This is a genomic window from Amphritea pacifica, assembly GCF_016924145.1.
In the GTDB taxonomy this organism is placed as follows: Bacteria; Pseudomonadota; Gammaproteobacteria; order Pseudomonadales; family Balneatricaceae; genus Amphritea; species Amphritea pacifica.
Genome location: NZ_JAFFZO010000018.1, coordinates 1 through 57,671, shown reverse-complemented (window position 1 = coordinate 57,671; position 57,671 = coordinate 1). Strand labels below are relative to the sequence as shown.

55 protein-coding genes and 1 pseudogene (1 of these 56 running past the window's edge) are annotated in these 57,671 nt (G+C 51.1%); 31 read left to right on the top strand and 25 right to left on the bottom strand.

Annotated features, from left to right (window positions below; genetic code table 11):
- From JW499_RS11850 to cysD, 8 genes are all read right to left on the bottom strand, one after another.
- Nucleotides 1-196: the 5' portion of an electron transport complex subunit E gene (locus JW499_RS11850; protein ID WP_091360774.1), read on the bottom strand. 521 nt of this gene lie to the left of the window's left edge; 196 of the gene's 717 nt are visible here — the first part of the coding sequence; it begins with the start codon at nt 194-196; its stop codon lies off the left edge, out of view.
- 1 nt (nt 197) lies between these two features.
- Nucleotides 198-851, bottom strand: a complete 654-nt coding sequence (gene rsxG, locus JW499_RS11845; protein ID WP_205210803.1) for an electron transport complex subunit RsxG — start codon at nt 849-851, stop codon at nt 198-200.
- Nucleotides 851-1,894 carry an electron transport complex subunit RsxD gene (rsxD, locus tag JW499_RS11840; protein WP_205210802.1) on the bottom strand — a complete coding sequence of 348 codons (1,044 nt, stop codon included), beginning with the start codon at nt 1,892-1,894 and terminating at the stop codon, nt 851-853. The genes rsxG and rsxD overlap by 1 nt, the downstream gene beginning before the upstream one ends.
- Before the next feature lie 87 nt (nt 1,895-1,981).
- Nucleotides 1,982-4,762: an electron transport complex subunit RsxC gene (gene rsxC, locus JW499_RS11835; protein ID WP_205210801.1), complete on the bottom strand. Its 2,781-nt coding sequence runs from the start codon at nt 4,760-4,762 to the stop codon at nt 1,982-1,984.
- Nucleotides 4,759-5,358 carry an electron transport complex subunit RsxB gene (gene rsxB / locus JW499_RS11830; protein WP_205210800.1) on the bottom strand — a complete coding sequence of 200 codons (600 nt, stop codon included), beginning with the start codon at nt 5,356-5,358 and terminating at the stop codon, nt 4,759-4,761. The genes rsxC and rsxB overlap by 4 nt, the downstream gene beginning before the upstream one ends.
- 9 nt (nt 5,359-5,367) lie before the next feature.
- Nucleotides 5,368-5,949, bottom strand: coding sequence for an electron transport complex subunit RsxA (rsxA, locus tag JW499_RS11825; RefSeq protein WP_091360765.1), 582 nt, complete (start codon nt 5,947-5,949; stop codon nt 5,368-5,370).
- Between the two features lie 243 nt (nt 5,950-6,192).
- Nucleotides 6,193-7,905, bottom strand: coding sequence for a sulfate adenylyltransferase subunit CysN (gene cysN, locus JW499_RS11820; protein ID WP_205210799.1), 1,713 nt, complete (start codon nt 7,903-7,905; stop codon nt 6,193-6,195).
- Nucleotides 7,906-8,011: 106 nt separating this feature from the next.
- On the bottom strand, nt 8,012-8,929 hold the full coding sequence (gene cysD / locus JW499_RS11815; protein ID WP_408627322.1) for a sulfate adenylyltransferase subunit CysD: 918 nt from the start codon (nt 8,927-8,929) through the stop codon (nt 8,012-8,014).
- 367 nt (nt 8,930-9,296) lie between these two features.
- Between cysD and JW499_RS11810 the strand changes: the two genes are divergently transcribed.
- From JW499_RS11810 to JW499_RS11780, 7 genes are all read left to right on the top strand, one after another.
- Nucleotides 9,297-10,082: a sulfite exporter TauE/SafE family protein gene (locus tag JW499_RS11810; protein ID WP_205210798.1), complete on the top strand. Its 786-nt coding sequence runs from the start codon at nt 9,297-9,299 to the stop codon at nt 10,080-10,082.
- Between the two features lie 82 nt (nt 10,083-10,164).
- Nucleotides 10,165-11,826 (top strand): nitrite/sulfite reductase, encoded by a 1,662-nt coding sequence (locus JW499_RS11805; protein ID WP_205210797.1) that lies wholly within the window; start codon nt 10,165-10,167, stop codon nt 11,824-11,826.
- Nucleotides 11,810-12,289 (top strand): DUF934 domain-containing protein, encoded by a 480-nt coding sequence (locus JW499_RS11800; RefSeq protein WP_205210796.1) that lies wholly within the window; start codon nt 11,810-11,812, stop codon nt 12,287-12,289. Before JW499_RS11805 ends, JW499_RS11800 begins: the two co-directional genes overlap by 17 nt.
- 19 nt (nt 12,290-12,308) lie before the next feature.
- Nucleotides 12,309-13,073: a phosphoadenylyl-sulfate reductase gene (locus JW499_RS11795; RefSeq protein WP_205210795.1), complete on the top strand. Its 765-nt coding sequence runs from the start codon at nt 12,309-12,311 to the stop codon at nt 13,071-13,073.
- Nucleotides 13,074-13,215: 142 nt separating this feature from the next.
- A complete protein-coding gene (gene cysG / locus JW499_RS11790; RefSeq protein ID WP_205210794.1) occupies nt 13,216-14,640 on the top strand; it encodes a siroheme synthase CysG in 1,425 nt (474 codons plus the stop codon).
- A gap of 175 nt (nt 14,641-14,815) precedes the next feature.
- Nucleotides 14,816-15,724, top strand: coding sequence for an HDOD domain-containing protein (locus JW499_RS11785; RefSeq protein WP_205210793.1), 909 nt, complete (start codon nt 14,816-14,818; stop codon nt 15,722-15,724).
- Nucleotides 15,725-15,935: 211 nt separating this feature from the next.
- The gene (locus tag JW499_RS11780; RefSeq protein WP_205210792.1) at nt 15,936-16,871 is read left to right on the top strand and encodes an HDOD domain-containing protein; all 936 of its coding nucleotides are present in this window, start codon (nt 15,936-15,938) and stop codon (nt 16,869-16,871) included.
- Nucleotides 16,872-16,922: 51 nt separating this feature from the next.
- Here JW499_RS11780 and JW499_RS11775 read toward each other — a convergent pair whose 3' ends face one another.
- Complete coding sequence (locus JW499_RS11775) at nt 16,923-17,354, bottom strand: hypothetical protein (protein WP_205210791.1); 432 nt, start codon at nt 17,352-17,354, stop codon at nt 16,923-16,925.
- 348 nt (nt 17,355-17,702) lie between these two features.
- Between JW499_RS11775 and JW499_RS11770 the strand changes: the two genes are divergently transcribed.
- Both JW499_RS11770 and JW499_RS11765 read left to right on the top strand, forming a co-directional pair.
- Nucleotides 17,703-18,551: an alpha/beta fold hydrolase gene (locus tag JW499_RS11770; RefSeq protein WP_205210790.1), complete on the top strand. Its 849-nt coding sequence runs from the start codon at nt 17,703-17,705 to the stop codon at nt 18,549-18,551.
- Nucleotides 18,551-18,826 (top strand): GIY-YIG nuclease family protein, encoded by a 276-nt coding sequence (locus tag JW499_RS11765; protein WP_205210789.1) that lies wholly within the window; start codon nt 18,551-18,553, stop codon nt 18,824-18,826. Before JW499_RS11770 ends, JW499_RS11765 begins: the two co-directional genes overlap by 1 nt.
- Nucleotides 18,827-18,849: 23 nt before the next feature.
- Here the strand turns inward: JW499_RS11765 and JW499_RS11760 are convergent, their stop codons facing one another.
- A complete protein-coding gene (locus tag JW499_RS11760; RefSeq protein WP_205210788.1) occupies nt 18,850-20,217 on the bottom strand; it encodes a Do family serine endopeptidase in 1,368 nt (455 codons plus the stop codon).
- 69 nt (nt 20,218-20,286) lie between these two features.
- On the bottom strand, nt 20,287-20,766 hold the full coding sequence (locus JW499_RS11755) for an Hsp20 family protein (protein WP_205210787.1): 480 nt from the start codon (nt 20,764-20,766) through the stop codon (nt 20,287-20,289).
- Nucleotides 20,767-20,989: 223 nt separating this feature from the next.
- Here JW499_RS11755 and pyrC point away from each other — a divergent pair, with 223 nt between their 5' ends.
- From pyrC to JW499_RS11735, 4 genes are all read left to right on the top strand, one after another.
- The gene (pyrC, locus tag JW499_RS11750) at nt 20,990-22,024 is read left to right on the top strand and encodes a dihydroorotase (RefSeq protein WP_205210786.1); all 1,035 of its coding nucleotides are present in this window, start codon (nt 20,990-20,992) and stop codon (nt 22,022-22,024) included.
- A gap of 68 nt (nt 22,025-22,092) precedes the next feature.
- Nucleotides 22,093-23,106: an asparaginase gene (gene ansA / locus JW499_RS11745; protein ID WP_205210785.1), complete on the top strand. Its 1,014-nt coding sequence runs from the start codon at nt 22,093-22,095 to the stop codon at nt 23,104-23,106.
- A gap of 466 nt (nt 23,107-23,572) precedes the next feature.
- Nucleotides 23,573-24,079: a hypothetical protein gene (locus JW499_RS11740; protein ID WP_205210784.1), complete on the top strand. Its 507-nt coding sequence runs from the start codon at nt 23,573-23,575 to the stop codon at nt 24,077-24,079.
- An 11-nt stretch (nt 24,080-24,090) separates the two neighbouring features.
- Nucleotides 24,091-24,432: a hypothetical protein gene (locus tag JW499_RS11735; RefSeq protein WP_205210783.1), complete on the top strand. Its 342-nt coding sequence runs from the start codon at nt 24,091-24,093 to the stop codon at nt 24,430-24,432.
- Nucleotides 24,433-24,446: 14 nt separating this feature from the next.
- On the opposite strand, the gene JW499_RS11730 is transcribed toward JW499_RS11735, so the two are convergent.
- Nucleotides 24,447-25,772 (bottom strand): GGDEF domain-containing protein, encoded by a 1,326-nt coding sequence (locus tag JW499_RS11730; protein WP_205210782.1) that lies wholly within the window; start codon nt 25,770-25,772, stop codon nt 24,447-24,449.
- A gap of 301 nt (nt 25,773-26,073) precedes the next feature.
- Here JW499_RS11730 and JW499_RS11725 point away from each other — a divergent pair, with 301 nt between their 5' ends.
- The 5 genes from JW499_RS11725 (at nt 26,074) to JW499_RS11705 (ending at nt 29,907) form a co-directional block, all read left to right on the top strand.
- Nucleotides 26,074-26,697, top strand: coding sequence for a methylthioribulose 1-phosphate dehydratase (locus JW499_RS11725; RefSeq protein WP_205210781.1), 624 nt, complete (start codon nt 26,074-26,076; stop codon nt 26,695-26,697).
- Between the two features lie 36 nt (nt 26,698-26,733).
- The gene (gene mtnC / locus JW499_RS11720) at nt 26,734-27,420 is read left to right on the top strand and encodes an acireductone synthase (RefSeq protein ID WP_205210780.1); all 687 of its coding nucleotides are present in this window, start codon (nt 26,734-26,736) and stop codon (nt 27,418-27,420) included.
- Between the two features lie 14 nt (nt 27,421-27,434).
- Entirely contained in the window at nt 27,435-27,977 is a 543-nt protein-coding gene (locus JW499_RS11715) for a 1,2-dihydroxy-3-keto-5-methylthiopentene dioxygenase (protein ID WP_205210779.1), read from the top strand.
- Nucleotides 27,978-28,043: 66 nt separating this feature from the next.
- On the top strand, nt 28,044-28,937 hold the full coding sequence (locus tag JW499_RS11710) for a glycosyltransferase family 2 protein (RefSeq protein WP_205210778.1): 894 nt from the start codon (nt 28,044-28,046) through the stop codon (nt 28,935-28,937).
- Nucleotides 28,927-29,907 (top strand): sulfotransferase family 2 domain-containing protein, encoded by a 981-nt coding sequence (locus JW499_RS11705; RefSeq protein ID WP_205210777.1) that lies wholly within the window; start codon nt 28,927-28,929, stop codon nt 29,905-29,907. The genes JW499_RS11710 and JW499_RS11705 overlap by 11 nt, the downstream gene beginning before the upstream one ends.
- Before the next feature lie 13 nt (nt 29,908-29,920).
- On the opposite strand, the gene mtnA is transcribed toward JW499_RS11705, so the two are convergent.
- Nucleotides 29,921-30,940, bottom strand: a complete 1,020-nt coding sequence (gene mtnA, locus JW499_RS11700; RefSeq protein WP_205210776.1) for an S-methyl-5-thioribose-1-phosphate isomerase — start codon at nt 30,938-30,940, stop codon at nt 29,921-29,923.
- 188 nt (nt 30,941-31,128) lie between these two features.
- On the opposite strand from mtnA, the gene mtnK reads away from it, so the two are divergent.
- The gene (mtnK, locus tag JW499_RS11695) at nt 31,129-32,334 is read left to right on the top strand and encodes an S-methyl-5-thioribose kinase (RefSeq protein ID WP_205210775.1); all 1,206 of its coding nucleotides are present in this window, start codon (nt 31,129-31,131) and stop codon (nt 32,332-32,334) included.
- A gap of 76 nt (nt 32,335-32,410) precedes the next feature.
- Here mtnK and JW499_RS11690 read toward each other — a convergent pair whose 3' ends face one another.
- Nucleotides 32,411-33,016, bottom strand: a complete 606-nt coding sequence (locus JW499_RS11690; protein WP_205210774.1) for a Yip1 family protein — start codon at nt 33,014-33,016, stop codon at nt 32,411-32,413.
- 166 nt (nt 33,017-33,182) lie between these two features.
- Between JW499_RS11690 and JW499_RS11685 the strand changes: the two genes are divergently transcribed.
- The gene (locus tag JW499_RS11685) at nt 33,183-33,875 is read left to right on the top strand and encodes an aspartate/glutamate racemase family protein (protein WP_205210773.1); all 693 of its coding nucleotides are present in this window, start codon (nt 33,183-33,185) and stop codon (nt 33,873-33,875) included.
- A 9-nt stretch (nt 33,876-33,884) separates the two neighbouring features.
- Here JW499_RS11685 and JW499_RS11680 read toward each other — a convergent pair whose 3' ends face one another.
- On the bottom strand, nt 33,885-34,883 hold the full coding sequence (locus JW499_RS11680; RefSeq protein ID WP_205210772.1) for a diguanylate cyclase: 999 nt from the start codon (nt 34,881-34,883) through the stop codon (nt 33,885-33,887).
- 89 nt (nt 34,884-34,972) lie between these two features.
- On the bottom strand, nt 34,973-36,016 hold the full coding sequence (gene pbpG / locus JW499_RS11675) for a D-alanyl-D-alanine endopeptidase (RefSeq protein ID WP_232846370.1): 1,044 nt from the start codon (nt 36,014-36,016) through the stop codon (nt 34,973-34,975).
- 253 nt (nt 36,017-36,269) lie between these two features.
- Between pbpG and JW499_RS11670 the strand changes: the two genes are divergently transcribed.
- The 6 genes from JW499_RS11670 (at nt 36,270) to JW499_RS11645 (ending at nt 42,082) form a co-directional block, all read left to right on the top strand.
- A complete protein-coding gene (locus JW499_RS11670) occupies nt 36,270-37,208 on the top strand; it encodes a nucleoside recognition domain-containing protein (protein WP_205210771.1) in 939 nt (312 codons plus the stop codon).
- Nucleotides 37,209-37,304: 96 nt separating this feature from the next.
- Nucleotides 37,305-38,453, top strand: a complete 1,149-nt coding sequence (locus JW499_RS11665; RefSeq protein ID WP_205210770.1) for a pyridoxal phosphate-dependent aminotransferase — start codon at nt 37,305-37,307, stop codon at nt 38,451-38,453.
- On the top strand, nt 38,441-39,223 hold the full coding sequence (locus tag JW499_RS11660) for an amidohydrolase (protein ID WP_205210769.1): 783 nt from the start codon (nt 38,441-38,443) through the stop codon (nt 39,221-39,223). The genes JW499_RS11665 and JW499_RS11660 overlap by 13 nt, the downstream gene beginning before the upstream one ends.
- A gap of 179 nt (nt 39,224-39,402) precedes the next feature.
- A complete protein-coding gene (locus tag JW499_RS11655; RefSeq protein WP_205210768.1) occupies nt 39,403-40,617 on the top strand; it encodes a multidrug effflux MFS transporter in 1,215 nt (404 codons plus the stop codon).
- 209 nt (nt 40,618-40,826) lie between these two features.
- Nucleotides 40,827-41,348: a hypothetical protein gene (locus tag JW499_RS11650; protein WP_205210767.1), complete on the top strand. Its 522-nt coding sequence runs from the start codon at nt 40,827-40,829 to the stop codon at nt 41,346-41,348.
- A gap of 269 nt (nt 41,349-41,617) precedes the next feature.
- The gene (locus JW499_RS11645) at nt 41,618-42,082 is read left to right on the top strand and encodes a MarR family winged helix-turn-helix transcriptional regulator (protein WP_205210766.1); all 465 of its coding nucleotides are present in this window, start codon (nt 41,618-41,620) and stop codon (nt 42,080-42,082) included.
- 95 nt (nt 42,083-42,177) lie between these two features.
- Here JW499_RS11645 and JW499_RS11640 read toward each other — a convergent pair whose 3' ends face one another.
- The 4 genes from JW499_RS11640 to JW499_RS11625 form a co-directional block, all read right to left on the bottom strand.
- Nucleotides 42,178-43,050, bottom strand: a complete 873-nt coding sequence (locus JW499_RS11640) for an amidohydrolase family protein (protein ID WP_205210765.1) — start codon at nt 43,048-43,050, stop codon at nt 42,178-42,180.
- A 94-nt stretch (nt 43,051-43,144) separates the two neighbouring features.
- Nucleotides 43,145-44,464, bottom strand: coding sequence for a TRAP transporter large permease (locus tag JW499_RS11635; protein WP_205210764.1), 1,320 nt, complete (start codon nt 44,462-44,464; stop codon nt 43,145-43,147).
- Nucleotides 44,461-44,961, bottom strand: a complete 501-nt coding sequence (locus JW499_RS11630; protein WP_205210763.1) for a TRAP transporter small permease — start codon at nt 44,959-44,961, stop codon at nt 44,461-44,463. The genes JW499_RS11635 and JW499_RS11630 overlap by 4 nt, the downstream gene beginning before the upstream one ends.
- A gap of 11 nt (nt 44,962-44,972) precedes the next feature.
- Nucleotides 44,973-46,013: a TRAP transporter substrate-binding protein gene (locus tag JW499_RS11625; protein ID WP_205210762.1), complete on the bottom strand. Its 1,041-nt coding sequence runs from the start codon at nt 46,011-46,013 to the stop codon at nt 44,973-44,975.
- 360 nt (nt 46,014-46,373) lie between these two features.
- On the opposite strand from JW499_RS11625, the gene JW499_RS11620 reads away from it, so the two are divergent.
- The 5 genes from JW499_RS11620 (at nt 46,374) to JW499_RS11600 (ending at nt 52,792) form a co-directional block, all read left to right on the top strand.
- The gene (locus JW499_RS11620) at nt 46,374-47,135 is read left to right on the top strand and encodes a crotonase/enoyl-CoA hydratase family protein (RefSeq protein ID WP_205210761.1); all 762 of its coding nucleotides are present in this window, start codon (nt 46,374-46,376) and stop codon (nt 47,133-47,135) included.
- Nucleotides 47,136-47,255: 120 nt separating this feature from the next.
- A complete protein-coding gene (locus JW499_RS11615; protein WP_205210760.1) occupies nt 47,256-48,023 on the top strand; it encodes a 3-hydroxyacyl-CoA dehydrogenase in 768 nt (255 codons plus the stop codon).
- A 9-nt stretch (nt 48,024-48,032) separates the two neighbouring features.
- On the top strand, nt 48,033-49,808 hold the full coding sequence (locus tag JW499_RS11610) for an acyl-CoA dehydrogenase (protein ID WP_205210759.1): 1,776 nt from the start codon (nt 48,033-48,035) through the stop codon (nt 49,806-49,808).
- A 55-nt stretch (nt 49,809-49,863) separates the two neighbouring features.
- Entirely contained in the window at nt 49,864-51,720 is a 1,857-nt protein-coding gene (locus JW499_RS11605; RefSeq protein ID WP_205210758.1) for a feruloyl-CoA synthase, read from the top strand.
- A gap of 316 nt (nt 51,721-52,036) precedes the next feature.
- Nucleotides 52,037-52,792 carry an AraC family transcriptional regulator gene (locus tag JW499_RS11600; RefSeq protein WP_205210757.1) on the top strand — a complete coding sequence of 252 codons (756 nt, stop codon included), beginning with the start codon at nt 52,037-52,039 and terminating at the stop codon, nt 52,790-52,792.
- 237 nt (nt 52,793-53,029) lie between these two features.
- Here the strand turns inward: JW499_RS11600 and JW499_RS11595 are convergent, their stop codons facing one another.
- From JW499_RS11595 to JW499_RS11575, 5 genes and pseudogenes are all read right to left on the bottom strand, one after another.
- The gene (locus JW499_RS11595; RefSeq protein ID WP_205210756.1) at nt 53,030-54,079 is read right to left on the bottom strand and encodes a hypothetical protein; all 1,050 of its coding nucleotides are present in this window, start codon (nt 54,077-54,079) and stop codon (nt 53,030-53,032) included.
- 386 nt (nt 54,080-54,465) lie between these two features.
- Nucleotides 54,466-55,794, bottom strand: coding sequence for a TRAP transporter large permease (locus JW499_RS11590; RefSeq protein WP_205210755.1), 1,329 nt, complete (start codon nt 55,792-55,794; stop codon nt 54,466-54,468).
- Nucleotides 55,795-55,824: 30 nt separating this feature from the next.
- Nucleotides 55,825-56,340, bottom strand: a complete 516-nt coding sequence (locus JW499_RS11585) for a TRAP transporter small permease (RefSeq protein WP_205210754.1) — start codon at nt 56,338-56,340, stop codon at nt 55,825-55,827.
- Nucleotides 56,341-56,349: 9 nt separating this feature from the next.
- On the bottom strand, nt 56,350-57,375 hold the full coding sequence (locus tag JW499_RS11580; protein ID WP_205210753.1) for a TRAP transporter substrate-binding protein: 1,026 nt from the start codon (nt 57,373-57,375) through the stop codon (nt 56,350-56,352).
- 154 nt (nt 57,376-57,529) lie between these two features.
- Nucleotides 57,530-57,671: pseudogene (locus tag JW499_RS11575) on the bottom strand (4-hydroxy-2-oxovalerate aldolase); the annotation flags it as partial.

Here is a 57,671-nt window from a genome sequence, read left to right as displayed (position 1 = left end):
CCGGAATAAATTTGCGGAACATTGAGATAGAGAGGTTGGAGCCCATCAGCACAATGGTGCTGGCCAGCCCCAGCCCTATAGCATTGACCACGGTGCCGGTGACTGCCAGGAGCGGGCAGAGGCCAAGCAGTTGCACCAGTGCCGGGTTGTTGTCCCAGAGCCCGTCGAGGGTAATTTTACGGTAATCATTGGCCATATTATTCAGCTCCCGCCGCTGTGGCGTTCAGGTCTGACCGGGTTTCAAGCAGTGCAGTTTTGTGTTCACGAAAATAGTGAATTGCCCGGGCAGTTGCGTTAACCACTGCTCGGGGGGTGATGGTCGCTCCGGTAAACTGATCGAAGCGTCCGCCATCTTTTTTCACCGCCCAGGTCGGGTCATCATCCCCTTCATAACGCTGGCCGTCAAAGCTGAGTAGCCAGCGAGACTTTTTCAGTTCGACCTTATCGCCCAGCCCCGGGGTTTCCTTATGGGCAAGGACCCGGACACCGGCGACGGATTCATCCGCATTGATGCCCACAATCATATTGATGTTGCCGGTGTAACCATCGGGTGCTGTCACCGGGATGATCACCGTGACCACCTGCCCATTACGGCGGCCCCGGAATGCTTCAACGGGCTGATTGCTGGCGGTCAGGGCTGGATCGTTGATCTCAACGGTATCTTCCAGCAGGTTATTATCAATACTCTCTTTCGGAATGATCTGATAGAGGGCTTTTGCCCGTGCTTCCCGCTCATTGATCTCTATCTGCGATTTGGTCGACACCTGAGTCAGTGCGATGGCGCCAGAAGTGATGACGGCAAAGATGCTCAGTCCCAGAGCGCTGTTACGGATAGCAGTCAACATCTCCATTACTTCATCCCCCGGTTGGGTTTTGCATGGCCGTAGCTGCGGGGCTGAGTGTACTGATCGATAAAGGGTGCGCAGAGATTCATCAGCAGGACCGCGAAGGCGACCGAATCCGGGTAGTTACCCCAGCTGCGGATAACAAATATCAGCAGGCCGATGCCGGCACCAAACCAGAGTTTGCCTCTGTTGCTGGTGGCTGACGTGACCGGGTCGGTCGCGATATAGAACGCTCCCAGCATGGTCGCTCCGGCCGTCAGGTGGAAGAAGGGATCAGGGAACTGGTCCGGCATCAGCAGGTAAAACAGAGTGGATATAATCGTCAGGCTTCCCAGCATTGCCACCGGGGTATGCCAGGTGAAGATCTTTTTGTACAGCAGAAAGACACCACCCATGAAATAGGCGGCACTGACCGCATGCCAGGCCCCGATGCCGTTGGCCAATAGTGCATTTTCAACCCACATCTCTTCAGTGGTGAATCCCCCCCGGTGACGCATAATATCCAGCGGTGTCGCCATCGTGTGAGCATCAACTGCCGTGCCTGCACTACCAAAAATGGCACCCAGTGTCTCTCCCAGAGAGAGCACTGACCAGCCCTCACCGGTCATAACAAACGGTGCTGCCCAGTTGGTCATCTGCACCGGAAACGATACTAACAGCAGGGCGTAGGCGACCATAGCAGGATTAAACGGGTTATTGCCCATACCACCATACAGTTGCTTGGCAATGACAATTGCAACGATGATGCCCACCGTCATCACCCACCAGGGGGCAAACGGAGGCAGCGCCAGTCCCAGCAGTACCGCCGTAACAACGGCACTGTAGTCGGTCAGGTAGAAACTGACAGGTCGCTTACGCAGTCTGACAATCGCAGCCTCCATGGCCACGGCCAGCAAGGTTCCCCAGATTATCTGAATCAGGGAGCCCCAGCCAAAAAAGAAGGTTAGTGCAGCCAGCCCGGGGAGGGTTGCGATCAGCACCGTTAGCATCACGTTGCCGGTGCTGCCGGCGCGGTGGGCGTGGGGTGATGTGATTCGGATCAGTGCCATTCTATGTACTCAGGTCTGCCGCTTTATTGAATAGAAACGGGTTATTAGCGACGTTTCTGTCAACGTCTGGTTAATAATGGTTCAATGTTATTCTGAAAAACGTTCCAGCGTCGAATTCAGTTTTTCTGCCTTAGCCCGGGCTGCCAGAAGTTCCTCTTCAAGCGTTTGCTTAAGATCGTGCTCCGCTTTACTCAGTGCCCGCTCAGCCTTGGTGACTGCCGCTCGCGCCATTGCCGCATCGATCTTAAGTTGTTTCAGGTCGATACCCTGTTGCGCTGCGGCGGCGGCTTTTTCCGCTTCGGCTGCATCAAACAGCGCCTGCGCGGCATCATGGCGGGCTCGCAGTTCAGCTATTTCAGCTTCCAGAGCGGGGTCTTTCTCTCCCTCTGCCAGTTCAGCCTGCTGTTTTTCCGCCTTTTTCAGCTTGGTGCGCATAATCGACACCTGCTGTTTCAGCTCTTTGATACTGACGCTCGCAGCTGTCCCGGAGTCTGACGTTGCTTTTGCTGTTGAGCCGGCCTTTATCTGTGCCAGCTCATCCTGCAGCGCTTTCAGCTTATCTTTCAGTTTTTCGACCCCGGCGGCCATCTTGTCGGCCGCCGGGCTGCCAGATTCAACCGCCGCCTTCCAGGCGTTCTCTGCTTTGTCGACTTTGGCCTGCATTGCCGCGATATCGGCTTCCAGCGCGGTACTGTCGACTGCCGTCGCCGGAGCTGGGGATGCTGAGGCGCGGATCGTTGCCAGCTCATCCTGCAGTGCTTTCAGCTTATCTTTCAGTTTCTCGACCCCTGCGGCCATCTTATCGGCAGCCGGACTGCCGGACTCTGCCGCGGTTTTCCAGGCACTCTCTGCTTTGTCGACTTTGCTCTGCAGTGCGGCGATATCCGCTTCCAGTTCAGTTGTATCAATACCGGGAGTTGTGGCCGGGCTGTTACCGTTTTCCGCTTCACTATAGGCTTTTTCAGCGGCGATGCTTTTGGCCTGTAGTTCAGCGACCTGAGCTTTCAGCGCATCGATATCAGCGTCACCGGTTTCCTGTGCCGCCGCCAGCTGCTTCTCCGCTTTCTTCAGTTTGGTACGCGCAATGGCGGCATGACTCTTCAGCTGTTTAATGTCGGTCACTGGTGCGCTTGGGGCTTGCTGCAAAGCCGGCGCACTCTGGGCATCAGCATAGGCTTTTTCCGCTTGCTCTGATTTAACCTGTAGTTGTTGCAGGGTGGCCTGCAGCGTCTCAATGCCGTCGAGGCCTTTTTCCTGAGCATTGGTCAGTGCTTTCTCCGCTTTTCTAAGCTTAGTGCGGGCGATGGCTGCATTGCTTTTCAGCTGTTTCAGGTCAGGAGCGGAGGCCGCAGCAGGGCGGTTGTCAGCGGATGATGAGGTGATGTTCAGCGCGGCATCTTTTTTCGCCGCCTGCGCTGCAGCGGCTTCAATTGCGCGCTGTTTACGACGTTCCTCTTTCTCTATTTTTTCCCGCTCAAGACGTTCTAAGCGGGCTTCAAAACGGATCCTGGCATGGTCGGCTTTACGCTGTTCCTCATCCTCTTTGCGGATCTCCGCCTTAGCAAAGCGGTAATATTGCACCAGTGGAATATTGCTTGGACAGACGTATGAGCAGGCGCCACATTCAATACAATCGAACAGGTTATGATGGCGGGCTTTCTCAAACTCTTTGCCTTTAGCAAACCAGTGCAGCTGTTGCGGCAGCAGCTCTGCCGGGCATACCTGCTCGCACATGCCACAGCGGATGCAGGCTTGTGCCGGGGGTTGTGGGGGCATCTCCCCGATGGTGCCTGCGATCAGACAGTTGGTGGTTTTAATCACCGGAATCTGCTCATTGATCACTGTGATACCCATCATCGGGCCCCCGACAATCAGGCGATGCATCTGTTCGCGTCTCACTTCAGAGTGATCCAGCAGATCCGCGAAACGGGTGCCTATACGTACCTCATAGTTCTGCTTGTGGCCAGCCGCCTGGCCGGTCACTGTGACGATACGTGAAATCAGAGGTTCGCCATGGATAACCGCCCGGTAGATTGCAGTGGTGGTACCGATATTCTGGCACACAATACCGACATCTGCCGGAATTCTGCCGCTGGGGACCTCTATCCCGGTTAGCAGCTTGATCAGTTGTTTTTCACCTCCGGAGGGGTATTTGGTAGGGGTGATAACGATATCGAGATTGAGGGGACTGTTATCCAGGGCTGCATGCAGGGCACGGATGGCCTGGGGCTTGTTATCCTCAATACCGACCATAATATGCAGCGGTTTCAGCAGGTGTGCGATGATCTCAATACCGCCCAACACCTCGTCTGCCCGCTCCCGCATCAGCATATCATCTGCGGTGATGTAGGGTTCACACTCTGCGGCATTGATGATCAGAGTGTTGACGATATGATCGTCGCCCAGATGCAGTTTTACATCGGTAGGAAAGCCAGCGCCACCCATACCGGCAACGCCCGCCCGACGGATATACTCGATCAGTTCCTGTTTTGGCAGTTGGGTGTAATCCTCCAGCCCCTGATGTTCAATCCACTCATCCCGGCCATCGGATTCAATGATCAGGCAGCCCGCTTCCATCCCCGACATATGCGGGACCGGATGGGGCTCTATCGCGACCACGGTACCGGAGATCGAGGCGTGAATATTAGCACTGATCCGTCCAACCGCTTCAGCAACCAACTGACCCTTTAAAACCCTGTCACCAACACTGACAACCGGTTCAGCGGGCAGACCGATATGCTGTTGCAACGGCAGTATCACCCGTGAAGGAAGCGGAGCTATTGCGATCGGGGCTCCGGTCGACTGTTTCTTATTTTCAGGGGGATGGATCCCGCCATGGAAGCTATGCACTTTGACTGTGTTTTTCATGCATCAGCCTCCAGTGCAATACCGGGGTGACGGTCCGTGGCGATCAGTTCAACACCGGATTTGGGTACTGGCCATTGCCAGCTGTTCAGTGTGGTTTCGATGGGTAGCATATCAATACAATCAACAGGACAGGGCTCGACACAGAGATCACAGCCGGTACATTCTGACACAATCACCGTGTGCATCTGTTTTGCCGCACCGAGGATAGCGTCAACCGGGCAGGCCTGAATACACTTGGTACAACCGATACACTCATCTTCGCGGATGTAGGCGACCTTTTTGATCTGCTCTTCGCCGTGTTCAGCGTCCAGCGGAATAGCCTCCACATCCAGCAGATCGGCCAGCGCTTCGATAGTGCCCTGACCGCCGGGAGGGCATTTGTTAATGGCCTCATCATTATTGACGATCGCTTCAGCATAGGGGCGACATCCCGGATGCCCGCACTGACCACACTGCGTCTGGGGCAGCAGAGAATCGACCTGGTCAACCAGAGGGTTGCCTTCGACCTTAAAGCGGATTGAGGAGTAGCCCAGCAGGATACCGAATACCAGGCCCAGTCCTAACAATACCAGCACGGCAATTAATACAGCGCTCACGGTAACTCCTTAAAACTGAACCAGACCGGTAAAACCGAGAAAGGCGAGTGACATCAGGCCCGCGGTCACCATGCCGATGGCGGTACCCTGGAATGGGCCCGGTACATCAGCCACAGTGATGCGCTCCCGCATAGCGGAAAACAGAATCAGTGCCAGGGAAAAACCTACCGCGGCACCAAACCCATAAGCGATCGACTCGATAAAGCCGTTCATCTTCTTGATATTTAACAGTGCCACACCCAGAACGGCACAGTTGGTGGTGATCAGGGGAAGAAAGATCCCCAGCAGTTTGTAGAGCAGGGGGCTGGTTTTTCGGACCACCATCTCGGTGAACTGCACCACCACTGCAATCACCAGTATAAAGGAGATGGTTTTGAGATAGGTCAGATCCAGCGGCGCCAGCAGGTAGGTGTATACGAGATAACTGCAAATCGATGAAAGGGTTAGCACAAAGGTGGTGGCCAGTGACATCCCCATCGCTGTTTCCAGTTTATTGGATACGCCCATAAAGGGGCACAGTCCGAGAAACTGAACCAGTACGAAGTTGTTTACCAGAACGGTGCTGATAATTATTAGCAGATAATCAGTCATAAGATTTGTTACATCATCACCGGTATCAGACTACCGGAACTGCCTTAAAATTAGAAAGTTCTAAAGTTTACCGATTTTGGAGGCTTTCCGGTATAGCTTTATGGTTGATGTGCCTCAATTTTTCTGCACCTGCGTCATAAAAAACGGACGGTCTGGCCGAAACGCCCGGCCGGCCCTCGCTGAATGACTGGCCGGGCCTGAACCAAATCAGGCCCGGACATCTGTGATCTGAATCCATGAGGATCAGATAGCGCCGTTTTCCCGCAACAGTTCCAGAATAGCATTGGCCTGTGCAGCGACCGATTGTGCAGTTGCGTTCAGACTGAGATCCGCTGCCGCACCATCCAGATCGACAATCAGAGTCCCTTCAGGCAGGGCCGATGTGGCATCGGTCAGTACCAGCAGACCGTTGTCATTGAACAGACTGGCAATGCGCCCCGCGTTTTCAGCCGTTTCCCCGTTCAGCACGGCGACGGCACGTCCCTGATTGAACAGTTGACGCTCGGTGGTGTACAGCAGCGTGTTACGCTGTTCCTGAGACCCCCCCTGAATCACCAGGGTAATTGCTTTCTGGCCGAAGCGACGTTCTCTGTCCTGTTTACTGATGGCGCTGCTGGTGGTGACCAGATGATCGCTGACTGCACTGTTATCAATATCGTCAGCCGCAATCATGCCCGCGGCAACCGTGATATTGGTCAGACGGTCAATGATGATAAATGATCCGGTGGTGTGGTGAGTGCGATAATTATCAGTCACTACCTGGCGTTCAAGGGTTATTTCACAACGGCCAATCTCATTCAGCTTCAACGTAGCCGCCGGGTGCTGTTGCTGGGTATTGACATCAACGCAGTGACGGATGCTGCTGATACCCCCCGCAACAGTTTGGGTTGCCATCTTGATATCATATTGACGGCCAGGCATCAGCTCCTGTTCGGCCATCCATACAACCATGGCATCGAAGCGGTTGCTGACGCGGACATTATCGCTGCTGTGGACAATCATATCGCCACGGCTGATATCGATCTCATCTTCCAGTGTCAGAGTTACCGCCATCGGCGGGAAGGCTTCCTGCAGTTCACCCTCGAAAGAGACAATCGATTTTACCCGGCTGCTCTTGCCTGATGGCAGTACCGTAATGGCATCACCGGGGCGGACAATGCCGGAACCCAGAGTGCCGCAGTAACCACGGAAATCCAGGTTGGGACGGTTAACATACTGAACCGGAAAGCGCAGCTGATCGAAGTTCTGGTCATTGGCGATCTCAATTGTTTCCAGATACTGCATCAGAGGCGCTTCATTATACCAGGGCATATGTTCGCTCAGGTTAACGACGTTATCGCCTTTCAAAGCGGATAATGGTACGAAGTGGATATCTTTCAGGTCCAGATCTTTGGCGAAGTTGAGGTAATCCTGTTTAATCTCCTCGTAGCGGGCTTCGCTGTAGTCTACCAGGTCCATCTTGTTGATCGCTACGATGGTATGTTTGATACCCAGCAGAGAGACGATGAAACTGTGACGCTTGGTCTGAACCTGTACGCCATGGCGGGCATCGATCAGAATGATAGCCAGATCGCAGGTCGACGCACCGGTAGCCATGTTGCGGGTGTACTGCTCATGCCCGGGGGTGTCAGCGATGATAAATTTACGCTTGTCGGTTGAGAAGTAGCGGTAGGCCACATCGATAGTGATGCCCTGTTCACGTTCGGCCTGCAAACCATCCACCAGCAGCGCCAGATCCAGCTCCCCTCCGGCATTGCCGACTTTGGCATTATCTGATTGAAGTGCTGCCAGCTGATCTTCATAGATCATTTTAGAATCGTGCAGCAGGCGACCGATCAGGGTCGATTTACCATCATCTACGCTACCGCAGGTAAGAAAGCGCAGCAGCTCTTTGTTTTCATGTTGTGCCAGGTAAGCTTCGATATCGCTGGCGATCAGATCGGACTGATGACTCATGATTGTGTTCCGTATTCTTAAATTCTGTACAGTGCAGTCACTGAAATTCTGGAAAGACAGTAACCGTTACAACTGAATGAAAGGGTTAGCGTCTGTGGCAACAGTGTTAGAAGTAACCTTCCATCTTCTTCTGCTCCATCGATCCCGCGCTGTCGTTATCGATTACCCGGCCCTGACGCTCCGATGTAGTAGTCAGCAGCATCTCCTGAATAATCTCAGGCAGGGTTTGGGCCGATGATTCAACGGCACCGGTCAGTGGGTAGCAGCCGAGGGTACGGAAACGGACCATCTTCATCTCAGGCACTTCGCCCTCTTCCAGTGGCAAACGTTCATCATCCACCATGATCTCAACGCCATCGCGGACCACTATTGGGCGTTCAGCTGCAAAGTAGAGTGGTACAATTGGGATGCTCTCAAGATAGATATACTGCCAGATATCCAGTTCGGTCCAGTTAGACAAAGGGAATACACGGATGCTTTCACCTTTATCGATGCGGGTGTTGAAGGTGTTCCACAGTTCTGGCCGCTGATTTTTCGGGTCCCAGCGGTGGTTTTTGTCACGGAAGGAGAATACCCGCTCTTTGGCACGGGACTTCTCCTCATCGCGGCGGGCGCCACCAAAGGCAGCATCGAATTTGTACTTGTTCAGCGCCTGCTTCAGGCCCTGAGTTTTCATGATGTCGGTGTGCTTTTTCGAGCCATGGGTAAAGGGGCTGATACCCATATCCACGCCTTCCTGGTTGACATGTACAATCAGATCCATACCGGCCTCTTCCGCCATTTTGTCACGAAAGCTGATCATCTCTTTGAATTTCCAGGTGGTGTCAACATGCATCAGCGGAAAAGGTGGCTTGCCCGGATAGAACGCTTTGCGGGCCAGATGCAGCATTACGGCGGAATCTTTGCCGACGGAGTAAAGCATAACCGGGTTTTCGAACTCCGACGCTACTTCGCGAATAATGTGTATGCTTTCTGCTTCCAGCTGACGCAGATGGGTCAGTCTGTGTTCCGGCAATTGACTCATAGTGATTAACTCTTTCCACATAGCTGATAAATGTTATGGCAGCGTCGATTTGCCACCGTCCTTCAGAGTCGGTTGGCATAAAACGCACGCTACCTAATTATTGGCGGCCATTATGGCAGATCTATCTTTAAAATCAAAAAGAATATGTTGGAATGTTTTAATAGCTTTTTGGAATATAAGAGGTGAACTTGGTCATATCCGTGCTGGATGGTCGTGTGAATATCTCTTATATCGAAAAAGAATTAACAAATTAATAATTATTATTTTGCGTTATAAGAGGTGGTCGCTATTATAGCTCATTCTGATTTTGCGGTGATCCGTCTGAAATAAGATGGCTCTGTTTATTCGATGGCAGCTGAGAACGTTGATGGAAATAGCATACAGCTTTGCCGGCCTGGTGGTTGGTTTTATTGTCGGTCTGACCGGAATAGGGGGCGGTGCTCTGATGACACCTATTCTGATTGTAGGCTTTGGCATCCCTCCGGTCACTGCGGTGAGTACAGATCTGCTGTATGCGGCGATAACCAAGTTCGGTGGCAGTATCTCCTATGCCCGCAAGAAACTGGTTGAGTGGCGGGTGGTGTTTTTCCTGCTGGGTGGTAGTATCCCCGGTGCATTGATGACCCTGCACTATCTTGATGGGCTTGGTGGTCTGGAAAAAGTTGAGCACCTGATGAACATCACGCTGGGTGTGTCGTTGGTGCTGACCTCGGTGGCGGTATTTTTTCGTGCCAGGATCCGCGCGTCGGTGGTGAAGCTTGAAGGCACCCGGTTTGAAAAGCATGGGCGTCGCTACCGCCCCTATGTAACGCTGATGATGGGGGTTGTTCTCGGTGGCCTGGTGACACTTTCCTCCGTGGGGGCGGGTGCGCTGGGTACCGCGTTATTGATTTTGCTCTATCCGCGGATGAGTATGCAGACGCTGGTGGGAACTGATCTGGTGCATGCCGTGGTACTGACCGGTATTGCCGGAGCTGGCCACTACACCATGGGAAATGTCGATCTCTGGTTGCTGCTCTGTCTGGTGGTTGGTTCGCTGCCGGGGGTATTTCTGGGCAGTCACTTTGGCAGTAAGTTGTCGCCCAGGGTGATTCAGCCAATTATGGGCACCCTGTTACTGGCAATCGGCATGCGTTTTGTACTGGCCGGTTGAGTCGCGGTTTGCAGGCGTAAAACTGAATTTCTGAATGTTAATTTTTAAAGGGTGAGGGCCGGTTAGCCGGCGTTAATATACGATGTATCAATATAATGAACAGGATCAGAATCTGATCAATGCGCGGGTCGAGCAATATCGCGATCAGACCCGCCGTTTTCTGGCAGGTGAAATTCCCGATGAGGAGTTCCGTGGCCTGCGTCTGATGAATGGCCTTTACATTCAGCGTCAGGCTCCGATGCTGCGTATCGCCGTGCCGTATGGACTGATGAACTCTGTTCAGGTGCGTAAGCTGGCCGATATCACCCGTAAATATGATAAAAACTATGCCCACTTTACGACCCGCACCAATGTTCAGCTGAACTGGCCGAAGCTGGAAGAGGTGCCTGATATTCTGGCAGAACTGGCGGAAGTGCAGATGCATGCGATTCAGACCAGTGGTAACTGTCTGCGAAATACCACCACTGATCATTTCGCCGGGGTTATTCCGGATGAGATAGAAGATCCACGGCCATGGTGTGAGATGATTCGTCAGTGGACCACCCTGCATCCGGAGTTTGCTTACCTGCCCCGTAAATTCAAAATTGCAGTGACCGGTGGTCCGGAAGATCGTGCGGCTTCCCGGGTGCATGATATCGGTTTGCATCTGGTGAAGAATGCTGCCGGAGAGACGGGTTTTGAAGTACTGGTGGGGGGTGGCCTGGGTCGTACGCCGGTCATCGGTAAGGTGATCCGTGAATTTCTGCCACAGCAGGATCTGCTGACTTATCTGGAAGCGATTTTGCGGGTCTATAACCTCAATGGTCGTCGTGATAACAAATACAAAGCGCGTATTAAGATACTGGTTAATGCCCTGGGTATCGATGAGTTCAGAAAGCTGGTTGATGCGGAATGGGAGATCATTCGTCGCACCGGGCTGGCGCTGACCGATGACTATATCGCTAAAATTAAAGGGTACTTTGAGCCCCATCCATATGCGGCTGATGCAGTGGATGGCCTCTCGGTGCTGGAAAATCAGCTGGAAGACAATGCTGATTTCCGTGCCTGGTATGAGCGTAATACCCGGGAGCATAAGGTTGCTGGTTACCGTGCGGTTGTTATTTCGCTGAAGCCCCATCTCAAGCCACCGGGCGATATTACCGATGTGCAGCTGGATGCGGTGGCTGATCTTGCCGATACCTATAACTTTGGTGAGATCCGCAGTACACACGATCAGAATCTGGTGTTCGCCCATGTTGCTGCCGGTGATCTTTACACCCTGTGGCAGTCATTGCGCGATCTGAATCTGGCTCGCCCGAATATCGGTACCCTGACCGACATGATCGTCTGCCCGGGGTTTGATTTCTGCTCCCTGGCAAATGCCCATACACTGGGGGTCGCTGAGAAGATCAATGAAAAGTTTGATGATCTGGATTACCTCTACGATATCGGTGATATCAAACTGAACATGTCTGGCTGCATTAACGCCTGTGCCCACCACCATGTTGCCCATATCGGTATTCTGGGGGTTGATAAAGGCGGTGAGGATTTCTACCAGATCACTCTGGGAGGGTCATCCCGGGAAGATGCCTCTCTGGGTAAGATCATTGGTAAAGCGGTGCCTCAGGCTGAAGTGGCCGATACCATTGAGAAGATTCTGCAGGTGTATGTAGAAAATCGCTTTGAAGATGAACGTTTTATCGAGACCGTACGCCGCATCGGCCTTGATCCGTTTAAGGAGAGAGTTTATGCCACTGTTAATTAATCGTGCTGTAACCGAAGACAGTTGGTTGCTGGTTGATGAAGCTGATTTTTCCGCACATCTCAGTGAAGATATTGTTGTGCCCTATGAGCTGTTTGCTGAACATAGCGAGGCATTGCTGAGCGCTGAGGGTAAACTTGGTGTGCGTATCAACGGCGATCAGGATCTGAATCTGTTGCTCCAGCACCTGGATAAGCTCGCTCTGATAGCAGTTGAGTTTCCGGCCTTTACTGATGGTCGGGGATTTAGTTTTGCCCGGATCCTGCGTCGTTCAGGGTTTGCCGGACAGCTGCGTGCTGAAGGCGATGTCACCCGTGACCGCCTGGAATATATGGAGCGTTGTGGCTTTGATGCGTTTGCGATTCCTGCTGACCGTTACAGCGATGATATTACCAGCGCCTTTGGTGAGATCCCGGTCCACTATCAGGGCTGCGCTGATGATGAACGACCCATTTTCCGTCAGTAACTGATCAGGGACCATAGTGATGAGCGAACCAATAATCGCTGAACTTGAAGCGAAGATAGCCCATACGATCTCTGTACTGCAGCAGGCCGTTGCGGAATATGCAGAAGGGACGGTTGTATTTGCCAACAGTCTGGGGGCGGAAGATGTGGTGATTACCGACCTGATCAGCAAGCATACACCGCAGATCGGCATGTTTGTGTTGGATACCGGTCGTTTACCCGAAGAAACATTAAAGCTGCTGACCGATGTTCAGGCTTTGTACCGCAATCTGACGGTTGAGGTGTACTACCCTGAGGCGGCGGATGTCGAGCAGTATGTCCGGGAAAATGGTGTCAATGCCTTCTATGAAAGCCAGGAGATGCGCAAGGGGTGCTGTTTTGTACGTAAGATTAAGCCCCTGAAACGGGCTCTGGCTGCACGGGAAGCCTGGATTACCGGTCTGCGCCGGGAGCAGTCCGTTACCCGCGATGAGATTGGCTTTAAAGAGTTTGATGAGGGTAACGGCATCGATAAGTTCAATCCCCTGGCGGACTGGACTGAAAAAGAGGTGTGGGCCTATATCCACGCCCATAAAGTGCCCTACAATGAGCTGCATGACCAGCACTATCCCAGTATTGGTTGTGCCCCCTGTACCCGCGCCATCGCTGTCGGCGAGGATGTCAGGGCCGGGCGCTGGTGGTGGGAAAACCCGGAAACCCGGGAATGTGGTTTGCATCCGGCAACCCCCGCCGCAGACCAGGAGCAGGCCAAACCGGTCAATGTGATGGACTTCCTGCCAAAATAGATCTCTCACTGAGAGAACCCAAGAGCCCGCTACCAGCGGGCTCTTTTCTGCTATCTTTTCAACAGAGCGTCTTTAAAATAGGGGCGATGTTAAACGCTGCTTTTTCACCGGTTCACCCAGCCGCTTTTCAGAGGATGACACATTGGATTACCTGCCATTATTTTTTAAGCTGAATGATCGGACGGCCCTGCTGGTCGGTGGCGGACAGGTTGCCCTGCGTAAAGCAACCCTGCTGACCCGTGCGGGTGCGCGGGTTATTGTGGTTGCACATAAGGTGGAACCGGAGCTTGTCGAACTGATCGAGCTGCATAACGGGCAGGTGATTATTGGCGAATACCATCCAGCCCTGCTGGATGAGGCTTATCTTGTGATTGCCGCCACCGATGATGATCAGCTTAACGAAAGGGTTCATTTCGATGCGGTTGAGCGCCATATTCCGGTCAATGTTGTTGATAATCAGCCTCTGTGTACCTTTATTTTTCCGGCTATTGTTGACCGTTCCCCGATCGTGATCGGCATCTCCTCCGGGGGAGAGTCGCCGGTGCTGGCCCGGTTACTCCGGGCTAAACTGGAAACCTGGATTCCACAGGGCTATAGCCGGCTGGGGCGGCTGGTGGGACAGTTCCGGCAACAGGTTAAAGCGACGTTTAGCAGTGTAGAGCGTCGCCGTATTTTCTGGGAGAAGGTGTTGCAGGGGCAGATTGCCGAGAAAGTGTTTGCCGGGCGGGACCGAGAAGCCCGGGCACTGCTGGAAACTGCGCTGGAGACCGCCGATCCTGAGCATCAGGTGGGGGAGGTCTATCTGGTGGGAGGCGGTCCCGGTGATCCGGAACTGCTGACTTTCAAGGCACTCAGGCTGATGCAGCAAGCCGATGTTGTTCTCTATGATCAGTTGGTTTCACCTGAAATTGTAGACCTGTGTCGCCGCGATGCAGACCGTATCTTTGTTGGAAAACGCCGTGATAATCATACTCTGCCGCAGGCCGGTATTAATGAGCTACTGGTAAAGCATGCGCTGCAGGGACGCAGGGTGTTACGGCTTAAGGGCGGTGATCCGTTCATTTTCGGCCGGGGAGGGGAGGAGTTGGAAACGCTGAAACAGCATAATATCCCCTTTCAGGTGGTGCCCGGTATTACCGCAGCCAGTGCCTGTTCAACCTATGCGGGTATTCCTCTGACTCACCGCAATTATGCTCAGTCAGTTAAGTTGGTGACCGGACAGTTGAAGAACCGTACTTCAGATCTTAACTTCGATGAGTTGGTTCATCCGAATCAAACCATCGTTTTCTATATGGGGTTGCATACCCTGAGTTCACTGTGTGAGCAACTCATTGCGCACGGTAAATCTGCAGCGACGCCCGCCGCGATAGTCTCAAATGGTACCCGGGCTGATCAGCAGGTGCTGACCGGCACATTAGAGAGCCTGCCTGAACTTCAGAACCAGGCTCAGCTACCGGCCCCCGCGCTGATTATTGTCGGTGAAGTGGTTCAGTTGCATGAAAATCTGGCCTGGTTTGGCGAAGAGGTTCTGCACAATCATGGTTTGATTTTGCCGGATGCTCACTAACGGCGGGTTGGCCGATCCGGTAGTGTGAAGTCCGGTCGGTGTCAGACTGTAATTTCTGACTAAGTGGCCGATAATCTGAGTGTATAATTAACAACAAATATAATAACTTATACTGTGAGCCTGTGGCAGGTTAGCGTATCAGTACCTGTTATTGACGAACACGAAGGTGATAACGATGGATGAGGATCGTAAACGGATATTTACACTCGATTTTGTAAAAGACCGAATTGATAATCTGCCTCTGATACCCTTTGTGGTTGAGCAACTGAGTACGCTGAGTCACGATGCTATCGATTTCTATTCCAAGGTGGCAGAGCTTGCCGAACAGGATCCGCCACTGGCGGCAAAGGTACTTTCTGCTGCGCACAGGGTTCCCTGTGGTCCTTTGAAGCCGGTTTATAATATTGAGAAAGCGCTCGAGCGGATGGGGGTTTTCGATACACTGGCGCTGATGCAGGAGCTGACTGCAGTACCGGTATTTGAACCAGCCAACCCTGGACATAAGATTGGTTGGCGGCACTCCCTTGAGACGGCCCGGTTCAGCCGCTTTCTGGCACAGAATACACCGGGCTTCAATGTCAGTAGCGATCTGGCCTATATGGCAGGTTTACTCCATGATATAGGCCGCTTCGTGCTGCTGCAGATCGCCGTTAAAGCGGTTGAAGTGGTGGATACAAAGGGTTGGAACTCTCCGGAAGAGCTTTCCGATGTAGAGCAGCAGACTTATGGATTTACCCATGCCGAAGTGGGTTATCTGGCCGCGCAACACTGGAACCTTCCCCGTACCCTCACCAGTATGTTACGGCTGCATCATGATTATGATCTGTGGCGTTATGATTCCGTCTCGGTGCCTTTTAAGCAACTGCTGACGATTGTCCAGTTTGCCGATTTTCTCAGTGTTTTTTTGATAAAGAATCCGGAATGGCCAGCCTGGTCCGCCACTCAGCTAAAAGGGGCTATCTGCGGATTCTGTATACATAAAAACTGGCCAGAGGTCGACTTCCCTGTCGATCAACTGGTGGCGCAGCTGCCGGCAATCTCTGAACAGTGTCAGGCGGTGCTGCTCAAAGCAGGCACCGCCTGAGAGTGTATCCTTATTAAGACTTTTTCCTATTTTTGCGGCGAAGTGAATGGTTTAAGCTAGTCTTTATATACTTTTAACTCATTTCGATTGTTACGCTTATCAGTTGTCAATCGCTTCTCAATCGCTTCTGGTGAGCATGGTTGAGTGAGTCATTGTTGTTACTCCTGGAGAACGAAACGCTTTACAGCCAGTCTCAGTGGAAGGGGAGCAAATGAACAAAAATAGCGACCAGTATCAGAAGTTAATCGATCTAGATTTTGTAAATGATGAGATCGAATACCTGCCAATAGCCCCTTCGGTTATTGATGAACTAAAGCAGTTGAGTTGTGACTCTGTTGATTTTTATATCAAAGTTGCGGCTTTAGCAGAGCAATACCCGCCCCTGGCCGCCAGGGTGCTTTCATATGCGCACGCCATGCCACATGGTCAGGATAAGCCAGTCTATAATCTTGAACACGCACTGGAGCGGATTGGGGTTTTCAAAACCCTGGAGCTTATGAAAACGCTTGTTAAAATTCCGTTTCTCGAGGTTACCCGACCTGGAATCACGATGTGTTGGCGACACTCAGTCGAAACCGCTCGGATGTGTCGCTTTCTGGCTGAACATACCACTGATTTTAACGTTAATCCTGAACTGGCTTACATCAGCGGCTTAATTCATGATCTAGGCCGGTTCATTATGTTACAGATAGCAGCGGATACGGTTGAATTAATTGATCAGACTGGGTGGGACTCACCTGATGAGCTGAATGACCTGGAAGATCAGCAATTTGGCTTCAACCATACTGAGCTAGGCTGTCTTGTCGCCCGGCAATGGCGCTTGCCGGATTCGCTTACCAAGACATTGTTATTGCACCATCAAAGTGACTTCTGGCAGTGTGATGAGCTTTCCTTGCCTGTCAGACAGCTGCTGACGCTGCTGCAGTTTGCCGATTTTCTCAGTGTTATGACGCTCAAAAATCCAGAGTGGCAAGCCTGGTCCCACACTCTGCTCAGGGGGAATATTTCAGAACATTGTATTAAGAGTGACTGGCCTGAAATCGATTTCCCCATCGACAAACTGGCGGCTGAGCTCCCCAGAATTACCGAACAGTGTGAAGCCGTGTTGTCCATGCCAGAGCTGACAGAATCCCTGTCAGAGCAGTGATCGCCCCGATAGATAATATTCTACCGCCAGTAGATGAGGTGAAGTATGAGTTCAGTCGAACTGGCCTCTGCGATATCGCTGTAACGCTGAGGTGATTTTCTTGACCCTTGAACGATTGCAAAAGTCAGGGACTTTACGGCTTTGCACGCTATGGAATCCGATACCGTTCAGTTCGTGAGTGATCGCTTTCTCGCCAAACCGCTGTATCAGTCGCTGGATCATATCCTGTTTGTTATAGCGGATATTACAGGTGACGGCCGCACCGAGGCGGGACCAGACGGTTTGCAACTGCTCATCGTAACCCAGAGCATCGCTGCCAGTGAATCCATGCTGATAGTGATAGAGGTATACGATGGGATCAATATTCCACTGGGTCATCCCGCCGCTACCGGAATATTCCCCGTGTGCAGGTTTGACCGGGTTGGCGCACCCCGCCAGAAGCATGGCTGATAATACAATGGTACCGAAAGTTGTGTAGCTCATCAGGGGTCCGGAGTTCAGTTTTATTGGACAATTTATCAGGGTCTTTCACAGTGTATCGGCCAGCACCCCGGAGGGGAACTCAGCTTCTTTTACCCGATTGTGGTAGCGTGACTACTCACAACCGGTTTCAACCTGTTCAGATCGGCATGCAGCCGGTTCAGGGTGATCAGAATCAGATAAATTACTGACAGTGATTCACTGTTTTTATGATAGCTGTTTATATTACCTGTTCTGGGCAGTAAGCTCTCTTTTTAAGCAGAGTGTTGCTTTTGTTATGAGTGCAACTTCTTTATATTAGAACGCACTTTTTCGCGCCGGTAGCGGTTCATTTTTGCACAAGGAAACAGCATGCCCAGTTTTACAGTCAATGACCGGGAATTGCATTATCTCGATCAGGGAAGCGGATTTCCTCTGCTTCTGGGGCACAGTTTTCTTTGGGATAGCCGAGTCTGGGCCCGTCAGTTGCAATCACTGTCAGAACATTTCCGCTGTATAGTGCCGGATCTCTGGTCCCATGGTCAATCACAGGTGATTAATGAAAGCGGCCTCAGTATTGATGGTCTTGCAGAAGACCACCATCAGTTGATGCAACATCTTAATATCGATCGTTATAGTGTGTTGGGGATGTCGACCGCCGGGCTCTGGGGGGCGAAGCTGGCGCTGAAATACCCGGATGAAGTTGCCAGTCTGGTACTGATTGGATCGAGTCTGAGCGATGAAACGGCTTCTAAAAAGCAGCAGTATCTGCAGCTGATTGATGCAGTTGAGACGCAGGCGGAGCTCACAGCTGAACTGCTGGATAGCATTGTGCAGATCTATTTCAGTGAAGAGGTTCAGCTGCTTTACCCTGCGGTGGTCGAAACGTTTCGCTTTGATCTGATGTTTCTTGAACCTGAACAGATGCGTGGTTTAGTCAGTCTGGGCCGGGTTCTGTTTCAGCGTCAGTCGATGCTTGAGGAGGTTGCAACGATAGGCTGTCCGACACTGCTCATTACGGGTGAGAATGATTCCGCCTGTCCGGTATCAGATGCCCAGGTTCAGCATGATCTTATACCGGGCAGTCAACTGGCACTGATTGAAAATGCCGGTCATATGCCGACTTTGGAGCAACCCGATCAGGTTAATCCGATCTTGCTGAATTTTCTCGCCTCAATTGACGGGGTTGAGTTGGATATGAGTAAGCTGGATTATCTCTGATGTCAGCACCATCCTCCTGCTGGTATGTGTATATTCTGCGTTGTGCCGATGGTTCTCTTTATACCGGCGTGACAACCGACACCGACCGCCGGATTAAGGAGCATAACCTGAGTGACCGCTTGGGGGCCCGGTACACCCGGGCCCGTCGTCCGGTCAGTCTGGCTTACAGGGAACCCTGCGAAAACCGTTCAGTAGCGTGCAAAAGGGAAGCACAGATCAAAGCGCTGCCCCGTTCTGCCAAGCTTAAACTGCTCCAGTCTGCGGTTGGTCAGTAGGCCGTCTGCAGCATCGGGTTTACTTAACGGATCACCAGAAACAGCGATACATTATCCCTGATGATTTTCAGCAGGACTGATGAGCGGTCATGACTCAGCGCCCGACGCAGGGTTTCAATATCGTGCAGTGCGATCCGGTTAGCACTGACTAAAATATCGTCCGGACGGAGACCGTTGTAGGCTGCCGGGGAGTTGGGCTTCACCGCGGATACCACGACACCGCCTTCGGGATTGTTTTCAAACTGGGCCCCTTCCAGCAGCGGGTGGAGACTTTTTCCACTGTAGGACAGATCTCCCCGGGCGACTACCTTGACGCCGATCTCCAGTGTTTTGTTCTGCCGCAGAATGTCCAGCCTGAGCATATCCCCGATCGCGGACATCGATATCTGGCTGCGGAAATGGGCAGATGACCCGGTTTTGGTGCCATTGATCCGGGTTATGATATCCCCCGGTTTGACACCGGCCGCAGCGGCAGGAGAGTGTTCATCTACCTGAGTGATCAAGACCCCCTGTTGACCATTTTTGAGATTAAACGCTTCCGATAGTTGCGGCGTAATATCCTGAACGGCGAGACCAATATCACCGCGCTTTACCTCGCCATAGGCGAGTAACTGGCGCATACTGGCGTTGACCATATTGGCCGGTATCGCGAAGCCTATGCCGACATTTCCTCCTGCGGGAGCGATAATTGCGGTATTGATACCCACCAGCTCTCCCCTCAGATTGACCAGCGCTCCACCAGAGTTGCCCGGATTGATTGATGCGTCGGTCTGAATAAAGTTTTCATACCCTTCGATGCCCAGGCCGCTGCGACCAATTGCACTGACAATCCCGGTTGTGACGGTTTGTCCCAGCCCGAAAGGGTTGCCGATAGCGACTACGAAATCGCCAACCCGTACAGCAGATGAATCGGCAATACTCACCTCTGAGAGGTGTTCTGCCTCGATTTTCAACATGGCGATATCCAGTTCCGGGTCGGTACCGATGATCTCAGCGGCAAAACTACGGCCATCAATCAGGCTCACCTGCACCTCATCTGCACCTTTGATCACATGGTAATTGGTGATGACAACGCCTTCACTGGCATTTACGATAACTCCAGAGCCGGCGCTTTGCTGCTGTCTTTCCGGTTGCTGATACTGTTTTAGCTGTGCATCCGGGAAATTAAAAAAACGGCGGAAAAAGGGATCGTTCAGTAACGGATTGTAACGGTTCACCTGGGTGGAGTAGGTGGCGATATTGACAACTGCCGGATTGATCTTCTCCAGCATCGGCGCCAGGGATGGCAGTGGTCCCTGATCAGGCAGGCTTACCGGCAAGCCGGCTGATGCGGTCTGGCTGCAGATCAGACAGCTTAGTAACATAATGATCGCGGTTAACTGCTTTGCCATGGAAAATATCCGTTGGTCGTTATTATCTATGGCTCAGCTTTCCTTGGGAAAGCTGAGCCGGGTTGCCTGTCAATGTGCCTGATCTACTGTTTCAGGCTGATGATCCAGCGATGGCTGCGGAGCATCACCGGTGTCACTTATCGGTATCTCTTTCGGCTTCATCGCCTCGGGAATCTCCTTAACCAGAGAGATTTTCAGCAGGCCATTTTTCATCTCTGCGCCGCTCACCTCTATATGCTCGGCAAGGTCAAATTTTCGCTCGAAGGTGCGGTGTGCTATCCCCTGGTAGAGATATTTTCGGTTCTCGTCTTCGGGCTTTGATCCTTTAATGATCAACAGATCCCGATCGACTGTGATATCAATATCTGATTTTTCAAAGCCTGCTACCGCCAGCGAGATAACGTATCTGTTCTCGTCAAGCGCCTCAATATTGTATGGAGGATAGCCGGATGAGACTGTACTGCTGCTCAGAGCGCTATCCAGAAGCGAGGCCAGCCGGTCAAAGCCGATGCTGTTGCGATAGAGAGGGGTAAGGTCAATTGTGTTCATAAGATATCCTCCGTCAGAAGCGATATAAAATAAATCAACATAGAGCCCGGACGGCCCTCCATGAGAAGCGACCCTCCGGTATTGTTTAAAATTGGGATCGGCAGGAAAATTTTCAAGTCTTTTTAGCGGATAACAGCGAAAACCTGTTGCTTGCTTTTCGCCCTGCGCCTGCACCGCTATAATACGCTGACTCAATACTCTCAGCGCTTAGGATTCCCGCTCTATGACAACCCTGACCATCCGTACCCCCGATGACTGGCACCTGCATTTCCGTGACGGCGATATGCTGGCGGAAACCGTTCCGGCCACAGCCCGCTGTTTTCAGCGCGCCATTGTGATGCCAAACCTGGTGCCGCCGGTGGTGAATGCACAGATGGCACAGGCTTACAGGACCCGCATCGAAGCTGCACGTCCACCAGGTTCAACCTTTGAACCGCTGATGACTCTGTATCTGACAAACGCGACCTCCGGTGAGGATATTATTCAGGCGAAAGCTGCGGGAGTGGTTGCTGCCAAGCTCTATCCTGCGGGTGCTACAACCAACTCGGCCGCCGCAGTGACCGATCTGGAGGCTATGTATCCGGTGTTTGAGGTGATGGCAGAGCAGGGGATGCCGTTGCTGGTGCACGGTGAGGTGACCGATCACCATATCGATATCTTTGATCGGGAAAAGGAGTTTATCGATCAGAAGATGAGTAAAATCGTGGCGCGTTTCCCACAGTTGAAAGTGGTATTCGAGCATATTACCACCGCCGATGCGGCGCACTTTGTGCAGGACGCGTCTGACAATGTCGCAGCCACTATAACCCCGCAACATCTGTTGTTAAACCGTAATGACCTGCTGGTGGGAGGGGTGCGTCCCCATAACTTCTGCCTGCCGGTACTGAAGCGCAATACCCATCAGGCGGTTCTGCGGCAGATGGTGCAGTCAGGTTCACCCAAATTCTTCCTCGGAACGGATTCTGCACCCCACGCCAAAGAGGCGAAAGAGAACGCCTGTGGTTGTGCCGGGTGTTACAGTGCCTGGAGCGCCATCGAACTCTATGCTCATGTCTTTGAAGAGCTGGGAGTACTGGAGAAGCTGGAAGGGTTTGCCAGTAACTTTGGCGCCGATTTCTACGGTTTGCCACGCAATGAAGGTACCATCACCCTGATACGTGAAGAGTGGACTCTGCCGGAAGAGATTACCCTGCCGGATGGTCGCCCAATCGTGCCATTCTTTGCCGGCCAGAAGGTCCGTTGGAAGTTGCAGGCATAAGTAAACAGTCGAGGCCCGGAGCTATCCGGGCTTTTTTATATCATCCCGGCAGTGTCATAATTAGCGCTATGAAACGAAAAATATTGATTATCTATGCGGGCGGCACAATCGGGATGCAGGCCTCGGAAAAGGGTTATGCTCCGGTGGCCGGTTTTGAACAGAGCCTGCGGGCACAGCTGAGCCGCACCACCGGTCTGTCTGAGCTACCGGCGTTTGAGGTGCTGGAGCTGGAACAGCTGATCGACAGTGCCAACCTGCAACCGCACCACTGGACCGAGCTTGGCGGTATCATTACCGCGCACTGGCAGCAGTACGATGGCTTTCTATTGCTGCACGGCACCGATACCATGGCATATACCGCATCGATGTTGTCGTTTATGTTGCAGGGCATGGACAAGCCGGTGATCGTCACCGGGTCGCAGATTCCTCTGGCGCAGCTGCGTAACGATGCGCTGGATAATCTGCTGACATCGCTGATGTTTGTCGCAGGCGATGCTATTCCTGAGGTTTGTATCTGCTTTAATGGACGCCTGCTGCGAGGCAATCGCGCCAGCAAGCTGAAAAGCAGCGGGTTAGATGCCTTTGACTCGCCAAACTACGGCTGGCTGGGACAGGCGGGCATCAATATCGAACTGCATGCTGAGCGGTTGCTACAGAGCGGCACGGCTGATTTTAAAATTCCCGACTTTAATCCGGACGCGGTGGTGATATTGCCGGTCTATCCGGGTATCTCCGCACGTATAGCCCGGGATCTGCTGAGCAACCCGGCGGTTAAAGGTGTCGTTCTGCACACCTACGGAGCTGGTAATCCACCAGATGCCAACGGCGAGTTGATGGCCGAGTTAGACAATGCCGTCCGGCGAGGCGTCACCATCGTCAATGTTACTCAGTGCCTGCAGGGCCAGGTCAGTCAGGGCGCTTATGCGACCGGGGCAACGCTGAACCGGATCGGCGTCATTCCCGGCAGTGATCTGACCCTGGAAGCCGCTTTTACCAAACTGCACTATCTACTGGCGACTCAGCCTGCAGATCAGGTTAAAGGGTTGATGCTTCAGAGCCTCTGTGGCGAGATGACACAGTAAGTTCACAGTTTTCCCAGGCCTTTTAATAGTCACTCAGTACACTGATTTTATGCTCATGGGTTGGTGATACCGCACCGGTTCACCCATGTCGGCAGTGGCCTGGCTCTCTTCCGGAGTATATCGCTCTATCAAAACATCTGTTTAGTTTTTCGTCACATCTGATGGCATTGCCCCTGTGCCTGGCTACACTCAAAGGGGTTGCCATGGACTATTTCCATTCGCTTTCTGCGCCTTAACCATGGCGTGCCGCTCTTTTGTGACAGTATCTGATATGTGAGAAACCGCTGAAGCAAGGCTGGCGTCAGGACAGGTGTGACCCGACAGAGTACACCCATGAATATCAGCACCTATATCTGTCTGGTTGATTAACGAGCGGCCCGGGTTCGTTGAAGCCTGAGTCCTCACAATTCATGAATGGATATGCCCGGCATTGCGGCGTATCTGAGTATTACAGGAGGTATTGAAGATGATGAGAGTGAATGCTGATAACCGGCTGATGCTGGGTTGCGTACTGCTGATCCTGTTGCTGACAGGGTGTGCTGCACAGTTAGCTCCAAAATATGACTCTGCTCTGTTTAAAGGTGTTACCCAGACCAATATCAACATCATGGAACTGTTTGCCGCGGTTGCCGAGGGCACAAACAGCGCAGATTGCGATAAGCGTGCAAAGACGTTTAACCGCATCATTGGTTCCGTCGATGCTCTGGCTATTCAGGCCAGTGCACGCCCTGTGCCGGATAGCTCGGTTGCTGAAAAAGTCAATGCGTTTCTTGAGTCTAAAGGCGTTGCGGCCATGGATGGTGGGAAAGCCCCCAGCTCATACTCTCTTGAGCATGTCTCCAGGGTGTTGACGAAGATGAAGCAGGTTGATTGCGGTTCGGGACTGAAGCCCGGGGCCGTGGCAGCATTCAAAAATGATGTGGTGGTGTCAATGGATCAGGTCATTACCTATGAATCCTTTCTTGAAAGATAGGGGAGATGATAATGTCTATCAATACTGATCAACTGGCTGAAGATATGAAGAGTGCCGCCTCACAGGTAATTAATCAGGATGTGACGGTGTTGCGGGGGTTTTCTGAACGGCAGCTAAAAGCACTGGCCAAACAGGCTCAGTTAATTGCCGCTGGCGTTATTTCCGGAGATATTGATGCCGACCTGCAGGATTTCTTTCTCGACTCCCTCGAGGATATGGCACTCAATTTTGCTAAAACCCTGCGCGGGTTACTGATGGTGACCATCGAGAAAGTCTGGAATGCGGTTGTCGGTGTTTTATGGAATGCGATCGGTTCAGCCACCGGCCTGGACCTGTCGACACCCACGGGTTGAGGCGATATCGCTGCTTAGTCTGTGGTGAGATCGTTGGCCGGGTTGTTTCCAATCGCGTAACTGGCTTTACCGCTGTTTTTGACACGGTACATGGCCTTATCGGCAACTTTGATAAGTTGTTCCAGTGTCTTGCCATGTTCGGGAAAGAGGGCGATACCAATACTGGCACTGACGCGCACCTGAGTGGAGATGGCTGCAGAGTCTTTCAGGCTGATCTTCTCTTCCAGGCGATGGATAATCTTTTCTGCTACCGTCGTGACACTGTTTTCATCGTGGATATCATCCACCAGAATGATAAATTCATCGCCGCCGATACGGGCGATCTGATCGGCATCCCGTAATACCCCGGATAATCGCAGGGCTATCTCCCGCAATACCTGGTCGCCGGTATCGTGACCCCAGCTATCATTGATGGTTTTAAAACCATCGAGATCGATAAACATCACCGCCAGCTGCTGTCTGCTGCGTTCTGCTCTGGCCAGATAGTTGGGCGCATGCTGCATCAGAAAATTAAGCGAGGGCAGGCCGCTCACCGCATCGTAATGGGCCATTTCTCGCAGCTCTTCCTGGGCCTCATGGGCTTCATTCAGTGCTTCATACAGTGGTGTCACATCATATTCAGCCATCAGAATCAAAAAATCGCCGCTCAGGGGGTGACGGGTAATACGAATATCGAGAGTATGCTGACGTAGGCCTGCACTGGTACGCATCAGATGGGTCCAGCGTCCCCCTTTTTCACTGATCGCCTGCTGCAGCAGGGATTCACCCTCTGCAGGGGTGGCGAAACGGGCACTGAAGGCTGACTGCTGGCCAGATAGCTGTTTAGGATCGATATGATTATAGGCTTCGGTGGCGGCCGGGTTTTCGATCACGATCTCCCCCTCAAAGGTGAAACTGGTGACCATCACGGTGGTATAGCGCATCGCCTCAACCAGCAGCAGGTTTTCCGGTGTTTCTCCCAGATTAACCTCTTCGTTGATATAGGCGATAATTGCCCGGTGACGCTCAGGACCGACCAGCACGGCGCGGTGTTTCATATACAGTGTTTTGGGTTTGCCGTCAGGATAGGTGGTCCAGGGGTCAATCGTCAGGCCGTTTTTTGCTGCCAGCTCAAAGGTCTGAACGGTCCGGTCCCGGGCGCCCTGGGTGTCACCGGACAGGTCTTTGTTGATCAGCTCATCCAGTTGACTGAGTCCCCAGAACTTCAGGGCGGGCTGGTTGCCCCACCACCATCCGTGTTTATCCAGATCAAAGATCCAGACGACATCGGGTATCAGTTCATAAAGACTCAGTTCGTCATGGCTTTTTATATGGATAAGGTGCCTGTAATCGTCTTTCATCAGTTGTTCCGGTCTGCCTCTCTGAAACGCTTGGGTTAGCAAATATCTGAGAAATAAAACTTGAGGGATCGCCTGATAAGTATTGAGACTCAACAGGCGAACGTTAAACGCTTTAGCAAGTCTGATTATGGCACTGTTCAGATGATTGCGTATGGCGGGCGGGTGATTTTTATACCCGAAATAGTAACTGTTGTTACCATGGTTCAGCGCTAATCAGGGAATAAGAGAGGTTGAGAACAGACTTCGTCAGCGGCGTAAAATCGAGTACACTAGGCTGCAATTTTACAGCGGATATTGATTCATGCGAACAGCAATTCCTTCAGCTATTGTTTCATCAGCACTCATCGAGGCAGGCCGCTGGATCGACGCTCAGGGCTGGTGTCCTGCGACCGGTGGTAATTTCTCTGCGAGGTTATCCGATGATCAGGCGCTGGTGACCGCGTCAGGACGGCATAAAGGACGGTTGACGGATGAAGACCTGCTCACGGTGGATCTCGATGGTCAGCCGCTTGAAAGCAAACTTAAGCCCTCGGCAGAGACGCTGCTGCATACCCGGTTGTATCAGCTCAATTCCGCCATCGGTGCGGTGCTGCATACCCACTCAGTCGCCTCTACGGTGCTATCACGATTAGAGACTGACGACTGGTTCACTCTTTGCGGTTATGAGATGCAAAAATCGCTGGCCGGAAATCAGAGCCATGAAGCGGCGATACAGCTGGCGGTGTTTGACAATACCCAGGATATGCCGGCGCTGGCAGAGCAGTTAGCCTTGCGCTGGCAGCAAACGCCACTGAACTGGGGATTTCTGGTACGGGGTCATGGCCTTTATGCCTGGGGACACGATGTGAATGAGGCCCGACGTCACCTGGAGGGACTGGAGTTCCTGTTTGCCTGTGAGCTGGAGATGCGCCGCCTGCGTCCCTAAAAAAGTGCTGAATCAAGAGTGTATAAAGGGTAAGTCATGACCATTAAAGCGATTCTGACCGATATTGAAGGCACCACAACCGATATCAATTTTGTCCATAAGGTGCTGTTTCCCTACGCCTATGATCATCTGCCAGGTTATCTTCGTGGTCACGAACAGGATGAGATTGTACAGTCAGTCCTGGCGGATGCCCGGGCGGAACTGGACCAGCCGGAGGCAGATCTTGAAACGCTGATCCGCGCATTTCTTGGCTGGATAGAGCAGGATAAAAAAGTGACTGCGTTGAAAACCCTGCAGGGATTGATCTGGGTTGCCGGCTATGAACAGCAGGATTTTACCGGTCATCTGTATGATGATGCTTATGAGTATCTGCAAAAATGGCAGCAGCAGGGGCTGAAGCTGTATGTCTTTTCATCGGGTTCGGTTAAAGCACAAAAACTGTTATTCGGTTACAGTGATTTCGGTGATCTGACGCCCTTGTTCGGTGGTTACTATGATACAACCATCGGCCATAAGCGCGAAGCGACCGCTTATCGGGCAATCGCTGTCGACATCGGTCTGCCGGCGGCTGAGATTCTTTTTCTGTCAGATATCAAAGAAGAGCTGGATGCGGCGCGCGAAGCGGGAATGGCAACGACGATGTTAGCCCGGGATCAGCTTCCGTCACAGAGCGATCATACGGTGGTTCAGACTTTTCAGCAGATAACGCTGACGAATATTTAACTGAGGACTAAGCAGTGAGTGAATTAACAATATACTCTGATGATAATGCCCAGCCAGTATACTCCAGCACGGATGGTGCAGAGATCGGAGCCAAACTGGCTGATATCGGTGTCCGTTTTGAACGCTGGGAAGCGGGACAGGCGATCGATGCCAACAGTAGTGCTGCGGATATCCTCGCGGCTTACGATGCTGAAATTCAGCGTCTGAAAAATGAGCAGGGTTATATCACTGTTGATACCATCAGTCTGTCCAGCGACAACCCGGCCAAGGATGAGCTGCGGCAGAAGTTTCTCAGCGAACATACCCACAGTGAAGATGAAGTGCGTTTCTTTGTCCGCGGGGAGGGGATGTTTTACCTCCATGTTGCCGATAAAGTGTATAAGGTTCTCTGCTGCAAAAATGACCTGATCTCCGTACCCGCCAATACCACCCACTGGTTTGATATGGGGCCGCAGCCGGACTTTACCGCGATTCGCCTGTTCAATAATCCTGAAGGTTGGGTGGCCAACTATACCGGTAACCCGATTGCGGATCAGTTTCCTAAGTTTGAGGTGTGATCAAACATAAGGGGGCTTTTATTCTCTTTGCACTTGCTTTAGTGGGTATTGAAAAATGGGGTTTAAATGTTTAGATTTCTGAAAAAAAAGGTGAAGTCTTCCCTGGCAATAGGTGCAATATTCAGGAATGAAAAAGAGTACATTTTAGAGTGGATCGCCTGGCATCAATCTCAGGGGGTAGATAAATTCATTATTTATGATAATGAATCTGATGATGGTACATTTGAACTCCTTAAGTCGTTGGCTGAACGATCGATAATCGACCTCTATTCAATAGGAAGAGAGGGGAAACCACAAATAATAGCCTATCAGAAGATTCTTCAGGACTATAAAGATAAAGTTGAACTTATAACCTTTATAGACGCAGATGAGTTTTTGGTACCTTACGGCGACTATAAAGCAGCTGATCATATCGCTGAGCTCTTTTCAGATGATTCTGTGGGTGGCCTGGCAATAAATTGGCGCATCTATGGGACCTCTGATCAGGAACACTGCCTGGACGGGTTTGTGATTGATCGATTTACAAAAGCGGCCTCAGATGAGCGTTCACGAAACCACTATATTAAATCTGTTTACAGACCTGGGTTGATAAAAGATATCTATCCGCATCGGGCTGTTCTGGATAAGAACTACAGATATATAAACACTTCGGGTGATAATGTGCTGTTCGCAACATACGAAGGGGGAATAAAGCCAGTCGCATCAGGAGCAACGTCGGGTGTCACCTATGAAATATGCGATAAACGGTTGAGGGTTAATCATTATGCCCTTAAATCGAAAGAAGAGTTCATAAAAAAGAAGAAGCATCGGGGCGATGCGATGTTTGGTGCCAGGCAGGTTAAAGGTGATAGCTACTTTAAAGAGTTTGATCTGAATGATATAGAATTTACGCTCAGTGGACTTCATTATGATAATTTCAAAAATAAATATGATTCTTTACTGGTTTTAATTGGTCATTAATAGTAATGAGATAAAAATTTTGTTCTTTATACATATACCGAAAACCGCTGGTACTAGCTTCAGAAAAGCTGCGGAAGATTATTATGGTCTGGAGCATGTTTGCTATGACTATGCTCCTCACTCCAGAGAAACAAGCGCTATAGTTATTCAGAATGTTTATGAGAAGAAGGATCACTTCTCTTTTCTTAATAAGCTAAATGAAAATTCAATAGAGTTTCTAAGTGGTCACGTAAATGCAAATAAATATATAGATATACTGGGTGCTCGCAATTCAGTGGTGTTTATGCGAGATCCAATACAGAGAGTTCTATCTGAGTATAATCATTTTGTCCGGAATTTTGGATATGAGGATGACTTCAAATCCTTTTATACTAAACCTCCCTTTATTAATCGATTAAAACGGATGCTTAGTGGCGTGCCTATTCAGGCTATAGGGTTTGTAGGTCTGACAGAGAACTATTCAGATAGCCTCAATCAGATCAACGCACGCTATGCTACTAAGATACCTAACTTAGAGCTGAATAAGGGACGCAGTCAGACTTCTAACCCATATGAGTTTGATCCTGAGGATCTGCAAGTTCTTGAAAATCTGAATCAGGAAGACATAGAGCTATATCGCCAGTGTGTTGAGTTATTTGATCAAAGAGCTGTCCTCTGGCAATCAGGAAAGCCTTATGTACATGCAACATTGCAACAGGTTAGCCATAAGAGTCTTTCCGGTTGGGCGTGGTGGGATATCAGTGACGAGAGTGTCGTTGTTGAAGTTTTGGTTGAGGATCGAGTGTTGGGTGAAGCTGAAGCTAAAGATCTGCGCCCGGGAATTTTAAGACTGGGGCTTCCCCGTCTGGGTTATGTGGGGTTCCATTTTCAATATCCAGATGAACTTCCCACAGGTACGAAGCTCACCTGTAGAGTTAAAGAGACAGGCCAGGTTATAGGTAATGTTGTACTGAATGACGCTGTCTCTTGATCAGAGAACTCAGTCAGAGTGTCTTTAATACCCCGGCGGCGATCTGTTCCGGGCTGTATACTCCGGTATCGAGAATCCAGCCGGTGACCAGCGCTGCGGGGGTAACATCGAACGCCGGGTTATAGACTGGAGTATGGTCCGGGGCCCAGTTCACCTTGCCAAAACTGCCACTGACACCCTGTACCTCAGCCGGGCTGCGTTGTTCTATGGGGATCGCTTTACCATCAGGGCATTCCGGATCAACCGTGGTGTAGGGGGCGACCACATAGAACGGTACCTTATGATGGTGAGCGATCACTGCCAGTGAATAGGTGCCTACTTTATTGGCAAAATCGCCGTTGGCGGCGATCCGGTCAGATCCGACCAGCACTACATCGACTTTACCCTGGGCCATCAGCGATGCAGCCATGTTGTCGCAGATGAGTGTGTGAGAGATCCCCAGTCGGGCCATCTCCCAGGTAGTCAGGCGCCCCCCCTGCAGCAGGGGGCGGGTTTCATCCACCCAGACATGCAGCTGCTTGCCCTGCTGTTTCACCGCATCGATAACGCCGATAGCGGTGCCCACACCCGCAGTGGCCAGGCTTCCTGTGTTGCAATGGGTGAGGATATTGGCGCCGTCGGAAATCAGCTCTGCTCCAAAGCCTGCCATGCGGTTGCACAGATCAACATCCTCTTCGAAGAGCTGCTCGGCACACCGGCTTAAGCCAGCCGTGCCTTCGTTTTCAAGTGTCGCCAGCATGCGGTCGATGCAGTTCATCAGGTTAACCGCAGTCGGTCGTGCTGCCCGCAGCCGCTCAGCCTGAGTATGCAGCTCATCTGCAGTCAGCCCCTGTTCTGACAAGTGCGCCAGTAGCAGACTGGCACCAATGCCAATCAGTGGAGCACCACGAATCTGCAACTTTTTAATCATCGCAATCATGGCATCGCTGCTATCACAGGGAAGCCATTGCTCTTGGTGAGGTAACTGGTGCTGATCCAGCACGTAAAGAGCTCCGTGTTGATATTTAATACTGGTTGCGAGCAGATCTTTCATGGAAGCTCCATCAGGACGGTTTTTCAGGCCGCCTAAGTTATCAGGAACTGAGGGTTCAGAAAAGGGGTAGGCAGAGCAGAGCAGATTTGCCACAATGCAGTCAATCCCAGCAGAGATGTGCTTTGGAAACGTTCCCCCAGGGCGCTCTTTTCTCGCTTTCTTTAACCGCTTTGGAATTGATAATAACAATGAGCTTCAGAAAGTTTTCCTCAGATACCGATGTGATCGCTTTTGCCCGTCAGCACAGCGATCTGTTTACCGCCGAAGAGTCTTTACAGGTGGAAGAGATCGGTGATGGCAATATCAATTTTGTCTACCGGGTGTCCGGTGCAGACAACAGTCTGATTATCAAGCAGGCACTGCCCTATGTGAGAATTATTGGTGAGGGTTGGCCACTGTCTCAGGACCGGGTACGGATCGAGGCGGAAGCGTTGCAGCTGGAGGCGAACCACTGTCCTGACTTAGTGCCGCAGGTATATCACTATGATGCTGAGCAGTGTGCCATTGTGATGGAGGATATCAGCGCTTTTGAAAATCTGCGTATAGCCATGGTAGAGCGAAAACAGTTGCCCTTGCTGGCGGAGCATCTGGGACGTTTTCTGGCGGATACCCTGTTTTATACCTCAGATCTCTATCTGGATACCTATGAAAAAAAATCTCTGGTACAGCGGTTTATCAACCCGGATCTGTGCAAAATTTCGGAAGAGCTGTTCTTCTGGGACCCGTATTGTGATCATGAGCGTAACAGCATCAATGCCTCTCTCCGAACCGATGCGGAAAAACTGTGGCAGGATAGTGAATTAAAACTGGAAGTGGCCCGCCTGAAGATCAAGTTTCTTAATCAGGCTGAAGCCCTGTTGCACGGTGATCTGCACGCCGGATCGGTATTCGCTAATAAACAGGGCACGAAAATTATTGACCCTGAGTTTGCCTATGTTGGTCCGGCAGGCTTCGATATTGGTACCGTTATCGGTAACTATCTGCTGAATGTTGCCGGGCAGGCGAATCAGCAGGGGGAGTACGCAGAACGCAGTGACTACCAGCAGTGGTTGCTGGCAGGGATCAACACTCTGTGGCATACCTTCGAACAGCGCTTCCGGCAGCATATGCTGGCGGAAACCCGAGATCCCAGCCTGCAACTGGGAGAATATGCAGACTGGTACATCAGCGAGCTGCTGGCGGACACTCTGGGATATGCCGGAACCGAGATGATTCGCAGAACCATCGGTCTGGCCCATGTTATGGATATTGAGTCGATTGAGGATGCTGAACGTCGTGCTGACTCTGAACGTCTGGCTTTGGCCCTGGGGCAGATACTGATTAAAGAGCGTACTACATTGAGTAGTATTACTCAGGTTATCGATAGAATACGCAGTGAGCTGTACTGCCGTTAAGCGTTGCCTGATAACGTTGTAAAGCCTGCCCTGATGTCAGGTTCGCAGGCTTTCTGGTTCTGGCCGGTATGAACAATCATTGCACATAGACCAGCGGTGTTGTCGTGCTCCAGAGAAAGACGGTGGCCGATCTCAAACCTACCAGTATCACCAATCCCACTGTCAGAATAGAGATGCAGAACAGAAAGCCCCGTTCTTCAGGAATCTTCATAATGATCGGGACACCGGTAAATAGCAGCCAGGTGCTATAGACCAGAGCCACCAACCCCACCGCGACGCAAAACCACAACATAGGGTAGAGTCCGGCAAATCCAGCCAGTAACAGGGGGGTGGCCGTATAGAGCGTCAGATTCATACAGCGCTCCAGTGATGCATGGCCGCCGTAGGTTTTTTCCATCCAGTGCATGGCAAAGCCCATTACGCAGAGGGCGAAGCAGATTGACAGATAGAATGCGATGGCTGAGTTAAGTGCGCTGATCAGGCTCAGCTTTATCGCATCTCCACCCGGGGTCAGGCTCCAGCCGAGCTGAGTTGTACCGATAAACAGTGAAACGGCGGGTATCAATGACAGCAACGCCAGAATGACGAGCACCTCTCCAGTGCCTCTGAGCTTTTCATCCCGTAAATGCTGCATTGCCAGGTGGGGATGATAGAAGATTTCTGACATCGATTTTAGGGTCATGAGTATCACCTGTTATGTTGTGGGTGGTGCCAGATTATTACGTGTCTGGATAAAGGGTAGATCAATATCGTCAATCTGTACTGCTGTACCTGAGTAAAAACTGTATCTGGCGCAGTGTTCTGATAGTTATATATTCCTGTAAACCACATGAGCATGGAGAGTAAGCATGAAAACAATCGGTCTGTTGGGTGGAATGAGCTGGGAGTCCACCACCAGTTATTACAAGGCAATCAATTGTGGTATCAAGGAGCAGTTAGGTGGATTGCACTCCGCTAAAATGGCACTGTTCAGCATTGATTTTGCAGAGGTTGAAACGCTGCAGCAGCAGGGTGACTGGCATCAGGCCGGGGTGATACTCGAAGAGGCTGCGCGGGCGGTAGAAGCCGCCGGAGCAGATTTCTTTATGATTGGCACAAATACCATGCATAAAGTCGCGCAACAGGTGGAAGCTGCTGTGTCGATTCCATTGCTGCACATCGCCGATGCCACGGCAGAGCAGTTAAAAGCAGACGGTATAGAAACGGTTGGTCTTTTGGGCACCCGCTTTACCATGGAGCAGGATTTTTATAAAGGCCGCCTGACCGCGCAACATGGTATCCGGGTGTTTGTGCCTGATGCGGCTGATCAGGCAATCGTGCATCGCATCATTTATGATGAGCTGTGTCAGGGCCAGATCAATGACGACTCGCGTCAGGCGTATTTGAAGATAATCGCCTCGCTGGCGGAGCAGGGGGCGCAGGCGGTGATTCTCGGATGTACCGAGATTGCGCTGCTGATACGCCAGTCAGACACCTCAGTGCCGGTGTATGATACCACGGCTATACACGCAGCCGCAGCGGTAGACTTAGCCCTGTCCTGAGGTTGTGCCTTAATCGGTTCCGGATGGCACCCGTTTACAGTGCTGGCGAATCAGTTCGGTGATCTCCTTATTGAGATGTTCATAGGATGTCTGCCCGACCACTGCCTGGCTATCGACGGTCACTGTACAGTTTCTGCCACTCTCCTTGGCTGCGTACATGGCGATATCAGCACGTTTGACCGAACCTTTGATATCGCAATGGCGGCACAGTTGAGTGACACCGAAAGAGGCGGTGACAGAGTGCAGGTGACTGTGATGGCTGATACTGCTGTTTGCCAGTCGGTTGCGGATACGATCTACCACAAGCCCCGCCTGCTCCAGGCGCATATCCGGAAAGATAAACAGGAACTCTTCACCGCCATAGCGTGATACGGTGTCATGACGGCGTATAGCATCGTTGAATATTTGCGCGGTGTGACTCAGCAGCAGGTCTCCCACATCATGCCCCCAGAGATCATTCACCTGTTTAAAGTGGTCGATATCGGCCATGGCGACACAGCAGTAGTAATCATCGGCCCGTTGCATCCGGCTATATTCATTGGCCAGAACAGAGTCTACAGATCGACGGTTCATCAGCCGGGTAGTGGGATCAAACTGCTGCTTATTCAGGACTGAAAATTCAAACAGCATCATCACCATATCGAAGAACTCCTTTTGCAACTGCATGAAGTTCTCGAACGCTGCAATATCGACCTCTGTATGGTGGTTCAGCTGATAAATCAGGGTGCGGGCAGCGTCGTGTAACTGCCTGTGATACTGCTCAATTCTGAGAAAAGAGCCCTGTTGAAACAGCTCATCCTGAAAGATTTTTGTCAGCCAGCGACCAAAGTGGCAGTGAAGGTGCGCATCCACCGCAATAAACTGGTTTTCCTCTAACGGTTGCCGGGTCACCAGCGCCGTGGTAATTCTCTGCATCCAGTGGCGGTGCGCTTCCAGCGATTGCTTGATATCGGCAGCGAGCTGTTCGAAATCATCATGGTGCAAACTCTCAAGTAGGTTATTAATCACGTTATCAGTCCCTGATCTGCTTGTATTGGCATGCTGGCGGCCAGTGTTAACGGGGAGCTGATCATCTGCTTTATTCATTAGGGCGAATCCTAATGCAGTGCCAGTTGTTCAGGTATAAGCTGCTGCAGTACCTGATGCTGATAGTGTTTTGCAGAACTACTGATTTTTCCGCTTTTGCCCGTTGTGAGCCAGCGTTTTATCCGACCGGCATCTCCAACCGGTGTGCGTTTACCGTACGAGTTTAGCATGACCATTACGGTTTCTCTGCCATTAACCCGGGTCATCATGACCAGGCAGCGGCCGGCTTCATTCAGATAGCCGGTTTTGGTAACATCAATATCCCAGCTTTTGCGGTGAACCAGTACATTGGTATTGCCATAGCGCAGAGAATATCGCGGTTCACTAAAGCGGGCCGTGTAGCTTCTGGTTTTGCTATATTCGGTTATTTTCGGGTAGCTGGCGGCGGCCCGTACCATAATGGCAAGGTCCGAAGCGGTTGAGACATTCGCTTCCGACAGTCCGGTTGAATCGACAAAGTGGCTATGGGCCATACCCAGTTGTCGGGCTTTACGATTCATCGCGTTAACAAACGCTTTGATACCGCCGGGATAGCTGTGTCCAAGCGCCGAGGCGGCCAGATTTTCAGAGGACATCAGGGCGATGCGTATAACATCTTTGCGGGGCAGCTCAGAGCCAATGCGGATTCGGCTATAGTAGTTATGGTTGGCCCGTTTTTGTGTTTCTGTGAACGTTATCTTCTCTGACAGGGAGAGCCCTGCGTCCAGCGTCACCATCGCCGTCATCAGTTTGGTGATAGAGGCGATCGGCAGCACCAGTTCAGCATGTTTTTTATACAGAGGGGCGCCGGTTTTGTTATCGACAACAGCGGCACTGACTGAGGCCAGCTCTATTTTTTCCGGATCGAGGTTAAGTAGACGTTGAGTCGTACTGGAAACCGCTCTGGCCTGGACTGCTGCAGTCGGCTGGGCCGAAACGGAAAGCGGCTGGAACGACAGAAAAACAGTACAAATCAGTAAACACAACCACTGTATCAGACGCTTAGCCAACCACTGCGCTATTTTGGCTTCAGCGTTACGATTGTGGGACAGAGGTGTTGCTGAGATCGTTTTCAAAACAGAGCCGTAATTTTAGATTGCTATTTCAACAGTTGATTGGCCTGAGGTCCCTGTCAACATAGCCGTATAGTTGCAGACTCTAACATAGCCGGATCGCATTATCGTTGGTTTCGTTACTCATTTTATGTTTTTATGGCGGCAGATCGGGTCAGGCCAGTAAGAAGAAATATGCGCTGAAACACGATGAGTTAGAATACAGTTCCGACAGAGTATAATGAACAGCGCTATTTCTGGAGCGAGCAAAATTTAAATGGAACAGATTATTACACTGATTCTCGATTCTGGCCGAACGGCTATGGATATGGTGTTGTATGTGTTGCTGCCGGTGATGGTAGTGATGTTGGCACTGATGAAACTGCTGGAAAGTAAAGGCGTACTCGGCTGGATCTCAAACAGACTGTCGCCGCTGGTGAAACCGTTTGGGGTACCGGGGCTGGGGATCTTTGCGATGCTGCAGATTCTGTTTGTCAGCTTTAATGCGCCGGTTGCGACTCTGGCTATTATGGATCGGGACGGCACCGCGCGGCGGGCAATTGCGGCAACTCTGGCAATTGTGCTGACCCTGTCTCAGGCCAATGTGGTCTTTCCGATGGCCGTGGTGGGGCTGGATGTGCCGGTGATTATGATAACCTCGCTGATTGGCGGGCTTATTGCAGCAGCTGCAACCTATTATCTGTTCGCCCGTGATCCGAGCCTGGATGATGATTACAGCCACACTGAGCATCTGGCACCTGAGCTGCATGAAAAAAAGAATGTGATTCAGATATTGTCTGATGGCGGTCAGGAGGGGGTGAGGATTGTGCTCGCCTCTATACCGTTACTGATTCTGGCGCTCTGTTTCGTTAATTTATTGAAAATGACCGGCTCGATTGAGTTGCTGACGGCGCTGCTTGCTCCGGTACTGGCGCTGGTTGATCTGCCCGAATCAACCGTGTTGCCGATCGTGACCAAGTTTATTGCTGGCGGCACCGCAATGATGGGGGTGACCATTGATCTGATCAATCAGGGGGCGATGACCGCAACCGATCTGAACAGGATAGCCGGGTTTATTATCCATCCGTTTGATGTGGCCGGAGTCGCGATTCTGATGGCCGCCGGTAAGCGGGTTTCATCGATTGCCAGGGCTGCTGTGCTTGGCGCAATAGTCGGTATTCTGGTGCGGGGTGTGCTGCATCTGTTGATATTCTGAGCAGACAGTGGGTTCAGCTTGACCCCCGGCCAGAGCAGACTTAGAGTTGACCCTATTGCTGTCATTCACAGCGCGCCTTAAAGGAACAACACACTGATGCAATACCCACCGACCAAACTACCCAAAGTTGGTACCACCATCTTTACTGAGATGTCGCAGCTGGCCGCAGAGCATGGAGCGATTAACCTGTCGCAGGGTTTTCCCGATTTTGACGGGCCGCTAGCGCTGTTGGATCGGGTAACCTATTATCTCGAGAATGGCCTCAACCAGTATGCCCCTATGGCGGGGGTTATGGCGTTACGCAATGCGATTGCGTTGAAAGTTGAGAAACTCTATGGCTGCACAATTAATCCGGAAACGGAGGTAACGGTCACGTCCGGAGCCACAGAGGCGCTGTTTGCTGCGATCGGCGCTGTGGTGTGCCAGGGGGATGAGGTGATCGTCTTTGATCCGGCTTATGACAGCTACGAGCCCGCCATTGAGCTGAATGGTGGCACGGCTGTGCATCTGCCGTTGCGTGCCCCGGATTTTGCCATTGACTGGTCGCAGGTTAAGCAGGCGATTAACGACAAAACCCGCATGATTATTCTTAACAGCCCCCATAATCCAACTGGTTCTGTGTTGTCATCTTCAGATCTGGATCAGTTGCAGGCACTGGTAAACGACAGTGATATCCTGTTGCTCAGTGATGAGGTCTACGAACATATCTGCTTCAACGGCCCGCATCAGAGCCTGCTGCGCAGACCGGCACTGGCGGAGCGGGCCTTTGTGGTTTCATCTTTTGGTAAGACCTATCACACAACCGGCTGGAAGGTGGGTTACTGTGTTGCGCCGGTGGCGCTGACCACTGAGTTTCGCAAACTGCATCAATACCTGACATTCTGTACCGTGCATCCGATTCAACTGGCGCTGGCCGATTTTATTAATGATTATCCTGAACACTATCTTGAATTACCCGGGTTCTACCAGCAAAAGCGGGATCTGTTCTGCCAACTGATGAAACCCGGTCGATTCCGTTTTACCCCGGCAAACGGCACCTATTTTCAGTTGATGGACTATTCTGATATTCAACCGGAGATGGATGATCTGACCTTTGCCCGCTGGCTCACCACCGAGGTGGGGGTTGCCGCGATTCCGGTATCGGTTTTTTACCAGTCACCGCCGGAGCAACGGTTAGTACGTTTCTGCTTTGCTAAAAGTGATGACACGCTGAGAGAGGCAGCGGAAAAACTATGCAGGATCTGACAATAACGCTGATTCAGCCAGATATGCAGTGGCAGAATCCGGCTGAAAACCGTGCCATGTATGAACAACTGATGGACCAGCACGCTGCGGGTACCGATCTGGTGTTACTTCCGGAGATGTTTTCCACCGGATTTACTATGGACAGCCGGACCGCCGCTGAACCGATGGGAGGGGATACCTGCCAGTGGTTGCAGCAGCAAGCACTACAGCGGGGGATTGCGATAACCGGCAGTCTGGCCATCGAAGCGGGTAATGGTTATGTCAACAGGATGATCTTTACCTTTCCGGATGGCAGCCAGACATTCTACGACAAACGACACCTGTTCCGTATGGCGGGTGAACATGAGCGTTATCAGCCTGGCGAAAAACGGGTGATCGTTGACTATAAAGGCTGGAAAATTTTGCTGCAGGTCTGCTATGACCTGCGTTTTCCGGTGTTTTCCCGCAACTGCAATGATTATGATCTGGCCCTCTATGTGGCCAACTGGCCATCCCCCCGCCGGCAACCCTGGCGGAAGCTGCTACAGGCCCGTGCCATCGAAAATCTCTGTTATGTGGCCGGAGTTAACCGGGTAGGAACGGATGCCAATGGCCACGATTATAGCGGCGACAGCCTGCTGGTGGATTTCAGGGGGGAGCTGTTGATTGATCGGGAGCCCGGAACGCCCTTCTGCGAAAGCTTCAGTTTATCAGCTGCGGAACTGTCTGACTTTAAACAGAAGTTTCCGGCCTGGATGGATGCGGATAGTTTCACTATTCAGGATGGTTAGAAGCCAGTCTCCGGCATCGCGCTTGATGCCGGTGCAGCGAGTGTGGATTGGGGGGACGCTTAAAAAGTCATTTAAAATCCGCGATTTCTGGCAATAGTACAACGCCCGGTCATGTATTATAGCCCTCAAGATACAGCTCTGCGGCCGTAGGCGCCGATTTTTAGTTAAGGATATCTCAATTGTACCACCAGAAGGATAAGGCGATCCCATTTGCCGAGTTTGTAACCCTGATTGCGCTGCTGATCTCTCTGGCGGCACTATCAATAGACGCGATGCTGCCGGCATTGGGGATTATTGGCAACGACCTGAATGTTGCCGATCCCAATGATAACCAACTGGTTATCGTGACTTTTTTTGTCGGTATGGCTGTAGGGCAGTTTCTCTACGGGCCGTTATCGGACTCATTTGGCCGCAAATCAGTTATCTTATTTGGCCTGGTAATCTTTGTTGCCGGAACGCTGTTATCGGTCACTGCGGATAGCTTTCAGCAGATGTTGCTGGGTCGGGTGTTGCAGGGCTTTGGGCTGGCCGGCCCCCGGGTTGTGTCGGTCGCGCTGGTCAGGGATCTGTACGCCGGTAGGGCAATGGCGCGGGTGATGTCGTTTGTGATGACGGTATTTATTCTGGTGCCGATGATGGCTCCGGCCCTGGGACAGCTGGTTTTGTATTATGCTGATTGGCGAATGATCTTTATCGGTCTGTTGTCCGCCGCCATAGTCTTGAGTGTGTGGCTTATGATACGAATGCCGGAAACGCTGGCAGAGGTAAATCGGCGGTCATTTGCGCCAGGGATTTTATGGCGCGGCTTTAAAGAGGTGGTCAGCCATCGCGTCGCGATGGGGTTTACCCTGGTGACAGGACTGGTGTTTGGTGCATTTATTGGTTATCTCAATCTGTCGCAGCCGGTATTGCAGGATCAGTATACATTGGGAACACAGTTTCCTCTCTACTTCGGTTGCCTGGCAGGCGCTATCGGTCTGGCTTCGCTGATGAATGCCCGTCTCGTAGGACGCTATGGTATGTGGCGGCTGGTTATCCTCTCGCTGATCAGTATTACTCTGCTATCACTGATCTACCTGCCTGTGGTGATATTTTACACCGGACATCCGCCTTTGCAGACCCTGGTAAGCTATCTGTTTCTGGTGTTCTTCGCTGTTGGGCTGCTGTTCGGCAATCTCAATTCGATGGCGATGGAGCCTCTGGGACATCTGGCGGGTATCGGTGCTGGCCTGGTGAGTGCGCTATCGACCCTGCTGAGCATTGTGTTCAGCCTGATCATCGGTCAGCTCTACAACCAGACTATCTACCCACTGGTCGGTGGTTTTCTGGTGTTGATCAGTATAGCGCTGCTGATCTGTTATTGCCTGCACCGATATGCAGACGTGGGCCGCTAGCCCGGAATATCTGGAGTCCCGGTTGATGAACCGCTCGCTGGCAGTGGGATGATGTGAACTATAAATAGATCAGTTTCATTTTAATCCAAAGCCCATCACTCTGATGGGCTTTTTGGTATCTGCCATAGCTCAGCCGGTCACGGTTGAGGATCAGCAAGTTGAACTATACTTGATACATTCATAACGGCCGACAGGCCGGGAGGTATGAAATGAGACGTTTAACTTTTCTGACGCCGGATCTGGCCCATGCTGAACTTGTGGTTGAGGAGTTACGGCAACTGGGGATCGGTGATGAAGCGATGCATCTGGTTGCCAGTGATCACTCAATGTTACAAAAAGCCCATCTGCACGAAGCCACCGAGATGGAAACGACAGAGGTGGAGAATGATTTCAACTGGGGCATCGTCGCCGGTGGTGTACTGGGGCTGGTAGCCGGTATAGTTGCCTACGGCTCGAAGATTTCCAGCTTTGAGTTTGGTGCGATGTCCCTGTTAGTCATCACAATTATCTTCGCTTTTTGGGGGGGCGTGGTTGGTAAAGCAATTGGTGAGAGTACGCCAAACTCTCATCTTGAAAAATACCGCCATGCGATCGAGGCAGGTCAGATTCTGATGATCGTTGATGTTGCCGTTGAGTTGCTACCGGATGTCTATAAGAAGGTTCGTATGCATTGCCCGAAAGCACTGATAGAGAGCAGCCATGTTTTTCACGATCATCCGCTTGCGGCGTAAAGGATCTGATCAACAAACGCTATGGATAGCTTGGCTTACTCAGGCGGATGAGGTGTCGTTGAAGCAGCAGGTGGTCTGATTCAGTTTTTGGATCGCTGATTTCGTTTTTCACAAACAGAGATCAAGCCATAAGCATGAACCGGGCGCCTGCGCGCTGCACAGAGGTCAGGTGTGTGTAAAACATTGCCGACAGGGCAGATGAGTGTCATTAAAGAGGATAATCCTTTATAATTGCTGTAATTAAAATTGTTAAGAATGTAAATAATTTAATGACTAATCTAAATTCATCGGAAGATATCGATTACGGAATCCTTGATACTCTTGTTGGTTATAAGCTGCGAAGGGCTCAGGTGAATATTTTTAATGATTTTTCTGAGCACTGTTCCCGGTTTGGCATTACGCCGGGTTTATTTGGCGTTCTGTCTATCGTCGAGCGAAATCCGGGGTTAACCCAGACCGCTATAGCGAATGCCTTGGGCAATGACCGTTCGGCTATGGTCAGTGTGGTTGACCGTCTTGAAAGCATGAATATTGTCGAGCGTAAGCCTTCGGCATCGGATCGCCGTTCACATGCGCTGTTTCTGACGCCGCATGGGGAGGTTTTCTATAAGGAGCTGGTGGCTGAAGTACTGAAACATGAAGCCAGCTTTACCAGTCTGTTGAACGAGGGTGAAAAGCCGTTAATTATCGACATGCTGGATCGTATAGCAGCCCATAAGCCTGCGAAACAATAGCAGCAGTCAGGTTGCACGTTTAATAGCCACAAAAAAGCCCGCTTGCAACCTCTGTATCAAGATGCAGGCGGGCCTGTGTTTTTCTTATTGACTCATTACAGTCCCAACAGTCTGACGGCGTTTTCCTTCAGAATTTTTGGCCTGACCTCATCCTTAATGCCGATGGTGTCAAAGTCTTTCAGCCAGCGGTCCGGTGTGATAACCGGCCAGTCAGAGCCAAACAGCATCTTATCCTTGAGGATAGAGTTGGCGTATTGAATCAGGATTTTGGGGAAGTATTTCGGTGACCAGCCTGACATATCGATATACACATTGGGCTTATGGGTCGCGACAGAAAGAGCTTCCTCCTGCCACGGAAACGATGGATGCGCCATCACGATAGGCATATCCGGGAAGTCCGCTGCCACATCGTCCAGATAGATCGGATTAGAATATTTCAGACGCATATTCATACCGCCACGGCTACCCGCTCCAACGCCAGTCTGGCCGGTATGGAACAGTGAGATTGCACCCTCTTCGGCGATCGCTTCATAGAGTACATAAGCGGACCTGTCGTTGGGATAAAATCCCTGCATGGTTGGGTGAAATTTGAAACCCCGCACACCAAAGTCACGTACCAGGCGGCGTGCTTCACGGGCACCTAAGCGACCCTTAGCCGGATCTATCGATGCGAAAGGGATGATAATATCACTGTTGTCAGCAGCCAGTTGGGCCACCTCTTCATTTTCGTAGCGACGAAATCCGGTTTCTCTTTCCGCATCCACAGGGAACAGTACACAGGCAATTTTCCGGTCACGGTAGTAGGCTGCGGTTTCCTCTATGGTCGGCAGCATATTGTGGCCAGCCGGATTCTTAAAGTATTTGGCAAAGTCCTGCTGAAACTCATAGTAACCATCGTCACGGGCACAGGTGCAAGGCTCTTCAGCATGTGTGTGGAAATCAATAGCAATGATCTCATCGATATTCATAGTGTCACCCTGTCTCTTTCAAAAATGTGTTCCGGTGCAGCCAGCTCAGTTAGTGTGGGCTGACTACACCGGGTTATAAATAGATATCGTCCGCCTAACTTAACAGGTGCACCAGTGCCAGGGTAATCGGCGGGAACAGAACCAGCAGAATGACCCGGGAAAAGTCGGACAATATAAAGGGTACAACACCTCTGAAGCTCTCTTTCAGTGAGAGAGATTTATCAAAGGAGTTGATGATAAATACGTTCATGCCCACGGGCGGCGTGATCAGTCCCACCTCAACCACCACAAGAGCCAGAATACCAAACCAGATGCCAGTATCCTCAACCGACATACCGAAGTCCATCGCCACAATAATGGGGAAGTAGATCGGAATGGTCAGAAGAATCATCGCCAGGCTGTCCATAAAGCAACCCAGTATGAAGTAGCTGAGCAGCATCAGAGCGAGAATCAGATAGGGAGACATCTGCGCATTCAATAATAGTTCTGCACCGAGGTTTGGCAGGTTTGTCAGGGCGATAAAGACACTGAACAGATCGGCACCGAGAATGATCATAAAGATCATCGCGCTGGAAACGGCTGTCCTGATAATGCTGTCTTTAAGCTGCGCAAAGGTTAACTTACCGTGGGTCAGCGCCAGTATTCCGGTGAGAATAACGCCGACCGCTGCCGCCTCCGTTGGGGTAAAGAAGCCAAGGTAGATCCCCCCCAGTACTATCAGAAATATCGCGGTGATATGCCAGACATCCCGGGTGGATCGGAACTTTTGCCCCCAGGTGGTTTTTTCCCCCTTGGGACCTGCTTTAGGGAAGATGCGGACATAGATAGCGATGGCCAGAATATACCCCCCGGCCGCGAGCAGTCCGGGGACAAAGGCGGCGATAAACATCTTGGAGATATTCTGCTCAGTCAGCACAGCAAAGATGATTAACACCATTGATGGCGGAATCAGTATTCCTAGTGTGCCGCCTGCCGCCAGACAACCCGCAGCCAGTCCGCCAGCATAATTATTTTTCTTCATCTCTGGCAGGGCCACCTGACCCATGGTCGAAGCCGTTGCCAGTGAGGAACCACAGATGGCGCCGAAGGCAGCGCAACCCGATACTGCTGCCATCGCCAGTCCGCCCTTAAACTGGCCAACCCAGGTATTACAGGTGCGGAACAGTTCGGTGGTGATACCCGCCCGGGTGGCCAGTTCACCCATCAGTAGAAACAGGGGGACCACTGACAGGTCGTAGGTCGAAAACTTCGAGTAGGGAACCGTACTCAGATAGTTAAGTGTGGTGGGGAAGCCTGCCAGGATGGTGTATCCCAGCGCACCACAGCCCAGCATGGCAATGGCAATGGGTATTCTGATCGACATCAGCACCAGCAGCAGGGCCAGCATAGACAGGGCCAGTTCAATATTACTCATGATCTCAGGTACTCCCTGAAGCCCAGCAGGGTATCAATAAAACAGCAGAGGGTAAGCAAAGCCAGACAAAAGACGGCGGGGATGTAGGCGATCCAGACCTGGAGTTCAAGAATCATCGATTGTTCCAGATACTCATAATAGTCGAGGCCACCCAGATACATCTGCCAGGTCAGCGTGGCAGCAATCATTGTAAAAATCAGATTACCCATCGCATCGAGGAAGTAGATCTTCCGTTTAGCCAGGTTCAGGGTGAAAAAATCGACAATAACGTGTCCTTTTTTCAGCTGGCACTCTGTTAGAAACAGGAAGATTGAGATCGCCAGTCCCATCTCCACCAGTTCATAGTCCCCTTCAACGGTAATGCCGAACAGAGTTCTTCCTATAATGCTGATGACCGTCATCAGTGCGAGCAGAATCATAATGACACCCCCCGCCAGCGCTAGCTGACGGGAGATGAACTCGATTCCCCTTCTGGTTTGAAAAAGAAGCGTATACATAGCGAAGCCTTTTACTTGTCGGCCGCGGCGTACTTAGCGATAAGTGCGTGGGCTTCATCCAGAAGTTTCTGAGCGTCGTAACCGTCGGACTGCATATCCTTCAGCCAGTCTTCGGTGACAAACGCCAGCTTCGATTTCCAGCTCTCTACTTCTGCCGGGGGGAGTTGATAGATCTCGTTACCCTGCTCAACGGCGGCTTGTCGGCCGACCGCTTCATACTCATCAAACAACGCGCCGATATGACCGGCCAGCTCGATACCGGAATTGTTATCGATGACTTTCTGCAGATCAGCCGGGAGTGAATCGTAAGCTTTTTTATTCATGCTGAAGATAAAGGTGTTGGCATACAGCCCTGGAACTTCAGTATGATGTTTAACCAACTGATGGATTTTCAACGGTTTAACCACTTCGTAAGGCAGTACGGCTACGTCCAGTACACCTTTTGACAGGGCGCTGGGCATCTGGGGGACCGGCATGAATACCGGGTTAGCTCCCAGCTTAGCGAACGCATCCGCCATGGTTTTGTTGGGGGCGCGCAGTTTCATCCCCTCAAGATCGGCTGCGGTATGGATCGGCTGCTCACGGGAGTGCAGTGAACCCGGAGCATGGACATGCATAGCTAACAGGTGGACATCTTTTAACTCATCCGCCATCTCTTTCTCAGCATACTCCTGCATCGCCATACTCATGGGTTTAGCGTCAGTGGCGATGAAGGGTAGTTCAAAAACGGTTGATTTTGGAAAACGTCCCGGTGTGTAGCCGGTCACTGTCCAGGAGATATCGACGATCCCTTTACGCACCTGATCAAACAGGGCGGGTGGTTTTCCGCCCAGCTGCATCGCTGGATAGAGGTCGATCTTGATACGACCATCTGACTCAGCCATCACCTTCTCTGCCCAGGGCTGGAGAAACTTGGAGTGCGCCATGGAAGGAGGTGGCAGGAAATGGTGCAGTTTGAAGGTGTATTCTGCCTCGGCAGAGATCGCGTTACTGCAGCTTAGTAAAAGCGCACATGCGGCGAATGATTGCTTCAGAGAGGATTTAATGCCCATATTCAGATCCTTTGGATTCTTTATTGTTGTAGGATGCCAGAGTGCTGGTATTTATATTTATGCATAAACTGTTTAGTTTGGCAACAATAGTGGCCATAAGATAAATGCCCGACTTATAGGAATTTGCGGTAGTGTCACCTGTATCTGGCGTAGGAGAGCGTTTTAATCTGCTGAAAAGTTAAATAAGTTATTGTATTTAGAAGCTTTTAATTGGTTTCTTTGTTAGGGCTGATTAAAAAATCAGTAATTTGTTATCAATATTGTTGATTAACACAACAATATTTCGTATAAACATAAATATGAATTTTTGACGCTGGGAAGAAAACCGGCAGTTATTGCATTGTGCAACAGAGGTGTCGAATGGCCGAGTACCGTTATATCCAATTTTCTGTAGAAGCCGATATTGGCCATCTGCAACTCAACCGTCCTGAAAAAAAAAATGCGATCAATGATGCGCTGCTGCTTGAGATAGAGGATGTGTTTATCAATATGCCCGAAGAGGTGTCAGCGGTGCTCTTTTCGGGTAATGGTCCGGAGTTTTGTTCCGGTCTTGATCTGTCCGAGCATGTCGCCCGCGATCCTTACGGTGTTGTGTTGCACTCGCGTATGTGGCACCGGGTGTTTGGGCGTATTGCTAACTCTCCTATTCCCGTTGTTGCCGCACTGCATGGCGCGGTGATTGGTGGTGGTATGGAGCTGGCCTCCTGTGCGCATGTCCGTGTTGCGGATGAGACGACTTACTTCCGTCTGCCCGAAGGGCGTCACGGTATTTTTGTGGGCGGTGGTGCGTCGGTCCGTGTGGGCAGCATTCTGGGCTCAAGCCGGATGATGGATATGATGCTCACCGGCCGAACCTACGATGCGGTTGATGGTGAGCGTCTGGGGCTGGCCCATTACTGTGTCGAGCCGGGTACTGCGCTGGAAAAAGCCACTGAGCTGGCTAAATCAATAGCACAAAACTCACGATTGTCTAACTATGCCATGGTAACCGGCCTGTCCCGTATCGAGAGTATGTCAATGGATGATGGTTTGTTTACCGAGTCGCTGCTGGCGGGAATGACGCAAACCAGTCCTGAGGTTCAGGAACGTATCCAGGGATTTTTGAATCGGAAAAAGAAGTAGGCAGATTGTTTATCGGCTCAAAGCAAGGTGCAATTTTGTCTTTGAACAGATGATTTCTTTGTAAAAGATAGTGCCGGAAATCTGCAGTGACTGAAGAAAAGAATAATTGAGGACACTCATATGGATATTAATCAAAAGGTTTTTATCGTTACCGGCGCCAGTTCTGGTTTGGGAGAAGCGGTTGCCCGTCGCCTGGTAGATCAGGGTGCGTCGGTTGTACTGGCGGATATCAATGAAGAGCGTGGCGTTGCTGTTGCTGATTCTCTGGCAGATAAAGCGGTTTTCTGTAAAACGGATATCACTGATGAGCAATCGGCGCAAAACTGTATTGATACTGCGGTAAATATGTTTGGCTGCCTGAATGGCTTAGTTAACTGCGCCGGTATTCCGGGGGCAGAGCGCGTATTGGGTAAAAATGGCGTGCACCGTCTGGAGACGTTTAATCGCGCTTTGCAGGTTAATCTGCTGGGTACCTTCAATATGGTTCGCCTGGCTGCCAGCGTGATGAGTGAGCAGGATGCTCAGGAAACCGGAGAGCGTGGTGTGATTATCAATACTGCCTCTGTCGCGGCATTTGATGGTCAGATCGGTCAGGCTGCCTATGCCGCGTCCAAAGGGGGAATGTGTGCCATGACGCTGCCGCTGGCCCGTGAGCTGGCGCGTTTTGGCATCCGTGTGATGACCATCGCTCCGGGCATTTTCAAAACCCCGATGATGGATGTTTTGCCGGAAGATGTTCAGGCTTCTCTGGGGGCCGCAGTGCCGTTTCCATCGCGCCTGGGGGAGCCGTCTGAATATGCTCAGCTGGTGCAACAGATTATTGAAAACTGCATGCTCAATGGCGAAGTTATCCGTCTGGATGGCGCTATCCGGATGGCGGCGAAGTAGGTAACGATTATGGCTAACTATGTCGCGCCGCTTAAAGATATGACCTTTCTGTTAAACCATGTTGCGGATAGTCGCGGATTTCATCAGATAGAGCATTTTGCGGATTTTGATCCGGCGCTGGTGTCGGCCGTTTTTGATGAAGCGGCAAAATTTGCCGGTCAGGTGCTCTCTCCGCTGAACCAGCCAGGTGATATTGAAGGCTGTCATTTCAATGAGGGCAAGGTAAAGACACCCGCAGGCTGGAATGATGCTTACCGGCAGTTTTGTGACAATGGCTGGCTGGGGCTGGCTCTTCCTGAAGCATACGGTGGACAGTCGTTACCCCGCTTTATTGCGGCGGCTGTGCATGAGATGTGGTTGAGTGCAAACCTGAGCTTCGTCATGTTTCAGGCGCTGACTCAGGGCGCTGCCGAGATTTTGTTGGCGGCTGAAGACGATCGCCTGAAGCAGCGTTATCTGGAAAAGCTGGTCACCGGTGAGTGGGCGACCTGTATGTCGCTGACCGAACCCAGCGCAGGATCTGATCTGGGTAATACCCGCACTCGCGCTGTGCGTCAGGACGATGGTACCTATCTGATCACTGGTCAGAAGATCTATATCACCTATGGTGAGCATGATCTGACTGAAAATATTGTCCATCTGGTGTTGGCTAAAACGCCGGATTCACCTCCGGGCGGTAAGGGCGTTTCTCTCTTTATCGTGCCGAAGTATAAGGTGGATGAGTCAGGGCAGTGTGGTGAACTGAACGATGTCCGTTGTGTCTCCATCGAGCATAAGACCGGATTGCATGGCAGCCCGACCTGTAGCATCAGTTACGGTGATGAGGGCGGTGCTATCGGCGAACTGGTTGGTGAAGAAAATCGTGGTCTTGAGTATATGTTCATTCTGATGAACGAAGCTCGCCTGAGTACCGGTCAGCAGGGTGTCGCAATCGGCGAAATGGGTTATCAGCGGGCGCTGGAATATAGTCTTGAACGTACTCAGGGGCGTGATGCACTGACCGGCGATACCGATGTTCAAATCGTTCGTCATCCGGATGTAAAGCGGATGCTGATGGGCTTACGGGCACAGGTTACAGCGTTGCGCGCCTTGAGTTATCAGATTGCTTCCCGTCTGGATCTGGCTGAGGTCGAGTCTGAAGATCGCGCGGCGCACCTGCGTTTTGTTGCACTGATGACGCCGATTTTTAAAGCCTTCTCCACCGAGAGTGGCAACCTGATGGCCGGGACTACGATTCAGATATTTGGTGGCATGGGGTTTGTCGAGGAGACCGGCGTTGCACAACTGATGCGTGATATCCGGGTGACCACCATCTATGAAGGGACCACAGGGATTCAGGCAAATGATCTGGTGTTTCGTAAAGTTCAGGGCGATCAGGGGGAAGCGCTTAATGAGCTGATCGCAGATATTGAAAGTGACTTTGCCAGTTATACCGCGCTGGAGATTGCTGGCAGCGAGACTGAGATGCTGTTGCAACTGATCGCTGTGTTGAAAGAGAGCACACAGTTCATTTTACAGCAGGGAAAAGAGGGGCGTGAAACCCAGCTCTGCGGGGCGGTGAACTTCCTCGAGCTGATGGGCATCGCGTGTTGCAGCTGGATGATGATGCGCACCGCCGTGGCTGCTTATGAACAGAAGCAGCAGAGCACGGATACCATTTACCTGAATAATCTGATCGCATTAAGCCGGTTCTATTTTGCGCATTTCACACCAAAAGTGCTGGCGCTGCATCAAACGGTGATCAGTGCCGCAACGGGGATTCAGGACTATCAGATAGAACAATAAGTCAGCGCGGATTGACTGACTCAACAGAATAATAATTTTATAAGAGAGAATAATAATGAACGCAGAGTTTCTTCCTGTAAATGTAGTGACCTATGACGTCAGCGTTGAAACGCGTGACGATGCATCTATGCTGGTTCGCTCACTGGGTGAATTACCCACATACGCAACTAAACTGACCGATAAGCTGGAGTACTGGGCGGCTGAAACACCCGATACTGTGCTGGTCGCTCAGCGTACAGAAGATAAACACCATTGGGAGACGGTGACCTATGCTGAGGCGTTGGTCAAAGTTAAACATCTCTCTCAGTACCTGTTAAATCAGAATCTGTCAGCGGAGCGTCCTATCGTTATTCTTTCGGGTAACAGTATCTCTCATCTGCTGGTGGGTCTTGCGGCGATGTATGTGGGAATCCCATACTCTCCGATCTCCACCGCTTATTCACTGATCTCTACCGATTTTGGTAAGCTGCGCTACATCGTTGAAAAACTGACTCCGGGCTTGGTATTTGTTGAAAATCTGGGGCCGTTCCGGGATGCAATCGATGCGGTGATGCCATCCGATTGCCGTGTGCTGGCGTATGAAGCGGACCACGGTGTTGACGATTTCAGTTTTGATCTGAGCCTGTTTTCCGATGCGGTTAACACTCCGGTCACCGATGAAGTCATTAGCGCGAACGCCGCGGTAAATGGCGATACTATCGCTAAGCTGCTTTTTACTTCCGGTTCAACAGGAATGCCCAAAGGAGTCATCAATACTCAGCGGATGATCTGTGCTAACCAGGAGATGATTGCTACCTATCTGAATTTTGTTCACCAGCAACCACCGATATTGTGCGACTGGCTTCCCTGGAACCACACTTTCGGGGGCAATAAAAACACTGGTCTGGTGATCTATAATGGTGGTTCTCTCTATATTGATGGTGGTAAACCGGTCCCGAAAGGGATTGCTGAAACCGTTGCCAACCTGCGTGAAATTGCTCCTACGATCTATTTCAATGTGCCGAAAGGGTATGAACTGCTGGTTAAAGAGCTGAAGCAGCATCCGGATATGGCAAAAGTGTTCTTTTCCGATCTGCAGGTGTTGTTTTATGCCGGTGCCGGCCTTGCCCAGCATGTCTGGGATGAACTGATGGAATTATCGGTTCAGTACACTGGCCATAAAGTGCCAATTCTGACCGGGCTGGGGGCGACTGAAACCGCACCCTCTGCGATGTTCACTTCCATTGAAGAGTCGGCTTCCGGTGTTGTTGGCGTGCCGGTTCCCGGTGTTCAGCTTAAACTGGTTCCTAATCAGGGTAAGCTGGAAGTTCGGGTGAAAGGGGTCAGCATCATGCCGGGATACTGGCGCGATGAGGTGCAAACCGCGAAAGCCTTTGATGAGGAAGGATTTTACTGCCTGGGTGATGCGCTGAAGTTTATCGATGAAGAAAAACCATCCCGTGGATTTTACTTCGACGGCCGTGTTTCTGAAGACTTTAAACTGGATACCGGTACCTGGGTGAGCGTGGGCACCCTCAAAGCTCAGATGATTCATGAGTTTGCCCCCTATATTCAGGATGTGGTGATTGTTGGCCGGGATCGTGGTTTTATCAGTGCGCTGGTATTTCCGGATTTCGAACACTGTCGCCATCTGATCGATAGTGAAGAGGGGACGCTGAGTCTGGAACAGGTCGTTAATCATGCAGCGGTTCGTCAGGTGTTCAGTGATCATCTTGCCAGCATGGCTGAAAAAAGTACCGGAAGCTCTACCCGCATTCAGAGTCTGGTGCTGCAAAGCGAGCCGGCAGATATTGACGCCCATGAGATGACCGATAAGGGGTCGCTTAACTCAAATGCGGTGATCAGTAACCGTGCGGATATTGTTAACGATATATACTGCGCAACGCCATCAGTGCAGGTGATTACGCTTTAGCACTGTTAATTCAATAAACATATAACCAGATATCTATTCTCGTGGATATGGTTTGGTAGATGCCATATCCAGAAACATGTTTTGAGTTGCTTTTTTGACTCTCCTCAGTGCCCCTTTCTAAGGGGCTTTTTTTTGAGGCTTTTTAAAAGGGAAGTTTGAAGGGGAAGGGGGGAAGGGCTCTTATTTTCAGATAGGTTGATGCAGTTTTCTTATAACCTGTTTTTTTATTATCGTGTTAATATATTAAGGATCATTAATTTATTATAAATAAAGTGATTGGACAAAAAATAAAAATAAATGCCTGCATGAGGAAATTATGAAGCATAATTTCGATCTAAGGATGAAGGGGGCTGATAGGGATGTTATTGTTAAAAAATCTACTGAGATTGTTCATTCATTGGCTGGATGCGGTGATGAGATCACGGTTTACCTACTTCCTGAGGGGCTGGAACGGACCATCCGGATCAGTGTTCATCAGCGTATCTTTGTAAACTACTTTATATTTGATAGTTGTGAAAATCACCCGGAGCCCTCGCTCTGTGCTGAGAGTTCAGCAGAGAGTATGATCGGTCTGGAATCACCTGCACTCAAAGCTTTGATTCTTCATCTGTTAGAGCTTAAAGAGACCGTTACACCTGAGTTGCAACGCCACTATATCGATATCATTTTCCACTATATCCAGATGGAAATTGGATTTGACCGGCGGGTTGAAGAGGCGAGTCGTAATAAGCAACTGATAATGGGAAAACTGCGGGAATATATTGATCAGAATATAAAGCGCAATCTGTCGGTAAAGAGTCTGACAGATGTGTGCCATATGAGTGAACGATCACTCTATTACCTGTTTCGGGAGAGTGAGTCTACGACACCGCTTAGCTATATTCAGCAGCGAAAAATCGCATTGGCGCATCGCGAGATTACAGCGGGGAGTGCAGTCCGGAGTATTACCCAGATCGCTATGGATTATGGTTTTACCAATATGGGGCGTTTTTCACAGCTTTATCGCAAACAGGTGGGAGAACTGCCATCGGTGACCCGATCCAGAGCTGTTGAGCAGCCGTTAAGGGCATAGTCTTTAAGGGCATAGTCTTTAAGGGGTTAGTTAAGGTCTATTTAGGCTTTAAGTGATAGAAGTCAGGTATGGTTGGAACGTTTGACAGGGATAGGTTTTTCAGGATTTTCTGGTTTGGTTCTGCCTGTAACCGCGGTGATGCTAACGCTTAATATCTTTAATTAAAGGAGGATAGAGATACCGGTGAAGGGGGCCAGTATCTCTATCCAGATGTATCGGTTCTAAGCGTTGATGAGCTTAGAACTTGTACATTGCCATGACTTCAACCTGCTGCCCAGCCGGACGCAGAGGGTGGTTGGCCATGTCCTGATCACGCCACTCAATACCAAAATCCAGACCCGGCAGATAGGTATAGATCAGGGTTGCGGTGGTCTCGTAAGCAGATGTATTGGCTGTGTCATCGACCTCTACTTTGCCGTAACGCAGCGTGCCGTTGAGGTTTTCGGTCAGGTTCTGAGTCACACCCAGGTTGAAACCGGTTTGAGAGATCAGATCTCCTGAACCATCGATATCACAGGTTGCTGTATTTCCTGGGTTCCACATTCCACCAACACAAACACCCGTATACGGGCCGGTACCTTTACCCGTAAATGCACCGGCAAACAGAGCGCCTTTACCAACGGCCAGCTTACCCAGCAGTGAGATGGTCGCACCAATTTTAGAATCGTCAACAGAGGTCGTCTGAACTTCACGGGCTGTTACGGCAACATTATACGCGCTGCCGGATTCAAAACGGTTGGAATAGGATGCTACCAGGTCGGGCATGGAGGCATTGTCATACAGGGGATCCTGCGCTGTAAAGCGGAAGCCGTTGGTGGTGTAGTGAATCACGGTAGAGGGGCGAACAGTACCACCGTTACCGCCAATGGTACCGAATCCAGGCCCAAAGAAGTTGATCATCCGCGCATCAAAGGGGGCAGTGGCAAAGAACTGGCCATTCCAGGTCTGGCCAATGGTCAGGTTATCAATGCTGATGTAGGCGTGACGCAGACGCAGCGCGGCAGCGGTATTGTAGCTGCTCTGGTTTTCCCAGAAATCGGATTCAATAAAGCCGGCGACTTTATGACCCTCAATCTCTTTGCTGGCCTTCAGGTTAAAACGTGACTGACGGGTTGTGGTTTCCAGAGTATTGTCGCCACTATCGGGCATACCCCAGATCGCTTCTGCCTTCAGGTATCCGCCAACGCTGAAAGTCGTGCCTTTAAACTCGCCCAGTTCAACTGCGCTAACAAAAGTGGATGCGGTTGCGGCAAGTATTGCAATACTTAGCTTATTAAGTTTTTTCATCTAAGTGAAGCCTCGTTATTATTATATAGGTGAGGTCTTATGATCTCATATCGATAGAAATCTAATACTTGAATACTGCAAATCTATGTACAGATACTGCAAATATGAATAATAGAAAGGTCAGGATTGCTATGTTTTTTATGTTTATATGATGTGAAAAGATACTGATTGCTATTTCTAGAAATACTGATGATCAGACGGTGAATTAATTCAACTATCTTATACTAAAGATACTAATATTACGGGTATTTCTGACTGAAGAATGGCTTTATTGGCGGTTGAGCCAGGAAACAGCGGGCTGATGGCTGAGCGAAACACCGGACGTGAATCTTGCTAATGTCCGGTGTTTCAACCTGGGTAACATCGATCTCTTGTGGTTTTCCGCTTCAGCGATAAAGTAGCTCAGGTAAGATCAGCGATATCGGTGCAATCAGGGTAATCAGCAGCAACCGGACAATATCCGCGCACCAGAAAGGGGTAACCCCTTTGAAGATGGTGCTGGCTTTGACATCTCTGAGTACCGCGCTGAGGACAAACACATTCATCCCGACGGGTGGGGTAATCAGACTGATCTCGGTGACAACCACCACGACAATGCCGAACCAGACAAGATCAAATCCAAGGCTCTGTACCAGTGGGAAAAAGATTGGTACGGTCAGTAGCATCATAGAGAGGCTTTCAAACACCATTCCCAGCACAATGTAGATGGCCAGGATGATAAAAATGATTGCCATCGGCGATACATCGACACTTTGTACCAGTGTCAGCAGGTCACCCGGCAGACCTGCACGATTGATGAAATTTGAAAAGATCAGCGCGCCAATCAAAACACCGAACAGCATTGCCGAGGTTCGTGCGGTATCGGTGAGAATATCAAACAGGTTGGCCAGAGTTAGTGATCGCCGGTACAGGGCAATGACAAACGCGCCGCCAGCGCCGATACCTGCCGCTTCAGTCGGGGTAAATACACCGAGGTAGATACCACCCATTACCACGCTGAACAGGATCAGCACTCCCCATACACCCTGTAGTGCCTGAATACGTTCCGGCCAGCTGAGACGCTCGCCACAGGGGCCGTCCTCCGGATTGCGCCAAACGGCGAACCGCACCGCGCAGAGGTAGAGCAGAATGCCGATAAATCCGGGGATAAACCCTGCCGCAAACAGCTCGCGGATGCTGGTTTCAGTGAGCAGGCCATAAATTACCAGGATAACGCTGGGGGGGATCAGAATACCCAGTGTACCGCCTGCCGCAATCGAGGCGGTTGCAAGTGAATCGGCATAACCGTATTTACGCATGGGCGGCATGGCGACTTTAGCCATGGTTGCCGAGGTGGCCAGGCTGGACCCACAGATTGCAGAGAAACCGCCACAAGCAACCACCGTGGCCATCGACAGACCTCCCTGCATATGTCCTAGAAAGGCGTTCGAAGCCCGGTATAACTGATGGGATAACCCCGATTTTGTGACCAGGTTGCCCATCAGAATAAACAGGGGAATAACCGATAAACTGTATTCCTGAGCGGTATTTATAACCCGTTTGGCGGCCATTGACAGGGCACTGTTCCAGTTGAAATCTGTATAGGTGTCGAAATTCAGGCCCTGCATATAGGCAAAGCCGAAGAATCCCACGATCGCCATGGAAAAGGCGATAGGGATACGGAGGATTACAATCAGAATAAGAAGGATGGCAAAGCCAATCAGGGCAACAGTCATGCTAAATATACCTGTTTAAGGTGGTGTCGGTTAATCACGGGAACGCCACAGCAGCCGGTAAACACCGTAGCTCAGCAGGGTGGCTGCGGTTATCCAGCTCATGAAGGCGATATATTCAACGATTAAGCCGACCGGCAATTGCAGAAATTCAGTCACCTCACTGCGTCGAAATGAACGCTCAGCCAGAAAGTAAATCTGTGTGGCGATAAAATAGAGCGATGAAGCGATCAGGAATACTGAAAATAGTCCCAGCAGTTTGATCACTGTGCGGCCCATCATCCGGTCAAGGATATCGACGACAACATGTCCTCCCCGCCAGGTAATCACCGGCATCTCGGCAAAAATCAGAATTGCCAGCGCGATTTCGGTCAGTTCCGTTGTGCCATCGATCGAATTCGATAGAAAGTAGCGGCCAACCACGTCAGAGCAGGTCAGCAGCATCAGCAAAAACAGTGTGGTTGCAGCGATCATTTCAAGAGCAAAGGCCAGCCATTTTACCGGCCCCTGCTCCTCATAATGTGTTGATACCCAGGTGCAAAATAACATGGTTAGCGCTCACTCGTGATAACTGTGGGCGATAGAACGAAGCTCTGCCAGCGCGGATTTTGCATCAACATCGCGGTCAGCTACGGAATCCAGCCAGATCTGATCCATACCTTCGACCAGTTGGTTGAAATCCTTGGCAAAGGCATCGTCTGCAGATACTTTGACGATATTTACACCGGCTTCTTCCGCGGCTTTCATGCCTTCTCTATCAGCGGCATCCCAGGCTCTACCCGCCATCGCTGACAGTTTCTCACCGGAAACACTCATGATCGCCTCACGGTCTTTGTCACTCAGGCTATCGAGAAAGTCTGGGTTGATAAAGATCGAAAAGCTACCCAGATACATACCGCCGGGCAGAGCGACAACATTGCGGGCAACTTCGTTCAGACGCAGAGTCTTCTGTTCTGCTATCGGTAAGAATACACCGTCAACGATACCCTGCTGCAGCAGTTCATAGACTTTAGGGGCCGGAGCACCCACCGGGGTTACCCCGAGACGATTGCCAATTTCAGCAGGCACACCGCCGCCGATACGGATCTTCTTACCCTTAAGGTCAGCCAGTGAGCTGATAGGTTCTATCGTCTGAATCTGTCCGGGCCCATGTACAAACACCCCTGCCACGGTCAGGCCATCATGTTCATTGGCGGCAGCAAAGTATTTCTGATGCACGCGCCAGTAGGCAACAGATGCTGCTTCGGCGGAGGCTCCCATTAATGGCTCTTCAACCCCCAGTGCCAGTTTAAAACGACCCGGAACATAACCATGGTAACTGAAGCTGGCATCGGCAACACCGTCTTCCACCAGTTCAAACAGGGTTTTAGGGTGGCCTAAACCATACTCGATCTCGAGTTTAACCCGGCCTTCGGTGGCTTCCTCAATCCATTTACCCCAGGTTGGCCATACCACCGCATTTTGCACATGGGTAGGTGGTAGCCAACTGGCAACGCGCATAATGGTTTCAGCGGCAGCGATATTGCTAAGGCCCATCAGCAGAGCGATCAGTGTCAGGGATTTTACTTTTTTTATTATAAACATCGGTTGTTTTCCTCAATGAATGGTTGATTGAGATAGTTAAATAAGATGGTTAATTGAGATGGTTGAATGAAATAGGTAGTACAGCCATTGATGGCATGAGTCGGTATAGCTGCGAGGCTCACCAGCAGACTATTCTGCTGGTGAGCCTGTGCGCTTATTTTTGTCTGGCCATGGTCAGTGCCAGGTCTTCAATCATATCTTCCTGCCCGCCAACGGTGCCGCGACGACCCAGCTCGACCAGAATGTCCCGTGCCTGAATGCCATACTTCGCTTCCGCCCGTTTGGCAAACAGCAGG

Excerpts from the sequence above, each read along its gene's own strand:
- rsxG (WP_205210803.1), bottom strand. The coding sequence starts at position 851 with ATGGAGATGTTGACTGCTATCCGTAACAGCGCTCTGGGACTGAGCATC.
- rsxD (WP_205210802.1), bottom strand. The coding sequence starts at position 1,894 with ATGGCACTGATCCGAATCACATCACCCCACGCCCACCGCGCCGGCAGC.
- rsxC (WP_205210801.1), bottom strand. The coding sequence starts at position 4,762 with ATGAAAAACACAGTCAAAGTGCATAGCTTCCATGGCGGGATCCATCCC.
- rsxA (WP_091360765.1), bottom strand. The coding sequence starts at position 5,949 with ATGACTGATTATCTGCTAATAATTATCAGCACCGTTCTGGTAAACAAC.
- cysN (WP_205210799.1), bottom strand. The coding sequence starts at position 7,905 with ATGAGTCATCAGTCCGATCTGATCGCCAGCGATATCGAAGCTTACCTG.
- cysD (WP_408627322.1), bottom strand. The coding sequence starts at position 8,929 with ATGAGTCAATTGCCGGAACACAGACTGACCCATCTGCGTCAGCTGGAA.
- JW499_RS11810 (WP_205210798.1), top strand. The coding sequence starts at position 9,297 with ATGGAAATAGCATACAGCTTTGCCGGCCTGGTGGTTGGTTTTATTGTC.
- JW499_RS11805 (WP_205210797.1), top strand. The coding sequence starts at position 10,165 with ATGTATCAATATAATGAACAGGATCAGAATCTGATCAATGCGCGGGTC.
- JW499_RS11800 (WP_205210796.1), top strand. The coding sequence starts at position 11,810 with ATGCCACTGTTAATTAATCGTGCTGTAACCGAAGACAGTTGGTTGCTG.
- JW499_RS11795 (WP_205210795.1), top strand. The coding sequence starts at position 12,309 with ATGAGCGAACCAATAATCGCTGAACTTGAAGCGAAGATAGCCCATACG.
- JW499_RS11785 (WP_205210793.1), top strand. The coding sequence starts at position 14,816 with ATGGATGAGGATCGTAAACGGATATTTACACTCGATTTTGTAAAAGAC.
- JW499_RS11780 (WP_205210792.1), top strand. The coding sequence starts at position 15,936 with ATGAACAAAAATAGCGACCAGTATCAGAAGTTAATCGATCTAGATTTT.
- JW499_RS11775 (WP_205210791.1), bottom strand. The coding sequence starts at position 17,354 with ATGAGCTACACAACTTTCGGTACCATTGTATTATCAGCCATGCTTCTG.
- JW499_RS11770 (WP_205210790.1), top strand. The coding sequence starts at position 17,703 with ATGCCCAGTTTTACAGTCAATGACCGGGAATTGCATTATCTCGATCAG.
- JW499_RS11765 (WP_205210789.1), top strand. The coding sequence starts at position 18,551 with ATGTCAGCACCATCCTCCTGCTGGTATGTGTATATTCTGCGTTGTGCC.
- JW499_RS11760 (WP_205210788.1), bottom strand. The coding sequence starts at position 20,217 with ATGGCAAAGCAGTTAACCGCGATCATTATGTTACTAAGCTGTCTGATC.
- JW499_RS11755 (WP_205210787.1), bottom strand. The coding sequence starts at position 20,766 with ATGAACACAATTGACCTTACCCCTCTCTATCGCAACAGCATCGGCTTT.
- pyrC (WP_205210786.1), top strand. The coding sequence starts at position 20,990 with ATGACAACCCTGACCATCCGTACCCCCGATGACTGGCACCTGCATTTC.
- ansA (WP_205210785.1), top strand. The coding sequence starts at position 22,093 with ATGAAACGAAAAATATTGATTATCTATGCGGGCGGCACAATCGGGATG.
- JW499_RS11740 (WP_205210784.1), top strand. The coding sequence starts at position 23,573 with ATGATGAGAGTGAATGCTGATAACCGGCTGATGCTGGGTTGCGTACTG.
- JW499_RS11735 (WP_205210783.1), top strand. The coding sequence starts at position 24,091 with ATGTCTATCAATACTGATCAACTGGCTGAAGATATGAAGAGTGCCGCC.
- JW499_RS11730 (WP_205210782.1), bottom strand. The coding sequence starts at position 25,772 with ATGAAAGACGATTACAGGCACCTTATCCATATAAAAAGCCATGACGAA.
- JW499_RS11725 (WP_205210781.1), top strand. The coding sequence starts at position 26,074 with ATGCGAACAGCAATTCCTTCAGCTATTGTTTCATCAGCACTCATCGAG.
- mtnC (WP_205210780.1), top strand. The coding sequence starts at position 26,734 with ATGACCATTAAAGCGATTCTGACCGATATTGAAGGCACCACAACCGAT.
- JW499_RS11710 (WP_205210778.1), top strand. The coding sequence starts at position 28,044 with ATGTTTAGATTTCTGAAAAAAAAGGTGAAGTCTTCCCTGGCAATAGGT.
- mtnA (WP_205210776.1), bottom strand. The coding sequence starts at position 30,940 with ATGAAAGATCTGCTCGCAACCAGTATTAAATATCAACACGGAGCTCTT.
- mtnK (WP_205210775.1), top strand. The coding sequence starts at position 31,129 with ATGAGCTTCAGAAAGTTTTCCTCAGATACCGATGTGATCGCTTTTGCC.
- JW499_RS11690 (WP_205210774.1), bottom strand. The coding sequence starts at position 33,016 with ATGACCCTAAAATCGATGTCAGAAATCTTCTATCATCCCCACCTGGCA.
- JW499_RS11685 (WP_205210773.1), top strand. The coding sequence starts at position 33,183 with ATGAAAACAATCGGTCTGTTGGGTGGAATGAGCTGGGAGTCCACCACC.
- JW499_RS11670 (WP_205210771.1), top strand. The coding sequence starts at position 36,270 with ATGGAACAGATTATTACACTGATTCTCGATTCTGGCCGAACGGCTATG.
- JW499_RS11665 (WP_205210770.1), top strand. The coding sequence starts at position 37,305 with ATGCAATACCCACCGACCAAACTACCCAAAGTTGGTACCACCATCTTT.
- JW499_RS11660 (WP_205210769.1), top strand. The coding sequence starts at position 38,441 with ATGCAGGATCTGACAATAACGCTGATTCAGCCAGATATGCAGTGGCAG.
- JW499_RS11650 (WP_205210767.1), top strand. The coding sequence starts at position 40,827 with ATGAGACGTTTAACTTTTCTGACGCCGGATCTGGCCCATGCTGAACTT.
- JW499_RS11645 (WP_205210766.1), top strand. The coding sequence starts at position 41,618 with ATGACTAATCTAAATTCATCGGAAGATATCGATTACGGAATCCTTGAT.
- JW499_RS11640 (WP_205210765.1), bottom strand. The coding sequence starts at position 43,050 with ATGAATATCGATGAGATCATTGCTATTGATTTCCACACACATGCTGAA.
- JW499_RS11635 (WP_205210764.1), bottom strand. The coding sequence starts at position 44,464 with ATGAGTAATATTGAACTGGCCCTGTCTATGCTGGCCCTGCTGCTGGTG.
- JW499_RS11630 (WP_205210763.1), bottom strand. The coding sequence starts at position 44,961 with ATGTATACGCTTCTTTTTCAAACCAGAAGGGGAATCGAGTTCATCTCC.
- JW499_RS11625 (WP_205210762.1), bottom strand. The coding sequence starts at position 46,013 with ATGGGCATTAAATCCTCTCTGAAGCAATCATTCGCCGCATGTGCGCTT.
- JW499_RS11620 (WP_205210761.1), top strand. The coding sequence starts at position 46,374 with ATGGCCGAGTACCGTTATATCCAATTTTCTGTAGAAGCCGATATTGGC.
- JW499_RS11615 (WP_205210760.1), top strand. The coding sequence starts at position 47,256 with ATGGATATTAATCAAAAGGTTTTTATCGTTACCGGCGCCAGTTCTGGT.
- JW499_RS11610 (WP_205210759.1), top strand. The coding sequence starts at position 48,033 with ATGGCTAACTATGTCGCGCCGCTTAAAGATATGACCTTTCTGTTAAAC.
- JW499_RS11605 (WP_205210758.1), top strand. The coding sequence starts at position 49,864 with ATGAACGCAGAGTTTCTTCCTGTAAATGTAGTGACCTATGACGTCAGC.
- JW499_RS11600 (WP_205210757.1), top strand. The coding sequence starts at position 52,037 with ATGAAGCATAATTTCGATCTAAGGATGAAGGGGGCTGATAGGGATGTT.
- JW499_RS11595 (WP_205210756.1), bottom strand. The coding sequence starts at position 54,079 with ATGAAAAAACTTAATAAGCTAAGTATTGCAATACTTGCCGCAACCGCA.
- JW499_RS11590 (WP_205210755.1), bottom strand. The coding sequence starts at position 55,794 with ATGACTGTTGCCCTGATTGGCTTTGCCATCCTTCTTATTCTGATTGTA.
- JW499_RS11585 (WP_205210754.1), bottom strand. The coding sequence starts at position 56,340 with ATGTTATTTTGCACCTGGGTATCAACACATTATGAGGAGCAGGGGCCG.
- JW499_RS11580 (WP_205210753.1), bottom strand. The coding sequence starts at position 57,375 with ATGTTTATAATAAAAAAAGTAAAATCCCTGACACTGATCGCTCTGCTG.